We start from the raw sequence: 55,110 nt of genomic DNA, 5'->3' as shown, positions 1-55,110 counted from the left end.
GTGAAATTAGTGGGATACAACGAGTTGCAACCAAAACGAGATAATTTAGATGTCGCACTTATAGATACAAGTCATATGTGCTGAAATGCAACTTATACGATACAATTCAAGTGTTGCAATTATTGATAATCATTGTATCGTCTTCTGGGCGTAGGAATTGCAACCTGACGGTGATTCTGAAATCCCCGGGACAACGGAAAAGCTATGAACTCGAAACCTTCCAAGCCCGCGCTTCCGCCGCATACCGCAGAGGAGAACATCGCCTACACACGACAGATGTTGGGCGAGTTGCGCACGGTCGCGCACAACGAGGGCGCCGACATGCTGCGCTATTTCATCGAGATGGCCTATGTGGAGGCGGGGGATATCCTGGCCGGCCTGCGGCCGCTTTCAGTCCGGGCTCATCGAGACCCGGCCATCAGCATGCCGCTGAAGCCGGCCGGCAAGATCAAGTTCTAGGAGGACGAGGTAGACGCTCGCCGCCGCGATGCCGGTATGGCGGATGATCTCGTCGATCTCGGCCGGCACCTGGCTCAGCGCCTCGGCGATGCGCTCCCGTTCGCCGTCGCTCGGCGGCAGCCTGAGGGTAGGCGGCACGTCCTCCGCGGGTTCGCCGGCCCCCGGGCGCGGGGTGAAGAGGTCGGGTTCGCAGAGCGGCCGCAGCCCCTCCAGCACATCCTCCGGCGCCGTCACGATCGTCGCGCCGTCCTTGAGCAGGCCGTTCGTGCCCTCGCAGCGCGGATCGAGCGGCGAGCCGGGCACGGCGAAGACCAGCCGGCCGAAATCCGCGGCATTGCGCGCGGTGATCAGCGAGCCGGAGCGCACCGCCGCCTCCACCACCACCAGGCCCAGCGACATGCCGGCGATCAGCCGGTTGCGGCGGGGAAAGTCCCGGGCGCGGGGCTCCCAGCCGAACGGCATCTCGCTGACGGCAAGGCCCTGTCCCTCGGTGAGTTCCGCAAGCAGGCCGATATTTTCCGGCGGATAGGGCTTGTCGAGGCCGCCGGCCATGGCCGCGATCGTGCCGGTATCGAGGCTGGCGCGGTGGGCGGCCGTGTCGATGCCGCGGGCAAGGCCGGAAACGATGCAATAGCCCGAGCGGCCGATCTCGCGCGCCAGCAGGCCGGCGAATTTCACGCCGGAAATCGAGGCGTTGCGCGCGCCGACGATGCCGACGCCCGGTGCCGCGGCAGCGGTCCGGTTTCCCTTGACGGCGAGAAGCGGCGGCGCGCCGTCGATCTGGCGCAGCAGCGGCGGATAGTCCGGCTCGCCGATGCCGACGAAGGCCGCGCCGTGCCGTTCGGCGATTTCCAGCTCGCGTTCGGCCTCGGCCCGGCTGGCGACGCGGATGCTGCGCGACGCGCCGCCACGGCGGGAGAGTTCCGGCACCATGTCCAGCGCCGCTTCGGCGCTGCCGAAATGGTTGATGAGCTCGCGAAAGGTGACCGGCCCGACATTGTCGCTGCGGATGAGCCGCAGCCAGGCGATCCTCTGTCGGTCCGTCAGCGCAATTCCCCTCGTCCTTGCGCTGCGCTCGTCCATCTCTATCCCTTGCTGCCGATCTTGCTTTCCGTGCCGCCGAGCAGGCGGCTGATATTGGCGCTGTGCTTCCACCAGGTGATCACCGTGAGGAGGGCGAACAGCAGCGCCACCTTCTCGTGGCCGAGAAACCACAATACAACCGGAGATACGATGGTTGCAACCAGGGCGGAGAGGGACGAATAGCGCGTCAGATAGGCGACGCCGACCCACACGGCGGCGAAGACGGCGAGCATGACAGGCACGAGGCCGAGCAGCAGGCCGACATAGGTCGCGACCCCCTTGCCGCCCTTGAAGCCGAGCCAGACGGGAAAGAGATGGCCGAGGAAGGCGGCAAGGCCCGCCGCAAGGCCGGCATCGAGCCCCCAGCGCGAGGCGATGGCGGTGGCGGCCGTGCCCTTGAGGGCGTCGAGCAGCAGGGTCGCCGCGGCAAGCTTCCTGTTGCCGGTGCGCAGCACGTTCGTCGCGCCGATATTGCCGGAGCCGATCTGGCGCACGTCGCCGAGCCCGGCCATGCGGGTGAGGATCAGGCCGAAGGGGATGGAGCCGAGGAGATAGCCGAAGGCGAGGGCGGCGAGCGTCGGCAGGGCGCCGAGCTGCCAGGTGAAGATGTCGGACACGTCAGTTCCCCCGTTCCAATGTCTGCATGCGGGGCGTGGATCCTCGGGTCGAGCCCGAGGATGACGGAGAGGGGGAGGTGCTACCGACCCCATCAAACGGTCCAGCAGGGGCAACGTTTCTCAACGTCTTCCGATCTTCCTTCTTCCGTCATCCTCGGGCTCGACCCGAGGATCCACACTCTCCGCCGGACCGATGTCCCTTTCAGTCCAGCGAATACACCCGTTCGCCGGCAACATAGGTGCTAATCGCGCGTCCCGTAAAGCGGGCATCTTCGAAGGGCGTGTTCTTCGAGCGCGAGACGAAGCGGTCCTTGGTGGCGAGCCAGGGTTCGTCGGGATCGATCAGCACGATGTCAGCGCGCGCGCCGGGCGAAAGCGTGCCGGCGTCAAGGCCGAAGATCTGCGCCGGCCGTGTCGAGAGCGCATCGAGGAGCCGCATCAGCGGGACCTCGCCGCTGTGGTGCAGCCTGAGCGCCGCCGCCAGCATGGTCTCGAGGCCGATCGCGCCATCGGCCGCGTCCGCGAAGGGCAGGCGCTTGGTATCGACGTCCTGCGGGTCGTGCGAGGAGACGATGATGTCGATCTCGCCGCGGGCGAGCGCGTCGACCATGGCCTTGCGGTCGTCCTCGCCGCGCAGCGGCGGGGAGAGCTTGAAGAAGGTGCGGTATTCGCCGATGTCGTTCTCGTTCAGCGTCAGGTGGTTGATCGAGATGCCGCAGGTGACGTCCGCGCCGCGCTCCTTCGCGCGCTTCACCGCTTCGGCCGATTCCGGCACGGAGATCTGCGCCGCGTGGTATTTGCCGCGCGCCAGGCCGGCGATGCGCAGGTCCCGTTCGAGCGGGATCAGTTCGGCCTCGCGCGGGCTGCCGGAAAGGCCGAGCCAGCTTGCGAGCAGCCCCTCGTTCATCACGCCGCCGGCGCCGAGATACTTGTCGCGGGTTTCGAGCGCGATGACGCTGCCGAATTCGCGGGCATAGGTCATGGCCCGGCGCAGCACCTGCGCATTGTGCATCGGGTTGCGGCCATTGGTGAAGGCGACGGCGCCGGCATCCTTCAGCAGGCCGAATTCGGTCATCTCCTCGCCGGCAAGCCCCTTGGTGAGGGCCGCGGCGGGGTGGATGTTGACGATGGCCTTGTCGCGGGCGTTCTTCAGCACGAATTCGACGAGCGCGATGTCGTCGATGACGGGGTCGGTGTCCGGCATGGTGATGAAGGTTGTGACGCCGCCGGCCGCCGCGGCGCGGGAGGCCGATTCGATCGTCTCGCGGTGCTCGGCGCCGGGCTCGCCGACGAAGACGCGGGCATCGACGAGGCCGGGCGCGGCGATGAGGCCGCGTCCGTCGACGATCTCGGCGCCTTCCGGCGCGCCCTGGTTCTGCGCGCCGCTGCCGATGGCGGCGATCCTGCCGTTCTCGATGACGATGGAGCCCTTTTCGTCCAGGTTGCGCGAGGGGTCCAGGATGCGGAGGTTTTTCAGGACGGTGGTGCGGGTCATGCGCGGACACCCTGGTTCTGCGAAACGAGAAGCGTTTCCATCACGGCCATGCGGACGGCGACGCCCATCTCGACCTGCTGCTCGATGACGCTCTGCGGCCCGTCGGCGATCTCGGAGGCGATCTCCACGCCGCGGTTCATCGGCCCGGGATGCATGACGAGCGCATCCTCCTTCGCCGCCTTCAGCTTCTCCGCGTCGAGCCCGTAATAGTGGAAATATTCGCGCACCGAGGGCACAAAGGCGCCGGACATGCGCTCGCGCTGCAGGCGCAGCATCATCACGACGTCGGCATCCTTCAGGCCTTCCTCCATGGAGTGGTAGACCTCCGCGCCCATGTCGGCGATGCCGGAGGGAAGCAGCGTCGCAGGCGCGACGACGCGCACGCGCGCGCCCATGGCGTTGAGCAGCAGGATATTCGAGCGGGCGACGCGCGAATGCAGCACATCGCCGCAGATCGCGACGATGATGCGCGAGAGCTTGCCCTTGGCGCGGCGGATGGTCAGCGCGTCGAGCAAGGCCTGGGTCGGATGCTCGTGCTGGCCGTCGCCGGCGTTCACCACTGAGCAGGAGACCTTCTGCGCCAGCAGCGCGGCGGCACCGGCGGAGGAGTGGCGCACGACCAGCACGTCCGGGTGCATGGCGTTCAGCGTCATCGCCGTGTCGATCAGCGTCTCGCCCTTCTTTACCGAGGAATTGCCGACCGACATGTTCATCACGTCGGCGCCGAGGCGTTTTCCGGCAAGCTCGAAGGAGGATTGCGTGCGGGTGGAGGCTTCGAAGAACAGGTTGATCTGCGTCAGGCCCCGGAGGGTCGACGTTTTCTTCTCCCGCTGCCGGGAGATTTTCACCGCCTCGTCGGCGCGGTCGAGCAGGTGCGTGATCTCCTGCTCGGTCAGGCCCTTGATGCCGAGAAGGTGGCGATGCGGAAAGAAGTCCATGAAACTCCGCCTCAACTGTCGTGGATACGCGGGGTCTATAGAGGGTCGGTTCCCCCGCGGCAAGGCGAAGCGGCGGCAAGGCCGCGCATTCCCACGCTTTTGTGAAGCCCGGGGCGCCGGCAGCCGCAAGGCCCCGTTTCGCCCCGCCGCGACTTGGGCTAGAACCCGCTCATGACTCGCGACAAGACGACCGAACAGAAACTCGCCGATCTCAACCAGCCGCCGCTCTGGTCGGGCATCAACGCCTATCGCTCCGACCCGCTGCTGGTCGATGCCACCGACGCCATGCCCAAGGGCCTGCGCGACGAGTTCGACGCGATCGGCCGTTCCGTGACCTCGCCGGAAGCGCAGGAACTCGCCCGCATGGCGAACGAGGGCGTGCCGCAGCTGCGCACCCACGGCCCGCGCGGCGAGCGCCTCGACGTCGTCGACTACCACCCCGCCTGGCACGCGCTGATGCGCCGCTCCATGGCGAGCGGCCTGCATTCCTCGCTGTGGGAGAACGTGCCGGACGAGAAGGGCAGGGCGCACAAGGCGCGCGCGGTGCGCTTCTACCTGACCGCCCAGCTCGAATGCGGCCATCTCTGCCCGCTGACCATGACAAGCGCCTCGGTCGCGGCCCTCTCCGTCTCGCCGCAGGTGCAGCGCGAATGGGGGCGAAAAATCCTGTCGCGCAAGTATGACAGCACCAACAAGCCCGCCATGCAGAAGAGCGCCGTCACCATCGGCATGGGCATGACGGAAAAGCAGGGCGGCACGGATGTGCGCGCCAACACCTCCACCGCCGAGCGCGTCGGCGAGGGCATCTACCGGCTCTCCGGCCACAAATGGTTCATGTCGGCGCCGATGAGCGACGGTTTCGTGATGCTCGCCCAGACGCGCGAGGGCGTCGGCTGCTTCCTCGTGCCGCGCCTCCTGGAGGACGGCTCCAGCAACGGCCTTCGCTTCCAGCGCCTGAAGGACAAGGTCGGCAACCGCTCCAACGCCTCGTCCGAGGTCGAGTTCTCCGAAACCTTCGGCTTCCTGCTCGGCACGCCCGATGCCGGCATCCGCACCATCCTCGACATGGTGACGCTGACGCGGCTCGACTGCGCGCTGGCCTCCTCCGGCATCATGCGCGCCTCGCTCGCAGAAGCCGTGCACCATACGCGCGGCCGCACCGTCTTCGGCAAGCCGCTGGTCGCCCAGCCGATCATGACGCGCGTGCTTGCCGACATGGCGCTCGACGTCGCGGCCGCGACCGCGCTTTCCCTGCGCCTGGCGGAGGCTTTCGACAAGGCGCGCGACAGTGCCGAGGACGCCGCCTATGCCCGCATCATGACGCCGGTGACGAAATACTGGTGCTGCAAGATCGCGCCCGCTCTCATCTACGAGGCGATGGAGTGCATCGGCGGCAGCGGCTATGTCGAGGAGCGGCCGATCGCCCGGCATTACCGGGAGGCGCCGGTCAACGCGATCTGGGAAGGCTCGGGCAATGTCATGGCGCTCGACCTGATGCGCGTCATCGGCCGGGGCAGGGACCTGTTCGAGATGCTGTTCGCCGGGCTTGCCCGCGATCTCGGCCCGGCCGGCAAGAAGACGGCCGACGTGCTGCGCGCGGCGCTGTCGCTCTGCGAGCGCGACGAGGGGGCGGCCCGCATGCTGGTCGAGCAGCTGGCGCTTGCCGCCGCCGCGGCCGAGCTCTACCGCGCCGGTGCCGGCCGCATCGCCGATGCCTTCCTCGAGACGCGCCTCGCCTCGGGCTGGCGTTCGACCTACGGCATGCTCGATTCGCGCTTCGATTCGGCCTATATCGTCGACCTGCTCTATCCGCCGGCAAGGTAGGCGGTCGCGGCCAGCACGACCGGGATCGTGAGGAACGAGGCGATCGTCTGCAGCGTGGCGACGGCGGCATAGAGCGGCGCGTCGCCGCCCATCTGCTTGGCCAGCACATAGCCGTTCATCGCCGTCGGCACGCTCGCTCCCATGGCGATCGTCAGCAGCGGTTCGCCGCGCATGCCGAGGACATAGGCGGCCGCCGTCATGACCAGCGGCATGAACACGAGCTTCAAGGCGACCGGCAGCAGCGCCAGCGGCCGGGGTTTCAGCGCATCGGCAAGCTTCAGTCCGGCGCCGACCATGATCAGGCCGAGGCTGAGCGAGGTGCCGGCGACGAGTTCCGCCGCCTGCATCAGCGGCGCGTAGACCGGGATTTCCAGAAGGTTGATGGTGACGCCGAGCACCGAACCGATGATCATCGGATTGGTGACGATTTTCTGCGCGAATGTCCTGAGGCTGCGCGTGCCGCCGCCGAACCAGACGAGAATGCCGATATTGTAGAGGTTGATCGGGATGATGATCAGCGTGGCGACCAGCGCGACCAGCGCAAGGCTTTCCGGCCCGTAGAGCTTTTCGGCGATGGCAAGCGCGATGAAGGCGTTCCAGCGCGTCGAGGTCTGGTAGACCGAGGTATAGGCGGCACCCGAGACGCCGGCGGCGCGAAAGAGCGGCCAGGCGAGCGCCAGCAGCAGCGCGATGAAGCTCAGCGAGCCGATGGAGCCGAGCGCCACGCTGCCGGCGGCGATGCCGGAAAACTCGGCCTTGGCGAGCGTCGTGAAGAGCAGGCAGGGAAAGAGCACGAAGAAGCCGAGCTGCTCGAGCCCGTTCCACATGTCGCGATCGATCAGCCGCCAGCGCTTGAGAAGAACCCCCAGCACGACGAGCAGGAAGACGGGAAGGATGCTTTCGAAGATGGCGAGCATGGGAACCGGGGCGGGCGAGGAAATGGTCGCTGCTCATTCCACGCCTTGGGCGGGCTTGCAAGGCTTGCCCGCGGCGGGACCCGTGTGGAAATTAACCTTAATGAAGGGTTTGCGTTGCGCGAACAGGGTTAACGGGTGAAGGTGCCGTTTACCTGGTGTTAACCATGTGAGCGAGTGCAGCCTATGGCCAGAACGGCCCGGATTTCGGTCATGACGACCCTGTTTTGTTTTGCGGCGGTGGATATCGTCGTTCCGCTTCTCGTCATCGCCGCGGGCGTGGCGGCCAGCGAGATCGTCTTTGCGGCCGGCGACCTTCTCGCACCGAAGAGGAGGGCGGCATGAAGTGGTTCCTGATTCTCTGGGCCGGCCCCATCGCGCTGCTCGGCAGCTGGTACGGGCTTTCCTACTACGACATGAGCTTCGGCTTCTTCATGCTGACGCGCGATACGCATGACCTGGTGTTCCAGATCTACGGCCATATCCTCGGCATCCCGCCGGAGGACCTGCCGCCGCTGGTGCTGCGCGCCATCATCGTCGACAGCTTCCTCGTGCTCGGCATCATCGCGTTCCGGCGCCGCGGGAAGATTGCCGCCTGGTGGCAGGCCCGCCGTCAGTCGGCGCCGGCCGCCCTTGCCAGCGACGAGAGCCTGTCCAGTGCACCCTGAAGGATGAAGGAGGCGGCGGCCGAATCGATGCGTTCGGCCCGCTTCCTGCGCGACACGTCCATCTCGATCAGCGTGCGCTCCGCCGCCACCGTCGACAGCCGCTCGTCCCAGAAGACGAAGGGAATGTCGGTCTTTTCGGCCATGGAGCGTACGAAGGCGCGTGTCGCCTGGACGCGCGGCCCGGCGCTGCCGTCCATGTTCATCGGCAGGCCGATGACGAAGGCGGCGACCTTCTCCTTCGCCGCGAAGGCCAGCAGCACCTCGGCATCCTGGGTGAACTTCACGCGTTTCAGCACCGGACGCGGCGTCGCCAGCCGCCGGCCGAGATCGGAGACCGAAAGCCCGATGGTCTTCGTGCCGAGGTCGAGGCCGGCGATCGGCTGGCCGGGCGCGAGCGTTGCGGCCAGTTCTTCCAGTGTCAGCGTTGCCATGAAGGCCCCTCTCAGCGCTTGCGCACGAATTCCGTGCGCAGGACCAGGCCCTTGATCGTCTCATGCCGGCAGTCGATCTCCTCCGGATTGTCGGTGAGGCGGATCGACTTGATCACCGTGCCCTGCTTCAGCGTCTGGCCGGCGCCCTTCACCTTCAGGTCCTTGATGAGCACGACCGAATCGCCATCGGCAAGCACGGTGCCGCTGGCATCGCGCACCTGGTTCTGCGCCGCCTTCTCCGCGGCGATTTCGGAGGCCGGCCGCCATTCGCCGGTCGCTTCGTCATAGATATAGTCGTCGTCGCTCATGGCGGCTCCTTGCATGTTGCTCCATCTTCAAGGCCACGCTTATAACGATCCGGCGATGGATGGAAACGGCCTTCGCCGGTTCTATATTGCGCCAAGGACCCCAACGGGAGAACAAGCATGAAAATCACCTGGCTCGGCCACTCCGCCTTCCGGATCGAAACGGCGAAAGCCAGGATCCTGATAGACCCGTTCTTCACCAGCAATCCCGCCTTCGACGAGGCGACCCGCAAGGACGCGGTCGCGGGCCTTACCCATATCCTGCTGACCCACGGTCATGGCGACCATGTCGGCGATACGATCAAGATCGCGAAGGAGACCGGCGCGACCGTGCTCGCCAATGCGGACCTTGCCGCCTGGCTCGGCGCCAAGGGCGTGGAAAAGGTCGACATGGGCAATACCGGCGGCACCGTGCAGTTCGACGGTTTCTCGACCACCTTCGTCAATGCGCTGCATTCCTCCGCGCAGATCACCGAGGACGGCGTCTCCCATTCGCTCGGCAATGCCAACGGCCTCGTCCTGCATTTCGAGGACGAGCCGACGCTCTATCACATGGGCGACACCGACATCTTCTCCGACATGGCGCTGATCAACGAGCTGCACCAGCCGGAAATCGGCCTCGTGCCGATCGGCGACCGCTTCACCATGGGCGGTGCCGTCGCTGCGCTCGCCTGCCAGCGCTTCTTCACGTTCGACACGGTCATCCCCTGCCACTACGGTTCCTTCGGCCTGCTGGCGCCGACGGCCGATCTTTTCGTCAAGGCGATGGACGGTGCTTCGGCGAAGATCGAGGTGCCGGGCGTCGGCAGCGTGGTCTCGCGCTGAGGGGGCGAAAACGGGCGAGGGGGCGTGGAAGGGGCCATTCCCCCGTTGCGCCCCTTGGGCTTGGTCAGTATAGCGGGTAGAAATTTCTGAGCGGAGACCACCCATGTCCGTAGATCTAGCCACCGTGAAGCGCGTCGCGCGCCTTGCCCGCATCGCCGTCAGCGAGGAAGAGGCAAACCGCATGACCGGCGAGCTGAACGGCATCCTCGGCTTTGTCGAGCAGCTGTCCGAAGTCGATGTCGACGGCGTCGAGCCGATGACCTCCGTCACGCCGATGGAAATGAAGAAGCGCCAGGACGTCGTCAACGACGGCAACAAGGCGGATGCCATCGTCGCCAATGCGCCGGCCTCCGAGCGCAACTTCTTCCAGGTTCCGAAGGTGGTGGAGTAGTCCTTGGCCGTCACCCTCGCCATCGAGAGCCCGCTTGACGATGAGGTTCGCGCGCTGGTCGCGGAGCTGAACACCGTCCTGCTCGCGCTCTCGCCGCCGGAGGCCTGCTACCACCTGACCGTCGAGCAGATGGCCGAGCCGACCGTGACGGTCTGGATCGCCCGCGACGAGGGGACCGTCGTCGGCTGCGGCGCGCTGAAGCGCCATTCCGCGGCGGTGGGCGAGGTGAAGCGCATGTTCACCCGGCCGGACTGGCAGGGGCAGGGCATCGGCCGGCGCATCCTTGGTGAGATCCAGGCCGCCGCCGAACGGGAAGGGCTGGAAACGCTCGTGCTCGAAACCGGCGACCGTCATCCGGCCGCCTGGGCGATTTACGAGAAGGCGGGCTTTACCCGCTGCGGTCCCGTGCTCGACTACCCGGATTCACCCTATTCCATATTCTATCAAAAGCAGCTTCGCGCTGCCTGACCCGAAGTGACCGCACCCATGACCGATCTGACCCGCCTGACCATTGCCGAAGCCCGCGAAAAGCTCGGCGCCAAGGAGATCACCGCCGTCGAGCTGACGGATGCCTATCTCGGCGCGATCGAGGCGGCGAACCCGACGATCAACGCCTATGTCGCCGTGACGCCGGAAAAGGCGCGCGACATGGCGAAGGCCTCCGACACCCGCATCGCCGCCGGCAAGGCCGGCGCGTTGGAGGGCATCCCGCTCGGCATCAAGGACCTGTTCGCGACCGAGGGCGTGCACACCCAGGCCTGCAGCCACATCCTCGACGGCTTCAAGCCCAGATACGAATCGACCGTCACCCAGAACCTCTGGAACGACGGCGCCGTCATGCTCGGCAAATTGAACATGGACGAGTTCGCCATGGGCTCTTCCAACGAGAGCTCCTATTACGGCGCGGTCAAGAACCCGTGGCGCGCGAAGGGCTCCAATGCCGATCTGGTGCCGGGCGGCTCGTCCGGCGGCTCGGCGGCGGCCGTCGCCGCGTTCCTGTGCGCCGGCGCGACGGCGACGGATACCGGCGGCTCCATCCGCCAGCCCGCCGCCTTCACCGGCACCGTCGGCATCAAGCCGACCTATGGCCGCTGCTCGCGCTGGGGCATCGTCGCCTTCGCCTCCTCGCTCGACCAGGCCGGCCCCATCGCCCGCGACGTGCGCGATGCGGCGATCCTGCTGAAGTCCATGGCGAGCGTCGATGCCAAGGACACCACCTCCGTCGACCTGCCGGTGCCGGATTACGAAGCCGCGCTCGGCCAGTCGCTGAAGGGCATGCGCATCGGCATTCCGCGCGAGTACCGCGTCGAAGGCATGCCGGAGGAGATCGAGGCGCTCTGGCAGCAGGGCATCGCCTGGCTGAAGGAGGCCGGCGCCGAGGTCGTCGACATTTCCCTGCCGCACACGAAATACGCGCTGCCGGCCTACTACATCGTGGCGCCCGCCGAGGCCTCGTCGAACCTTGCCCGCTATGACGGCGTGCGCTACGGCCTGCGCGTCGACGGCAAGGACATCGTCGACATGTACGAGAAGACCCGCGCGGCCGGCTTCGGCCAGGAGGTCAAGCGCCGTATCATGATCGGCACCTACGTGCTGTCGGCCGGCTACTACGACGCCTACTACCTCCAGGCGCAGAAGGTCCGCACGCTGATCAAGCGCGACTTCGAGCTCGCCTTCAATGCCGGCGTCGACGCGATCCTGACCCCCGCGACGCCGTCCTCCGCCTTCGGCATCGCCGACGAGGAGCTCGCATCCGATCCCGTCAAGATGTACCTGCAGGACATCTTCACCGTCACGGTGAACATGGCGGGCCTGCCGGGCCTATCCGTGCCCGCCGGTCTCGACCACAAGGGCCTGCCCCTCAGCCTCCAGCTCATCGGCAAGCCCTTCGAGGAGGACGTCCTCTTCAAGACCGCGCATGTCATCGAAAAGGCAGCCGGCCGCTTCACGCCGGCCAAGTGGTGGTAAGGGGGCTTTCAGCTCCCCCATCCGCAGCCGCGGGCCCACGGTTTCGATCGCCCGATCGTGTCGTAACGGCAACACCTGCCGTTACGACAGGCGCGCCTGCGCCTTTTTCGCTTGATCCTTCCCGAAGTCGAGAATAAACGCGCCCTCCCGGTCGTTCAGCCGGTGCGGATGTCAACGGATGGAGTTTTTCCGCTCCTCCCGCGCGCGGCGGCCCTGCCGTCGTCGTGTACGGATGCCGCACCGAGAAGACTGGTATTGCGGACCTAGCTCAGTGGCAGAGCGCCGGACATTCCTCCGGAGGTCGCGGGTTCGATTCCCGTTGTCTGCTCCATTGGATAGCTCAGTGGTAGAGCATCAGACTGTTACTCTGACTGTGGAAGGTTCGAATCCTTCTCCAAACAGCCTTCCAAGCTGTCTTACATCCGGTCCGGGGACCGGACTGCGGACGGCGGACCGCAAGCGGGCCGAAAGGCGCACGTGCGGAAAGCCCGACGCCGGACGTCTGCGGTCCGGTTCGCGGTGATGGTCAAGCCGCCTTCCGGCCGGCAAGGGCGCTGTGGCGCCCGCGCCCGCCGAAGGGCCGCGCGATCCTCTCCCGAAAACCCGCCGCCGGTGGCCGTCAGCCGGTTCCCGGATCATGCCTGTTGAAAGATACCCCGCCCGCAGGTTCCCCGGGCGATCCGGGTTTCCTCGGGAACTGGCAAGGGAAGCGAAGCCTGCTTTGGTTCGCGGCATCCCGCCGCCGATGCCAATCGAAACCAACGACGAAAGGACGATCGGTTCATGACGTAGCGTATGACCGAAGGAGCAGAATGATGACGATATTTCTCGATGGGATCCTGGGGCGCAAGCGCGTCCTCGTGAAGGCAAACGAACGGGTGCTCGCCCTCTACAGGGGAGAGATCCTCGGCATTTTCGGCGCGGGCGAACACACCCTGCCGAACCGCCGCGGCATGCTGGAGCTGGAGCGTCACGACGTGAACCGGCCGGCCTTCGTCTCGGCCTACGAGAAGCCGTTGTTCGACAGGCTCCCGGAGCTCGCGCAGCGCGAGCTGACGGTCTTTCGCACGAACGCCCGCGAGGTGGCCGTCGTCGAGCGCGACGGCGAGCTCCACGCGGTTCTTGCGCCGAACCAGAAGCTTACGGCCTGGAACGCGGCAGGCCCGTGGACCGAAACGCGCGTCGATCTTGCCGGCGGGCTCGATGTCGATCCGGAGCTGATGCGCCGGCTGACGCGGGCGCGCCGCCTGGAACTCGTCACGGCCTTCATGGTCAATGACGGGCAGGTCGGCCTGCTGACCGTCGACGGGACGCACCAGCGCATGCTGGAGCCGGGCCTCCACGCCTTCTGGAACGTCGGCCGGACGATCCAGGTGCGCGTGGTCGACCTCAAGCGCCAGTCGCTCGACGTCACCGGTCAGGAGCTGCTCACCCGCGACAAGGTCACGATCCGGGTGAACATCGCTGCCGAATATCGCGTCGTCGAGCCGCTGAAGGCGGTGTCGGAGGTCAAGGACTTCGCGGATGCCCTCTACCGGGCGCTGCAGTTCGCCTTCCGCCAGACGCTCGGCACGCTGACGCTCGACCAGATCCTCGAACGCAAGGTGACGGTCCATGCGGAGGCGGCCGAGAAGGTCCGCGCCGACATGGCGGCGATCGGGGTCGAGGTCTCGGCCATCGAGCTCAAGGACGTGATCCTGCCGGGCGAGATGCGCGACATCCTCAATCAGGTCGTCGCCGCGGAGAAGCAGGCCGAGGCCAACGTCATCCGCCGCCGCGAGGAAACGAACGCCACCCGTTCGCTCCTCAACACGGCGAAGGTGATGGCGGAGAACCCGGTCATGCTGCGGTTGAAGGAGCTGGAGGCGCTGGAGGCCATCGCCGGCAAGGTCGAGCGCCTGACCATCCACAACGGGACGGCGGGCCTGATGAACGACCTCGTGCAGCTCCGCGACAAGTAGGGGATCGCCCGGCCGGAAGGCCGGGCGGTTCCGTTTGTGCCGGCATTCGCCCCTTTCTCCCCATCATCTCCGTGGATAGCCGTGCGCCTCCCTCGCCAAGCCTTTCCGGCAGTGCTTTCATGGCAGCGGAAAGGACTGTCCGCATGATCGCCGTTCGCAATGCCCGTGAGGACGATGTTCCGGCTCTCGTCGAAATCGGCGTCCGGGCCTGGGAACAGGCCGTCGTCGGGGTCGCCGACCTCCAGGTGCGGCGCGACTATGCCCGCAATGCCTTCCAGCAGTTCCTCGCCCGCCACTGGCTGCGGGTGAGCGTTGCCGAAGTCGAGGGCTGGCCGGCGGGATGGGCGTCGCGCGAGGCGCTGGACGACGAGATCAGCGACCTCTGGATCGATCCGCCGCAGCAGAAGAAGGGGCTCGGCGCCGCCTTGCTCGCCGCCATGGAGGCGGAGATCGTCGCGGCGGGCTTCGAAGCGGCGCGCCTGCAGACCCATGCCCGCAACACGGTGGCCGTCGGCTTCTTCCAGAAGCACGGCTATAGCGTGAACTGGCTGTCCATCGACTATTCGGAACGCCTCGACCGCGACGTCGAATCGGTCGGCCTGCGCCGGCAGCTCGTCGCGGATGCGCCAGCCGGCTACGGGCCGGGCGGGTTCTGAGGGGAGGCGGGCTTTCGCCGCGCCTCCAGCCGGTTCACTGGTTGTCCTGCTGCGAACGCACCAGCTCCAGGCCGCGCTGCGTGATGCGGTAGGGCCTGCCGCCGGAGGAGGCGATGCATCGCCGGCGTTTCAGCTTGCGGAAGAGGTCGATGTCGAGGCCGCTTGCCCGCCAGCCGTCCCGCGTGATGCAGGCGACCGTCATGATCTTCCGGTTTTCGTCTTTTACGATGTCGATCCTGCCGCCCTGGGCGAGCAGGTGGAGAATGCGCTGTTCGGCGCGCGAAATGTCCATTGTCTTGAGAATCCGTCCGGCGTTCGAATGAACGCGAAAAAACGTTCCGCCACCCGGAAGTGGCAGGGCTCATCGTTTTTCCAGACCCTGCGCGCAAGCTTAGCGGGCAGGGTCCTCAGCAGGTCTCAGACGAGTTGGACATCAAAACTCCATTTGCGGATGCCCCGGAATAGCCGGGGCATCCGCAAAGGTCAATGCGCCGGCCAGATCAGGGAGTGATGCAGGAAGACGGCGGTCTTCACCCCGTTGGCCGCGGCGAGCGAGATGTTCGCCGGCCCGAGCGCGATGTCGCCGGCCGCATAGAGGCCGGGCAGGGAGGTCTGGCCGGTGTCGTCGGTGTGGAGGATGTTGCCGATCGGCGTCTCCTTCAGCGTCAGGCCGCGCTCGGCCGGAATGGCGCTCCGCACCCGTGCCTCCGGCATCACGAAGAGCGCCTTGATGAGGGTCGGGATGCCCGGCCCCGTCTCGACGGACAGCATGCCGTCCGGCCCGTCGGCAATGGCGGTGACGCGGCCCGGCCGGAGCTTCACATTGCGTTCGGCAAGCACGGCAAGGGCCGCATCGTCCGGCTCCGGCGCCATGTTGGTGAAGAGCGTGACATTGCCCCAGTCGGCGACCACCGCCGCAAAGCGCGCCGCCTCGGCGGTGCGCGCCAGGACGCCGACCGGGCCGCCGCCGACCTCGTAGCCATGGCAATAGGGGCAATGCAGCACCGTCTTGCCCCACCGTTCGGCAAGGCCGGGGATCGCCGGCAACTGGTCCTCGAAGCCGGTGGCAAGCAGCACGCGGCGCGCCTCGATCCGCCTGCCGTCACCGGCGACGACGGAGAAGGCGTCCTTCTCGCCCTCCAGCCGCTCGGCCGGCACGTCGCGGAAGGTGACGGTCCCGTAGGCGGCAAGCTGCCGGCGGGCGTCGGCGAGGATGTCGCGGCCCGGCCGGCCGTCCTGGGCGAGGAAGCCGTGCGAATGGGCGGCGAAGCGGTTGCGCGGCTCGCCGGTGTCGAGAATGGTGATGCGGCGGCGGGCGCGGGCGAGCTGCAGGGCGGCGGAAAGGCCGGCAAAGCCCCCGCCGATGATGATGGCATCTTCGGTCATGGTTCATCCTTTCTTTGGAACGTGCGGCATCGCGCGCCCGAGGGGTCTCGGTCGTTCGATGCAGGGTATCGGAGGGCGTTCCCGCTTAGCCGGTATCGGCCCGGCAGTGTTTCGCCGCCACCCGGAAATCGGCGGCGAGGTCTGCCAGCGTCGTGCCGGCGAAGCGCGCCATCAGGATCGCCTCGGCATCCTTCAGCGCCTCGCCGATCACCCGGTTGACGGATTGCTCGACAACGCAGCCCGGCATTTCCGTCGCCGGGCCGATCTGGAAGACGATCGGCTCGCCGAGCGCGTTGTAGATGTCGAGCAGCGAGATGTCGGCGAGCGGCCGGGCAAAATGCCAGCCGCCGCCATGGCCGCGGCCGGACTGCACGATGCCGGCCTCGCGAAGGCCTGCCATGGTGCGCCGGACGACGACGGCGTTGGTGTCGAGGCAGAGCGCAAGGTCGTCCGAGGTCATCGGCGCCTCGCGCTCGGCCATGTGCATGAGGGCGTGAAGCACGGCGGAAAGGCGGCTGTTTCTTTTCATGTAACAATAATAGTTACGAATCGCCCTGCCTGTCAACCGGCGGCCGGGGGAAGAGGGGCCGGATATGCGGCAAAGCCTTGCACCGGCCGGCCATATGTTCTACCGAGGCAGGCAAATCCGAGGCTTTCGCAAAGAGCATCCCATGACCATCGTCGACGTCCGTACCCCCGATCCGAAACGCTTGATCCCCGGCGCCACCGGCGACTGGGAAGTCATCATCGGCATGGAGGTGCACGCCCAGGTCCTCTCCAATTCCAAGCTGTTCTCCGGCGCCTCCACCGAATTCGGCAAGGCGCCGAACGCCAATGTCTCGCTCGTCGATGCCGCTATGCCGGGCATGCTGCCGGTCATCAACGAGGAATGCGTCAAGCAGGCCGTGCGCACCGGCCTCGGCCTGAAGGCTGAGGTCAACCACCGCTCGATCTTCGACCGCAAGAACTACTTCTATCCGGACCTGCCGCAGGGCTACCAGATCTCCCAGTTCAAGGACCCGATCGTCGGCGAGGGCAAGATCACGATCTCGCTCGGGCCCGACCGCCAGGGCAATTTCGAGGATATCGAGATCGGCATCGAGCGCCTGCACCTGGAGCAGGATGCCGGCAAATCGATGCACGACCAGCATCCGACCATGTCCTATGTCGACCTCAATCGTTCGGGCGTCGCGCTGATGGAGATCGTCTCCAAGCCGGACATGCGCTCGTCGGACGAGGCGAAGGCCTATATGACGAAGCTGCGCTCCATCGTGCGCTATCTCGGCACCTGCGACGGCAACATGGACGAAGGCTCCATGCGCGCCGACGTCAACGTCTCCGTGCGCCGTCCGGGCGAGCCTTTCGGCACGCGCTGCGAGATCAAGAACGTCAACTCCATCCGCTTCATCGGCCAGGCGATCGAATATGAAGCCCGCCGCCAGATCGGCATCCTGGAGGACGGCGGCACCATCGACCAGGAAACCCGTCTCTTCGACCCGGGCAAGGGCGAGACGCGCTCCATGCGCTCGAAGGAAGACGCGCACGACTACCGCTATTTCCCCGATCCGGACCTCCTGCCGCTGGAATTCGACAACGAGTTCGTCGGCAAGCTGCTCGCCGGCCTGCCGGAACTGCCCGACGACAAGAAGATCCGCTTCGTCAAGGATCTCGGCCTGTCCGTCTACGACGCCTCGGTGCTCGTCTCGGAAAAGGCGATCGCCGATTATTACGAGGCCGTGGCCGCCGGCCGCGACGGCAAGATCGCCGCCAACTGGGTCATCAACGACCTGCTGGGCGCCTTGAACAAAGCCGGCAAAGCCATTGAAGAGACTCCGGTTTCACCCGCCCAGCTTGGGCAGATCATCGATCTCATCAAGGACGGCACGATTTCCGGCAAGATCGCCAAGGACCTCTTCGAGATCGTCTGGAACGAGGGCGGCAACCCGGCCGAGATCGTCGAGGCGCGCGGCCTGAAGCAGGTGACGGATACCGGCGCCATCGAGAAGGCCGTCGACGAGATCATCGCCGCCAACCCGGACCAGGTCGAGAAGGTGAAGGCCAAGCCCACGCTTGCCGGCTGGTTCGTCGGCCAGGTGATGAAGGCGACGGGCGGCAAGGCCAACCCGCAGGCGGTGCAGGCCCTCGTCAAGGCCAAGCTCGGCATCGAGGACTGAAGCGATTCCAGGAAAAGTGTGAAGCGGTTTCCGTCCGGAATCGCTTCAAAACAAAGGAACTTTCCATGTTCTTCGTCCGCACGGCCTCCGAGCGCGATCTGGCGAAGGTCAGCGCGCTCCTGGCCGAGACGTGGCATGCCACCTATGACGTGCTCTACGGCGCCGACAAGGTGAACGAGATCACCGCGCGCTGGCATTCCGTGCCGGCGCTGAAAGCCCGGCTGGAGCGCAAGGACAGCGAGTTCGTCGTCGCCGACAACGGCAAGGAGCTTGCCGGCATGGGGTATGCGGCCATGGCGAAGGATCGGCCGAAGGCGGCGTTCCTGCACCAGCTCTACGTGCTGCCGCGCTACCAGCGCCAGGGCATCGGCCGCGACATGTTCGCCGAGCTCGAGACCTGCTTCCCGGATGCCAGCACCATGCTCCTGGAGGTCGATCCGCGCAACGAGGCGGCGGTCGCCTTCTACCAGGCGCACGGCTTTGCCAAGGTGGGCGAGGCGCGGCATACGGCGGACGCGATCTCCGGCGTGCCATTGGATGTCTACGAGAAGCCGCTCGGCGGCTGACCCGCGGCGAAAAGCCGTGGGCGAAGGGGCGGGAATCGCTGGACATTCCGGTGCTCTCGCGCCATAAGCGGAGGAAAGATCGCCCGCTTTCCGCGGGCGGCCCAACAGTCTCGGGCCGCGCTTCCGGCACGGCCCTGCCAAGGACGCCAGCCCATGAACCTTCTCAAGCAGATCTTCACCTGGTGGAACGGTCAGACGATCGGCACCCGCTTCCACACCTGGCGCTTCGGCACCCGGGTCGGCCAGGACGAATTCGGCAATGTCTATTACCAGGGCGGCAAGGATTCCGAAGGCCGCACGCGCCGCTGGGTGATCTACAACGGTTATGCGGAAGCCTCGGCCATTCCCGCGGGCTGGCATGGCTGGATGCACCACCGCACCGACGTTTCCCCGGCCGACGAGACGTACCAGGCCCGCGAGTGGGAAAAGCCGCACCGCCAGAACCCGACCGGCACTGCCCAGGCCTACCGTCCGCCGGGCTCGCTTGCCGCCGCCGGCGAACGTCCGCGCGTGACGGGCGATTACGATGCCTGGACGCCGGGCAACTGATACCGATTTGGCCACATTTCGCCGCTAGAGCAATTCCAGCAGAAGTCGCGAAGCGGTTTTGCGCCCGGAATTGCGTTAAAACAAAGAGTTAGAGTGCTTTGGTTTTTCGAGGAGAAGCCAAGGCACTCTAACTCCAAGCGACCGGCGCGGGCCGGAGCGGTTCGCAGGAGACGGCATTCATGACATCAGGGTTTTTCTCGGCAAACGCCGGACGGCGGTTCCTTGTCGCCGCGCTTGCCGTGGCCGCCGCGGGCGCCGGGCTGATGCCGGTGGTCGCCGATGCCGCCCGCATCGAGAACCCGGTCGCCGTCTTCTCCGGTATCGACAAGATCACCGGCCGCATCACCAATTTCGACGTCTATCTCGGCGAGACCGTGCAGTTCGGCGCGCTCCAGGTGACCCCGAAGGTCTGCTACAGCCGCGACGACACCGAGGCGCAGAAGGTGACCTCCTTCGTCGAGGTCGACGAGATCACGCTCGACCGCAAGATCCGCCGCATCTTCACCGGCTGGATGTTCGCCGACAGCCCCGGCCTCAACGCCGTCGAGCACCCCGTCTATGACGTGTGGCTGACCGAGTGCAAGGCAAAGTCCGACGTGCCGCCGCCGGAAGACTCCGAAGCGAAGGCGCAGTAAGGCGCTTTCCACGAACGTTGCGTCTGCGGCTGTGGATCCTCGGGTCAAGCCCGAGGATGACGGAGGGGAGGAGACGGCTTCCTCCCATCGAACGGTTCGGCATGCAGTACCGGAACGATGCGGCATCGAGCGGTGCGGCATACGGGGGACTGCTTTGTCGCTGACTTCCCTTCTTCCGTCATCCTCGGGCTTGACCCGAGGATCCACGACCCGCAGCGCCACCTCTCCGTTCAAAACGGCAGGTGCGGCGAGGCCAAGGCGTTCGCCAGCATGTCCTCGTACTCGATCTTCGGCACGTCGATCGCGCCGAACGTCTTCAGGTGCTCCGTGGTGAACTGTGTGTCGAGCAGCCGGAAGCCGCGCGCCTTCAGCCGTTCGACGAGGTACACGAGACAGATCTTCGATGCATCCGTGCGCCGCGAGAACATGCTCTCGCCGAAGAAGGCCGCACCGAGCGAGACGCCGTAGAGGCCGCCGACGAGGTTTTCCCCCTCCCATGCTTCGACCGAATGGGCGTGGCCCATGCGGTGCAGGGTGCCGTAGAGCGACTTGATCTTGGCGTTGATCCAGGTGGAAGGCCGATCGGGCGCGGCCGCCGCGCATGACGCGAGCACGGCGTCGAAGGCGGTGTCGAAGCGGATGTCGAAGGGCTTCTTGCGGATCGTCTTGGCAAGGCTGCGCGAGACGTGGAACTCATCGAGCGGGATGACCCCCCGCATGTCCGGCTCGACCCAGAACAGTTCCGGGTCGTCGGCCGAATCGGCCATCGGGAAGAGCCCGATGGAATAGGCGCGCAGAAGCAGGTCCGGGGTGATTTCCGGGTGCCGGCTGCGTCGCCCTGCCATGACCGACGCCCCTCAGGCGTCGGTTTTGCTGGCCAGATAATTTTCCAGCCAGTGGATGTCGTAGTCGCCGTTGGCGATGTCCTGGTTACCGATCAGGTCCTGGAAGAGCGGCAGCGTCGTCTTGATGCCGTCGATGACGAACTCGTCCAGCACGCGGCGCAGGCGCATCATGCATTCGACGCGGGTGCGGCCGTGCACGATGAGCTTGCCGATCAGGCTGTCGTAGTAGGGTGGGATTTTATAGCCCTGATAGGCGCCCGAATCGACGCGCACGCCAAGGCCGCCCGGCGCGTGGAAATGCGTGATCGTGCCCGGCGAGGGAACGAAGGTGCGCGGGTCCTCCGCATTGATGCGGCACTCGATGGCATGACCGGAAAAGACGATGTCCTCTTGGGTCACCGACAGGCCGGCGCCGGAGGCGACGCGGATCTGCTCGTGCACGAGGTCGATGCCGGTGATGGCCTCGGTGATCGGATGCTCCACCTGCAGGCGAGTGTTCATCTCGATGAAATAGAACTCGCCGTTCTCGTAGAGGAACTCGATCGTGCCGGCGCCGCGGTATTTCAGCTTCTTCATGGCGTCGGCGCAGACCTGGCCGATCTTCATGCGCTGCTCGACATTGAGGGCGGGGGAGTTGGCCTCTTCCCAGACCTTCTGGTGGCGGCGCTGCAGCGAGCAGTCGCGCTCGCCGAGATGCACGGCATTGCCCATGCCGTCGCCGACGACCTGGATTTCGATATGGCGCGGCTTGCCGAGATACTTTTCCATGTAGACGGCGTCGTTGCCGAAGGCGGCGAGCGCCTCGGAGCGGGCCGTGGAGACGGCTTCGTCAAGATCCGCCTCGGATCTGGCGACCTTCATGCCGCGGCCGCCGCCGCCGGCGGTGGCCTTGATGAGCACGGGAAAGCCGATCTTGCGGGCGACTTCCAGCGCGTTCTCCGGCCTGACCTCGCCGTCGGAGCCGGGAACGACCGGGATGCCGAGTTCCTGCGCCGTCTGCTTGGCGGTGATCTTGTCGCCCATGATGCGGATGTGCTCCGCCGTCGGGCCGATGAAGGTGATGCCGTGCGCGTCGAGGATTTCCGCGAACTTGGCGTTTTCGGACAGGAAGCCGTAGCCCGGATGCACGGCGTCGGCGCCGGTGATCTCGCAGGCCGCGACGATCTGGTGGATGTTCAGGTAGCTCTCGCGCGACGGGGGCGGGCCGATGCACACGCTCTCGTCGGCGAGGCGCACATGCATGGCGTCGGCATCCGCCGTCGAATGCACGGCGACCGTGGCGATGCCGAGCTCCTTGCAGGCCCGAAGGACCCGAAGGGCGATTTCGCCGCGGTTGGCAATGAGGACTTTGGAGATCATGGGGGCCGCCTTATTCGATGACGATCAGCGGTTCGCCGTATTCGACCGGGCTTGCATCCGAGACGAGGATTTCGGTGACCTTGCCGGAGCGCGGCGCCGGGATCTGGTTCATCGTCTTCATGGCTTCGATGATGAGGATGGTCTGGCCTTCCTTGACGCTCGCGCCGACCTCGATGAAGGGACGGGCGCCCGGGGCGGGCGAGAGATAGGCCGTGCCGACCATCGGGGCGGTGACGGCGTTCTTGTTGCTGCGCGCATCGGCGATCGGAGCGGCGGCGACCGCGGCCACGGCAGGCGCGGCGAAGGCAGGGGCCGGGGCGGCGATGGGCGCCTGGACGAATTGCGGCGTGCCGGCGCGCGAGACGCGGATGCGCAGATCGTCCTGCTCCACTTCGATTTCGGTGAGATCCGTCTCGTTGAGGATGTTGGCGAGATCGCGGATCAGCGCCTGATCAATGCCGTTTTTCTTGTCAGACATGGAAGAGCCTCTTGTTTTTCTTATTTCGTGATGGACGAAAGCGCGTGAAGCGCGAGGATGTAGCTGTGCGCGCCGAAACCGCAGATGACGCCCTTGACGGCGGGCGCGATCATCGACGTGTGGCGGAATTCTTCGCGGGCATGCACATTGGAAAGGTGCAGTTCGACCACCGGGATGCTGACGGCGCGGATGGCGTCGTGCAGGGCGATCGAGGTGTGGGTGTAGGCACCGGCATTGATGGCGACGCCGGCGGCGGTATCGCCGGCCTCGTGGATCCAGTCGACCAGGTCGCCTTCATGGTTGGACTGGCGGAAGTCGACGGCAAAGCCCAGCTTCTCGCCCTCGGCCTGGCAGAGCGCCGCGATATCCGCAAGCGTGTGCCCGCCATAGATGCCGGGTTCACGTTTGCCGAGGGCGTTCAGGTTGGGGCCGTTGAGCACGAAAAGAGTGGATGCCATTCGCAATTCCGCATGCTGGATAGACAATTACCTATAGACCGGCGGTTTCCACAGGGAAAGCCCCAAGGGCAGGGGCTTTGCCGGTCGAACGGGGCGATGTCCACAAGCAGCGCCGGCTGAACACGACCGGCATGGCAGGAAGATGGCGGTCAGCAGGTCGCCTTGCCGCAGGCCCGGACATTGGCGATCTTTTCACGCAGGTCGCCCGCACCGACCGCACCGAACACCATCTCCTGCCCGAGCACGTAGGAGGGCGTGCCGGTGATGCCGAGCTCGTTGGCCAGCGAATAGGCTTCGCGCACGGCGTCGTCATGCGGCTTGTCGGCCATGGTCTTGCGGACATCAGCCTCGGCAAGCCCCATCGTCGCGGCAAGAGCGATCGCGCTTTCTTCCGTTGCACGGCCCTCGTTGCCCAGCAGCGCGCGGTGGAATTCGCCGTATTTTTCCGGCGCGAGGTCGCGCACGGCGGCACTGACCTTATGGGCGGCAAGCGAATCGGGGCCGAGGATCGGCAGCTCCTTCAGCACGAAGCGGACGTTCTTGTCCTCCTCCAGGATCTCGTCCATGTCGGAGAGCGCGCGCTTGCAGTAGCCGCAATTGTAGTCGAAGAACTCGACGATGGTGACGTCGCCCTTCGGGTTGCCGAGCGCGATGTCGTAGGGCGAGGAGAAGATCGCCTTTTCATTGTCGGTGATGGCGCCCTGGGCCTTCGCCTGCTGCTGCGCCTCCTGCTTCTTCTGCAGGGCTTCCTGCACGTCGAGCAGGATCTCCGGGTTCTCGACGAGGTATTCCTTGATGAAGTCGCCGATTTCCTTCTTCTGTGCATCGTCGAGGGCAAGGGCGGGCAGGGGGGCTGCGACCGAAAGGGCAAGGGCTACGGTGGCCGCGAGCTTCGTCTTGAATGTCATGTCTTTCCTGTCCTCGTCGTGATGCGCCGGAGAAGTGCCATTGGCGGCCCTGCACGTCAATGCGGGCCGCGGCGCTTTCAACGACCTTATGGTCGGGCAGGGGCAAACGATAGGGTAAAAGCGGCGGATTTTCGGCCCTCGCGGGATTGTGAAGACGGGCATCTTGCGGCAGGAAGACGCGACCCGAAGAACCGGAAGGCAGTCCCATGAAACTCTCCCGCCGCGGCGCCGTCGAACCCTTTTATGCCATGGATGTGCTGGCCGAGGCGACGAAGCGCCGTGCCGCCGGCCGGCCGGTGATTTCCATGGCCGTCGGCCAGCCCGTGCATCCCGCCCCGGAGGCGGCGCGCGACGCGGCCCGCCGCGCGCTCGATGTCGGCCGCATCGGCTATACGGATGCGCTCGGCCTGCTTTCGCTGCGCTGCGCCATCTCCGGTTTTTACCGGCGCCATCACGGCGTTTCCGTCGATCCGGGCCGAATCGCCGTCACGACGGGCTCGTCGGCCGGCTTCAACCTCGCCTTCCTGGCGCTGTTCGATGCCGGCGACCGCGTCGCCATCGCGCGGCCCGGCTACCCAGCCTATCGCAACATCCTCGCCGCGCTCGGCATCGAGACGGTGGAGATCGAGGTGAACGCGGAGAACGGCTTCACGCTGACGCCGGCAGCGCTGGAAGCGGCCGCCGCCGCCCATGGCCGCATCGACGGCGTGCTGCTTGCCAGCCCCGCCAATCCGACCGGCACGGTGACCGGCCGCGCCAACCTTGCCGCGCTTTCCGCCTATTGCCGGGACAACGGCATCGCCTTCATCTCGGACGAGATCTATCACGGCCTCACCTTCGTCGGCGAGGAGGCGACGGCGCTGGAATTCGGCGAGGAGGCGGTCATCATCAACTCCTTCTCGAAATACTATTGCATGACCGGCTGGCGCATCGGCTGGATGGTGCTGCCGGAGGCGCTGGTGCGCCCGGTCGAGCGCATCGCGCAGAGCCTCTACATCTCCGCGCCGGAGCTTTCGCAGATCGCGGCGGAGGCCGCGCTCGGGGCGGAGGCGGAGCTCAATGTCTATCGCGACGCCTACAGGGCGAACCGCGATTTCCTGGTGAAACGCCTGCCGGAGATCGGCTTTGCCGTCGCCTCGCCGATGGACGGCGCCTTCTACGCCTATGTGGATGTCAGCCGCTTCACCAATGACAGCATGGCCTTCGCCCGGCGCATGCTCGCCGAAACCGACGTCGCGGCGACGCCCGGCGCCGATTTCGACCCGCGGGACGGGCACCACACGATGCGCTTCTCCTATGCCGGCTCCTTCGAAGAGATGCGCGAGGCGGTCGACCGCCTCGCGCGCTGGCTCGCCTGAAACGGGGAAAATGATACCGTTTCAGGCGCTTGTGGCGGGAAGCGGATTCAATCCCGCAAGGCCCTGATTCTCCTTGTGAGCCTCAGACCCGGTTGATCGACACGCCGCCGTCGACGAGCATCGCCGTGCCGGTCGTGAAGCTGGAGGCATCCGAGCATAGGAAGAGCGCGGCCGCGGCGATCTCCTCCGGCGCGGCGATGCGCTTGAAGGCATTGAGGCCGGCGATGAAGTCGCGGGCTTCCGGCGTGTTCGCCACCGTCCGCCCCATCGGCGTGTCCGTCGCGCCCGGCAGCAGCGCATTCACGCGAATGCCCTTCGGCCCGTATTCCGAGGCGAGCACCTGCACGAGGCCGACAAGGCCGGATTTCGAGGCGGCATAGGCGGCAAGCCCCGGAAAACCGGCCGTGTAGCCGACGAAGGTCGAGGTGAAGACGAGGCTGCCGCCGCCCCGCGCCTCCAGCGCCAGCAGCTGGTACCTGGCGGCAAGGAAGCCGCTGGTCAGGTTGACGGCGACGACATCCTGCCATTCGGCAAGCGAAAGGGCGGTGAGGGGACCGACCGGGCCTGTCGTGCCGGCATTGTTGAAGGCGATGTCGAGGCCGCCGAATTCGGCCTGCGCCGCTTCGACCAGCGCCTGGTGATGGGCCTCCTCGCTCACATCGCCCGGCACCGCGATGGCGGCGCCACCCGCGGCACGGATCTCGCCGGCGATTTCATCAAGCTGTTCGCGTCTGCGGGCGGAGAGCACGAGCCTGGCGCCCTGCCGGGCAAAGAGAAGCGCGGCGGCGCGGCCGATGCCGGAGCTGGCGCCGGTGACGATGGCGGTCTTGTTGTCGAGACGGGGCATGGATTTCTCCCTTGCTGGTTTCATGCGGAGCTGCATGTCGCAGAAGGCAGTGGCGGGAACCACCCGATTCCCGCGCGCAAGAATAAGGCCCGGACGATGCCGGGCCTTTCCAGTCTTGAAAGAGGGTGGTTTCCCAAGCAATTCCGGCAAAGCGGGAAGCCGCCTTGCGTCGGGAATTGCAGTGAAGCGACTAGAAGAAGCCGCGGCGCTGCCACCAGCCGCCCTTCTTGGGCTTTTCCGGCTCTTCTTCCGGTGTCGCTTCCTTCTTCGCCGAAGATTTCACCACCGGCTCGGAGGCGATCTTGGAAAGGTCGCGATTGGCGCGGGCGGGTTTCGCCGGCTCTTCGAGGTCGGCAGAGGCGGTCTCGACCTCCGGTTCCACCGGTGCGGCGTCCTCGGCAACCGTCGTGGCGACCGGCTGGGCCTCCACCTCGCTGCGGGCGGCCTCGTCGGTGGCCGCCTCTTCCACGGCCTTGGCGCGGCTGCGGCGGGCGCGCTTCGGCTTGGCCGGCGCCTCTTCGGCAACGGCTTCGACCGGCGCTTCCTCGGCGGGGGCAGCCGTCTCGGCGACCTCCACCTCAGCGACCTCGACCTCGGCGGTCGTCACCTCTTCGGCGTCGTCCGCATCGCCATCGGCCTCTTCCGCGTCTTCGGCGCCGGCTTCGAGCGAGCCGTCCTCGGGACGGTTGCGGCGGCCACCGCGCTTGCCGCGGCGGCGGCGCTTGCGGCGCTGGTCGGAGGCATCGTCGGCCTGCGCCTGGGGCGCGTCCGCAGCCTCTTCGCCCTCGGCATCGTCGTCGTCGAGCACATCTTCATCGCCGGCCTGCTCGCCGCCGAAGGAGGCGGTGTCCGTGCCGTCGCCATTCTCGCGGCCCCGGCCCCGCCGGCGGCGGCGGCGCTTGCGCTTGTTGCGGCCGTTCTCGTCGGAGGCGGACGAAGCCTGCGCGGCCCCGGCGGGACGCGCTTCTTCCTCTTCCTCGTCGATCTCCTCCTCGATCAAGACGTCGTCGTCGTCTTCCGGCTCGGGTTCGAAATGCAGGATCTGGTCGATCTTGACCGGGTTCTCGACCGGCTCGCCACGATCGATCGCAAAGTGCTGCGCGCCGACATGGGCATCGGCCTCGATGATGATGACGACGCCGAAGCGGCCTTCATAGTCGATGATCGTGCCGCGCTTGTGGTTGAGCAGGTAGAGCGCGATGTCGGGCGTGGTGCGCACGGTGATGTTGTGCGTCGTGTTCTTGAGCAGATATTCCTCGATGCCGCGCAGGACGTGCAGCGCGACCGACGACTGCGAGCGCACATGACCCGTGCCGTTGCAGTGCGGGCAGGTCTGCATGGTGGATTCGAGAACCGAGGCGCGGATGCGCTGGCGCGACATTTCCAGAAGGCCGAAATGCGAGATGCGGCCGACCTGGATGCGCGCGCGGTCGTTCTTGAGATGGTCCTTCAGGCGCTTCTCGACGGCGCGGTTGTTGCGCTTCTCCTCCATGTCGATGAAGTCGATGACGACGAGGCCGGCAAGGTCGCGCAGGCGCAGCTGGCGTGCCACTTCCTCGGCAGCTTCCAGGTTCGTCTGGAGCGCGGTCTCCTCGATGGAATGCTCGCGCGTCGAACGGCCGGAGTTGACGTCGATCGAGACGAGCGCCTCGGTCTGGTTGATGATGATGTAGCCACCGGACTTCAGCGTCACCTGCGGCTGCAGCATGCGGTCGAGCTGGGCCTCGATGCCCGAACGCGAGAAGATCGGATGCACGTCGCGATAGGGCTGCACGACCTTCGCATGGCTCGGCATCAGCATCTTCATGAAGGCCTTCGCCTCGCGATAGCCTTCCTCGCCGGCGACGATGATCTCGCTGATGTCCTTGTTGTAGAGGTCGCGGATCGAGCGCTTGATGAGCGAGCCTTCCTCGTAGACGAGGCAGGGCGCCGTCGAGGCGAGCGTCAGCGTGCGCACGTTCTCCCACAGGCGCATCAGGTATTCGAAGTCGCGCTTGACCTCGACACGGGTGCGGTTCGCGCCGGCGGTGCGCAGGATGACGCCCATGCCCTGCGGAACCTCGAGGTCGCGAGCGATCTCCTTCAGGCGCTTGCGGTCCTGCAGGTTGGTGATCTTGCGGGAAATGCCGCCGCCGCGCGCCGTGTTCGGCATCAGGACGGAGTAGCGGCCAGCGAGCGAGAGATAGGTGGTCAGCGCCGCGCCCTTGTTGCCGCGCTCTTCCTTGGCGACCTGCACGAGCAGGATCTGGCGGCGCTTGATGACTTCCTGGATGCGGTACTGCTTGCGCGGCTTGCGCACGACGCGGTCCGGAACCTCTTCCATCGCGTCTTCCGCGCCGACGGATTCGATGACTTCCTTCTCCTCGCCGTGATGATCGTCGTCATCGTCGTCGTCATCGCGGCGACGGCGGCCGCGCGAACGCTCGGCGGGCTCGGAAATCTCGTCGGTATCGACGGCCATGGCCATCGCGCCGCCGGGCGTCTCGTCGTCGCTGCTTTCGGCCGGGGCGGCGACCTCTTCGGCAGCCGGCGCGTCCTCGGCCTTCGCCTTGGCCTTGCGCGGGCGGCGCGGCTTCTTCGGCTTTTCGGCCGGCGCCTCTTCCGCAAGGGCGGCAGCGGCTTCGGCAACTTCCGGTTCGGCCTCCGTGGCGGCGGCGACGGGCACCTCTTCGTCGGCAGCCGGGGTTTCGACGGGCTCGATTTCGGTAGCTTCCGTGTTGTCGGAAAGGTCGGATGCGGTCTCGACCGGCTCGATATCGTCGTCGCGGCGGTGCTCTTCGGCCTCGGCCCTCAGCAGCGCCTGGCGGTCGGCCAGCGGGATCTGGTAATAATCCGGGTGGATTTCGGCGAAGGCCAGGAAGCCGTGGCGGTTGCCGCCATAATCGACGAAGGCCGCCTGGAGCGACGGTTCGACGCGTGTGACCTTGGCGAGGTAGATATTGCCGCGGATCTGTTTCTTGTATTGGGACTCGAAGTCGAATTCTTCTATGCGGTTTCCGCGGACGACAACGACGCGCGTCTCTTCAGCGTGAGACGCATCGATAAGCATTTTCTCTGCCATGTAGATTGAGCTCCTCGGCGCAGCCGCAATCCTGACGGCAACCTGATCCCTTCAGGGGAAGTGCCGTAGGAGGAGAGGGATGCGCCGGATATGTAAGTTCTCGTCGGGCCCCGGTGCGGGGTTGGCGGACGGAGGGCGGTCGGTACGCGAGCGTCCCGGTGCCAGTTACCCTCTGATAAAATCCGCTGTGACAACATCAACGTCCAACGAGAATGCCTGTGCCATAGACCTGATCGGTCCGATGAAATTGCCCTTGGGTAAGGGCGGTTGGTGGAAAATCCACCTTGACTGTTCCGGCCACCGCCGGTTTACGCGATCTTATCGGCCGGGAAAAAGCGGTGCGACGGCGGATGAAGGCCCGGTTCGGCGCCAAGCCCCGAAGGAGTGGCTGCCTGCTCTAAGCGATTCTATCCCGTCTATTCTTTTTCCCTGATTTTGCTTTTATGGCGGATATGTCACAATGGCAAGGGAAAAGCCAAAAGCGTCATAATCTTGATGGATTTGCCCCTATGGCTGGCCGAGTGCTGCGACATCGCCTCCCGGCAAGCTTTGGTTAACCATATGGGGGCATCTATGGGCCTTGTCCCGTGCCGCATCGCGCGGTTTCCACGCGTTTGAACGGACTGCCAGTGGTGATGCTACGCCTTCTGACCGAAACCCTTTTCCGCGTCGCGGCCGGTGCGATCGTCGTGATGCTCAGCCTGTCGCCCGTCACGCCGGCCCTTGCCGTTTCCGCCTCGGCCGCCCCGCTGCTCGCCTTTTCCGCGCGCATTGCCGGCGACGATGCCCGTACCCGCCTGATCATCGATTTCGACCGCAAGCCGGATTTCGAGGTCCATTACGTCGCCAATCCCTACCGCGTGCTGATCGATCTGCCGGAGACCGACTTCGGCGTGAAGGCGGAGGAGCTGGAGGCGCGCGGCATCTTCTCCGACATCCGCTACGGCACCATGGCGGCCGGCCGCTCGCGCATCGTCCTGACAGCCTCGCGCCCCGTCGGCGTCGTGCTGGCCGAGGTGCAGGAAGAAGAGGGGGCGGCGAGCTACCGGCTGGTCGTCGATACGGCGATCGTCACCGACCAGGCCTTCCAGGCCCTCATGGAAAAGCAGAGCTGGCAGGAGGCCGCCGTCCCGGCAAGCGCCGAGCAGGCGCCGGTCATGCTGCCCGGCAGCCGGGCGGGCGGCCCCTTCGTCATCGCGGTCGATGCCGGCCACGGCGGCATCGACAACGGCGCGCGCGGCGGTGTCACCAAGACGGAGGAAAAGCATGTCACGCTCGCCTTCGCCCGCCAGCTGACCGAGGCGCTGAACGCGCTGCCCGGCACGCGCGCCATCCTCACCCGCGACAAGGACGAGTTCCTCTCCCTGTCGCAGCGCGTGCAGCTTGCCCGCAACGAGGGGGCGAACCTCCTCATCTCGATCCATGCCGACACGCTGAAGCAGAAGGACATCCGCGGCGCGACCGTCTACACGATCTCCGACAAGGCCTCCGACAGCCTCGCGGCAAGCCTTGCCGAGCGCGAGAACCTGTCCGACCAGATCGCCGGCATCTCCTTCGTCGACGAGCCGGCCGAGGTTGCCGACATCCTGCTCGACCTGACGCGCCGCGAGACCCAGGCCTTCTCGATCAATCTCGCCCAGAGCGTCGTCAGCAATTTCAAGGACCAGGTGCTGCTGATCAACAACCCGCATCGTCATGCCGGCTTCCGCGTGCTGACCGCGCCGGACGTACCCTCGATCCTGCTCGAACTCGGCTTCATGTCGAACAAGGACGACGAGCAGCTGCTGATCGATCCCGCCTGGCAGAAGAAGGTGGCGGGCCTTGTCGCCAAGGCGGTGGAACAGTACCGCGCGACGGTCGTCGCCAACGGCGGCTGAGCTTTTTCGGCGCGCGGGCGCGGAACATGCTAGGCTCGCCTGTGCCGGAAAAGTGACAGCGGCCGCCATTGTGCGGTGGCGAAGCCGGGATGCATGCTGTAAGCCCTATTTTCCTCACATTCCGATCGCTAGACGGGAGCGAGAAAATGGGACGACTCGTCCTCGCCGGAAGAGGCGCAACGGCCGGACGTGCCGGGGCGGCGCAAGGCCGGGCGGCAGGTCCGCCCGATGATATTATAAGCATAAGGCATCGGTAACTGGCTCATGATCAGACTGATTGGATATTTCTTCGGGATTGGCGCCGTCTTCTTCCTTGCCGTGGCAGGGGCGGTCGCGCTCTATCTCGGAAGTGTCACCAAGGATCTTCCCGATTATGAGGTCTTGAACAGCTATGCGCCGCCGGTGACGACGCGCGTGCACGCCGGCAACGGCGCGCTGATGGCCGAATATGCCCGCGAACGCCGCCTCTACCTGCCGATCCAGGCGATCCCGGACCGCGTGAAGGCCGCCTTCCTCTCCGCAGAGGACAAGAACTTCTACCAGCATCCTGGCGTCGACGTGACCGGCCTCTTCCGCGCCATCGTCGTCAACATCCAGAACATGGGCTCCGGCCGCCGTCCGGTGGGCGCCTCGACGATCACCCAGCAGGTTGCCAAGAACTTCCTGCTCTCCTCCGACCAGACGATCGACCGCAAGGTCAAGGAAGCGATCCTCTCCTTCCGCATCGAGCAGGCCTATTCCAAGGACCGCATCCTCGAGCTCTATCTCAACGAGATCTTCTTCGGCCTGAATTCCTATGGCATCGCCGGCGCGGCGCTGACCTATTTCGACAAGTCCGTCACCGAGCTGACGATCGCCGAGACCGCCTATCTCGCCGCCCTGCCGAAGGGGCCGTCGAACTACCATCCCTTCCGCCGCACCGAGGCCGCCATCGAGCGCCGCAACTGGGTCATCGACCGCATGGTCGAGAACGGCTACGTCACCCAGAGCGACGGCGCGGAAGCCAAGGCCCAGCCGCTCGGCGTGACGCCGCGCCATCGCGGCTCCTACCTCTTCGCCTCGGAGTTCTTCTCCGAGGAGGTCCGCCGCCAGATCATCGAGCGCTATGGCGACAACGCGCTCTACGAGGGCGGCCTTTCGGTGCGCACCTCGCTCGACCCGCGCATCCAGGTCGCCGCCCGCAGGGCCCTGCAGAAGGGCCTGCTCAATTATGACGAGCGCCGCGGCTTCCATGGCCCGATCAAGACCATCGAGATCGGCGGCGACTGGGGCGTGGAGCTCGCCAAGGTCGACTCGCTCTCCGACGTGCCGGAATGGAAGCTCGCCGTCGTGCTGGCCGTCGACGACGGCGGCGCCGATATCGGCCTTCAGCCGAGCAAGGAAGCCTCCGGCAAGGTGGTCGAGGAGCGCGTGACCGGCCGTATCGAGGCCAAGGCGATGACCTGGGCCTATCGCTCGGCCAAGGGCGACCGCAAGACGGCGAAATCGCCGGCCGGTGTCTTCACCGTGGGCGACGTCGTCTATGTCGAACCGCTGGAGGACGGCACCTATCGCCTGCGCCAGCCGCCGAAGGTGCAGGGTGGCCTGGTCGCCATGGACCCGCATACCGGCCGCGTGCTCGCGATGGTCGGCGGCTTCTCCTATGCCCAATCGGAATTCAACCGCGCCTCGCAGGCGATGCGCCAGCCGGGCTCCTCCTTCAAGCCCTTCGTTTACGCCGCCGCGCTCGACAACGGCTATACGCCGGCCTCCGTGATCATGGACGCGCCGATCGAGATCGTCGCCGGCGGCCAGGTCTGGCGCCCGCAGAACTACGGCGGGGGCGCGGCCGGCCCCTCGACGCTGCGCCTCGGCATCGAGCGCTCGCGCAACCTGATGACCGTGCGCCTTGCCAACGACATGGGCATGAACCTCGTTGCCGAATATGCCGAGCGCTTCGGCATCTACGACAAGATGTATCCGGTGCTCGCCATGTCGCTCGGCTCGGGCGAGACGACCGTTCTGCGCATGGTCTCGGCCTATTCGGTGCTCGCCAACGGCGGCAAGCAGATCAAGCCGTCGCTGATCGACCGCATCCAGGACCGCTACGGCAAGACGATCTTCCGCCATGAGGAGCGCACCTGCGAGAACTGCAACGCCAACGACTGGGAAAACCAGGAAGAGCCTGTCCTGACCGACAACCGCGAGCAGGTGCTCGACCCGATGACCGCCTACCAGATCACCTCGATGATGGAAGGCGTCGTCACGCGCGGCACGGCCGCCGGCAAGATCAAGCTCGACCGCCCGACGGCCGGCAAGACCGGCACGACGAACGACGAGAAGGACGCCTGGTTCGTCGGCTACACGCCGGACCTCGTCGCCGGCCTCTATATCGGCTTCGACAACCCGGCCCCGCTCGGCCGCGGCGCGACCGGCGGCTCGCTCTCCGCGCCGATCTTCAACGAGTTCATGCAGGCCGCGCTCGAAGGCACGCGCCCGACGAAATTCATCGTGCCGGAGGGCATGCAGTTCATCGCCGTCAACCGCAAGACCGGCATGCAGGCCTCCGAAGGCCAGCCCGACACGATCATGGAAGCCTTCAAGCCCGGCACCGGCCCGGCTTCCGTCTTCTCGGTCATCGGCGGCGAGGACTATGCCAGCCCGGAGGAGATCCTGAGGAGCTCGCCGCAGGCCAACCAGGCGGTGACGGGCGGCAGCGGCGGCCTGTTCTGATCTAGGGATGATCGGGTTCTAGGGCGGGCGCGGGGCTTTACATCCGCGCCCGCCCTCTCTATTTCACGGCCACCGGAATAGCATCGAAGAAGAAGGCGGACATGCGCGCGGAAATCGAGAACGTCGTCGACGAAATCAAGCAGGCCATAAGCCTGCTGAGGAGGCATCTTTGACTGGGATCAGGCGCTGAGACGACTGGACTGGTTGAACAACAAGGCAGAGGATCCGACCCTCTGGAACGATGCCCAGGAAGCCCAGAAGCTGATGCGCGAGCGCCAGCAGCTGGACGAGGGCATCCATGGCGTCAAGGCCATCGAGCAGCAGCTCAAGGACAATGTCGAACTCATCGAGCTCGGTGAGGAAGAGGGCGACGCGGCGATCGTCAAGGAGGCCGAGGACGCCCTGAAGGCCGTCAAGGTCGAGGCCGCGCGCAAGCAGGTCGAGGCCATGCTGTCCGGCGAGGCGGACGCCAACGACACCTATCTCGAAGTGCATTCCGGCGCCGGCGGCACGGAAAGCCAGGACTGGGCGAACATGCTACTGCGCATGTACACCCGCTGGGCGGAGCGCTCGGGCTACAAGGTGGAGCTTCTGGAAGTCCATGACGGCGAGGAGGCCGGCATCAAGTCCGCGACGATGCTCGTCAAGGGCCACAACGCCTATGGCTGGCTGAAGACCGAATCGGGCGTGCACCGCTTGGTGCGCATCTCGCCCTATGACAGCAATGCGCGCCGCCACACCTCGTTCTCGTCGATCTGGGTCTATCCGGTCGTCGACGAATCGATCAACATCGAGGTCAACGAAAGCGACTGCCGAATCGACACCTACCGCTCGTCGGGCGCTGGCGGCCAGCACGTCAACACGACCGACTCGGCCGTGCGCATCACGCACATCCCGACCGGCATCGTGGTCGCCTGCCAGCAGGAGCGCTCGCAGCACAAGAACCGCGCCAAGGCCTGGGACATGCTGCGCGCGCGCCTTTACGAGGCCGAGCTGAAGAAGCGCGAGGAAGCCGCCAACGCCGAAGCCGCCTCCAAGACGGATATCGGCTGGGGCCACCAGATCCGCTCCTACGTCCTCCAGCCCTACCAACTGGTCAAGGACCTGCGGACCGGCGTCGAAAGCACGGCCCCCTCGGACGTGCTCGACGGCGAGCTCGACGAATTCATGGAAGCCGCACTCGCCCACCGCGTCAACGGCGGTGCCGATGCGGTCGTGGACGACCTGAACTGACGTCGGACGGCATTGAAACGGGAAACGGGCGCTTCGGCGCCCGTTGTCGTTCGATAGCCTCACAACCTCTCCTCGGGTCAAGCCCGAGGATGACGGAGGAGAGTGTGACGGGCGCCCGTTCTCAGTTCGTCGCCCGCTCGATCTTGATCTCGCCGAGATCGTCGATCAGCACCGTCCAGCCCTCCGGCTCGGCGGCGTTGGGATCGGTCTTCAGGTAGACCGTCGCGAACAGTCCCGGCTGCGTGGTGATGCCGGAGGAGTTTTCCGGCCTTATGTCCGTGACATAGGGCTTCATCGCCGAGAATTCGTCCAGCACCGTCGAGGAGGCGATCTTCGGGCCGTCGGCGGTCGCCTCGATCTGCTGGAGATGGACCTGTGCCGTGCCATCCGCCTGGCGCACGGCGATCAGCTTGTAGTAGCCGCGGCGCAGGGCGGCGGCCTCCTTCGTCTCGGCCGTATCCGGCTTGGCGGCGGCTGCGCCTTCCTCCTCCGCCTCGACCGGTTCTTCCCAGAAGCCGGTGCTGACGACGAAGGTAATGGTTTCCGCAACCGGCGATTCGTCCGCGAGGGCGGGCTGCCCGGCGAGGAAAAGCAGGGTGAGGGCGGTGCCAAGGGCTGCATACCGCGTCATGGCGAAACTCCTGTCCCGAAGCCTGGGTAACAGTGTCAGTAATCGAATTGTTCGGCAAGAATCCGGTCGGACCAGGAATGGTCGGGATCGGAGAGGATGCGCGCCGAAAGCCCGGCCGATTCGGCTATGCGCACGGATGTCACCGATTTGACCTCGGTGTTGTCGGCCACCGCGTTGACCGGCCGCTTTTCCGCCTCCAGCACCTCGATCTCCACCGTCACCTTGTTCGGCAGCAGCGCGCCGCGCCAGCGCCGCGGCCGGAAGGCGCTGACGGGGGTGAGGGCGAGCAGCGGCGCCTCGAGCGGCAGGATCGGCCCGTGGGCGGAAAGATTGTAGGCCGTCGAGCCCGCCGGCGTCGCCAGCAGCAGGCCGTCGCAGATCAGCTCTTCCAGCCGAACCCGCCCGTCGACGCTGACGCGCAGCTTGGCCGCCTGGTAGGACTGGCGGAAGAGATAGACCTCGTTGATGGCGAGCGCCCGGCGCTCCTGGCCGCTGGCGTCGCCGGTGATCATCTCCAGCGGGCGGAAGGCGTTCTCCACCGCGCCTTCGATGCGGCCCGCGAGGTCCTTCGTGTCGTAGCGGTTCATCAGGAAGCCGATGGAGCCGCGGTTCATGCCATAGACGCGCTTGCCGGTGTTCATCGTCGTGTGCAGCGTCTGCAGCATGAAGCCGTCGCCGCCGAGCGCGACGATGACGTCGGCCTCTTCCGGATCGGCATTGCCATAGATCGAAACCAGCTCGTTGCGCGCTTCCTGCGCTTCGGGCGCCTGCGAGGCGACGAAGGAAAGGGAATTGAAGGTACGCGCCATGCCGTCGATCCGCATCCTCTAAGCAAGCCCCGGACATCCTGCACCCAGGGCCGGTCTTTGTCGCACGCCTTTACGGCATGCGCATCTGAAAAATATGACAAGGACGGTGTGAGGGCATACGCCGTTCAGGCTTTCGCCGGCCCGGCGCGTTCCTCCAGTATCTTCAGCACGGCCTGTCCGCTGGCGGCCGCCTCCATCGGATTGGCGAACGGACCCTTCACCGGATAGGTGACGCCGCGGAAGGTGAGTGCGTAGAAGTATTTTCCGTCGATCCGCTTTTCGACCGTCACCTTCGAAACCGGTCCCTTGTCTTCCGCCACGTTCGTTCCTCCGCAATGGTTTTCGCATGATGGCCGGTCTTGCCCGGCGCCGCGAAACGGGAATGGGGGTGCCGGAGGCACCCCGTCGATCAACGCCTATAGGCCAGTCGGCCGGGAACGGCAATGTACCTCGCCGGCCGGCACGCTTCGACGGTGGGAAGGAGACGGTGCGTCGGCGATCCGGGCCGTGCCACAGCCGCCACGATGCCATCGGGCTGTGAGGCCGCGGGGTGAAGACTCGATCAATGCGTTTGAAAGGAGATGGTGCCCCCACCAGGACTCGAACCCGGGACCCCCTGATTACAAATCAGGTGCTCTACCAACTGAGCTATAAGGGCACTCAGCGAGGGAGTTAGCACATTCTCCGCCGCTGTAAAGCGAAAAGGGCCTGTTCAGATCGACCAGTTGCTGTCGAGCGCGGTCCTGGGGACGATTTCCTGGCAGCGCAGCATGGAGCGGGGGAGGTTTTCGGCGAGGTGGTCAATGAGGGCGCGGACGGCGGGCAGCATGCCGTGGCGCGAGGTGAAGACCGCATGCACGGTCGATTCCGCGCTGGACCACTCCGGCAGGACCGGCGTCAGGTAGCCGCTGCGAAAGCCGCGCTCCACGATCATGTCCGGCAGCAGGGCGAGCCCGATGCCCTCGATCGTTGCGCGCTCCAGGACGCTGAAATCCGAGCAAAGCAGCACCGGGGAGTGGGAGACGTCGTGCACGGCGCCGTTCTGGTGGAAGAGCGTCCAGATCACGCGCGGATTGTTCTCCTGCATGGAGAGCGTGGGCAGGCGGCCGATCGTCTCGAGATCGACCGGGCCGTACCGTTCGAGAAAACGCGGGCTTGCCGCGAGATAGCGCCGCGTGCCGGCGAAGCGGCGCACGACCAGCGACTGGTCCGTGTCGTAGCCGTCTCGCACGCGCAGCGCGATGTCGATGCGCTCCTCGATGAGGTCGACCGGGCGGCCGGTGGTGAGGATGGAGAGGCGGACGTCGGGATAACGTTTCATGAAGCCCGGCAGCACGTCTGCGATCATCGGCGCAAAGCCCGGCGGCATCGACAGGCGCACGGTGCCTGCCGGCTCCGCCTTGGCGACCGCCACGACAGCCTCGGCCGCCTCGACGCCGGAGAGCACCGCCTCGCAGCGCTCGTAGAAGGACTGGCCGATGTCGGTGACGGCGAGCTTGCGGGTGGAGCGCTCGATGAGGCGCACGCCGAGCTGCTCCTCCAGCGCGGCGACGCGCTTGCTAATCTTCGATTTCGGCACGGACAGCGCATTCGCCGCCGCGGTAAAACCCTTGTGCCGCACCACGGCGGCGTAGAGCGCGAGATCGTTCAGGTCCTGCATGGGATGTCTCCGGGTATTTTTGCGAATTATTGTTTCTCTCCGGAAACAGTCAATTGGATTTTTGCCGTCTAATCGCGTGATTGTTTTCGCAGCATATGTGTTGCACCCAATCGAAACAAAGGTGCAGCCCCATGAACATCCTCCATGTCGATTCCGGCATTCTCGGCGACCACTCCGTCTCCCGTCGCCTGACGGCCGCCGTCGCCGCCCAGATCAAGGCCGAGCAGCCGGCCGCCACCATCACCTATCGCGACCTCGTCGCCAACCCGCTGCCGCATCTGTCCGGCGCCCATCTGATGGCGGCCAATGCGAAGCCGGAAGAGGTGCATGCCCAGATCGCCGCGGAGGTCGCCGAAAGCAAGGTCGTGCTCGACGAGTTCCTGGCCGCCGATACGATCATTCTCGGCGTGCCGATGTACAATTTCTCCCTGCCGAGCCAGCTCAAGGCCTGGATCGACCGCGTCGCCGTCGCCGGCAAGACCTTCCGCTACACCGCCGAAGGCCCCGAGGGCCTCGCCAAGGGCAAGAAGGTCATCATCGTCTCCACCCGCGGCGGCCATTATTCCGCCGGTCCGGCGTCCGCCATGGACCATCAGGAAAGCTACCTGAAGGTCGTGCTCGGTTTCTTCGGCATCACGGATGTCGAGCTGGTGCGCGCCGAGGGCCTGAACCTCAGCCCCGATTCGAAGATCGAGGCGATTTCCGAGGCCGAGCGCACCATTTCCGATCGCGGTGCGCTGAAGCGCGCCAGCTGAGGCCATCCGCCGACATGCAAAGGCCCGCCGGTTCCGCATCGGCGGGCCTTTCGTTTGCGAGGTATAATTTCAGCGCGCGAGATGCCGCTGCGTGGCGTAGAGCGCGATCGCGGCGGCGTTCGAGACGTTGAGCGACTTGATCGCGCCGGGCATGTCGAGCCGGGCGAGCGCCTTGCAGGTGGCGCGTGTCTTCTGCCGAAGGCCCTTGCCCTCCGCCCCCATGACGAGCGCGATGCGTTCGCCGGACAGGGTGCCCTCCAGCGGCTCCGGGCCTTCCGAATCAAGGCCGATCGTCAGGAAGCCAAGCTTGTGCAGCTCGTCCAGCGCATCGGCGAGGTTGGTGACCTGGATATAGGGAATGAGCTCCAGCGCCCCGGAGGCGGTTTTGGCGAGCACGCCCGATTCGGTCGGCGAATGGCGCTGCGTGGTGATGACGGCGCCGGCATTGAAGGCGACGGCCGAGCGCATGATGGCGCCGACATTGTGCGGGTCCGTCACCTGGTCGAGCACGAGCAGCAGCAGGCTGTCCTTCAGCGCCTCCAGGCGGCGCATCGGCAGGGGGCGCGTTTCCAGCATCACGCCCTGGTGGATCGCCTCGGGGCCGAGCACCTTGTCGAGGTCGGAGGGCAGCACGGTCTCGACCGGATAGGGCAGGGTCGAAAGCTCGGGCAGCTGCAGCCGCTGTGCGGCGTTCTGGCTCACCGAAAGCTTGATGATCTGCCGCTCCGGATTGTCGAGGGCCGCGCGCACCGTGTGCAGGCCATAGAGATGGACCTGGTCGGGAGCGAGAGCCGGCGCCTTCCAGCCTTCTGCCTGCCTGCGGCGGCGGTCGTCCCTGGGTGTCGGAATCTCGCCGCGTTCGCGCCGCTGGTCGCGGTGTGCCCGGCGCAGCTTGGCGTAATGGGTGTCTTTTGCGGACTTGCCGCCGGTATCGTCTTTGCTCATGCCGGCCTTATAGACCATCTGGCGCCCCAGTGTGCAGCGGTTTATGCGCGCGGCGTGCGAAAAATAGCGAACAAGGGCAGGGGGATTCCGAACGCGCGGACGGCCTCTTCCGGATGCCGGATGGGGACGATGACGTTTTTCGCAATTTTTTCCATGGCCTTGTGTTGACAGGACGATTTGTGCCCGTCATATACGCCGCCAGATCGAAGGCGCCGCCGAAAAGGCACTGCCCGCCGGTCGACACTGGTCGCTTGATCCCGACGGAATATGGAGGGATGCCCGAGTGGTTAAAGGGGACGGACTGTAAATCCGTTGGCTCAGCCTACGTTGGTTCAAATCCAACTCCCTCCACCATTCCGTTGCACGGATCATGACCCCGCGGGTATAGCTCAATGGTAGAGCAGCAGCCTTCCAAGCTGAATACGCGGGTTCGATTCCCGCTACCCGCTCCAACATTTTTGCCCTGCTTTCGTATCCGGCGCCTGCTTGTCGAAGCACGTGTGCTGTTTCGACAAATTTGAGCGGGCCACGACACTCTCGAAGCAATGGCGGTGGCGACAATGAGCGCGGTGGCCCGAACGGCCCTGCGACCGTTCGGACGGTTTGTTGGATGCTTGCGCGGCTTGCAAGCACCAGCAGCTCAACCCGGTTATTTCGGCGGACTGGCAGGCTATTGTGCGGCGGCGAGCGAGCCAAAAGAGACATCGGTCGTGTAGTTCTCGCGCAGGAACGCGATGAAATTGTCCTGGAATTGTCGCGTATGGGCATGGGCCAGCTCGTCGGCGAGATCGACGTTCTTGGCGCGGATCGCCTCCAGCATCAGGTCGTGTTCGTCGGTGAGGAGATAACCGTCGTTCGTACGCTCCAGATACTCGAAATGCAGGTGCAGCATGCGCTGGCCCTGGTTTAGCAGGCGCTCGTAGAAGGAGGCGAGGTAGGCGTTCTTGCCGGCATTGGCAATCGCCATGTGGAACTGCTTGTTGGCCTCCGACATCCTCAAATGCTGGCCGGTCTTCACCGCCGCCTCGAATTCCTTCTGGCGCCTGGCGATGATCTTCAGGTCCGCCTCGGTGCGCAGGGCCGCCGCAAGGCGCGTGTTCATGCGCTGGGCGACGTCGAGCGCCTCGACATATTTCGGAAAGCTCGCCACCTCGATCGGCGCGACGATGGTGCTGCGATTGGAGAGCGTCACCACCAGCTCCTCGCCCGCCAGGCGGATCAATGCCTCACGCACCGGGGAACGCGACATGTCGAAGCGTTCGGCCAGCGTCATCTCGTCGAGCAGCTGGCCGGGCTGCAGGGTCAGAGCCAGGATCTCGTTGCGCAACGTATCGTAGACGTGCTTCCAGCCGGTGCCGCGCACGCGTTTTGATTCAGTTTCTTCAGACACTTAGGCACCTTCCTTCCGCTTCCGGCATTGGGCCAGAAAAACAGCGTGACGGCAACGTAAACTTTTCGCTTGACTTTGTCGACACGAAGCCGACTAATTCTTCTAGTCGACACGGAGCCGGCACAAGACCGGACGATGGCGACAGGGAACGGCGCGAGGGCGCAGGCAAACTCGGGAGATTTCAATGAACGTCAAGGCTCTTACCACCGCGGCGCTGCTGGCCGGAACGGCGGCGATTGTTCCGATGGCCGCATATGCGGCCGCCGGCGATACCCTGAAGACCGTGCAGGCGCGCGGTGAGCTCAACTGCACGTCGGGCGACGGCAACTTCCAGGGCTTCTTCGAGATCGACGACAAGGGAAAATGGCACGGCATCGACATCGACTATTGCCGCGCCGTCGGCATCGCCATTTTCGGCAGCGACGAGAAGGTGAAGCTTATCCCGATCAGCTGGGCGCAGCGCTTCCCCTCGCTTCAGTCCGGCGATCTCGACCTCGTCATCAAGGCGACCGGCTGGACGATGAGCCGGGACACCGAACTCGGCGTGCAGTTCAGCACCCCTTACTTCCTCGGGGCCACCCAGTTCATGGTCCACAAGGAGCTCAATGCCGGTTCCGTGAAGGACCTCGACGGCGGGACGATCTGCACGGCCGGGGGCACCAGCACGGAACGGCTGATCGCCGACTACATCAAGGCGAACGACTACGACATCAAGCTCGTCTCCTTCGAGAAGAACACCGAGGCTTCGGCCGCCTATTTCGCCAACCGTTGCGATTCCTTCGCCGAATGGGGTCCGGTGCTCGCGGCGCGGCGCGCCTCCGCTCCCAACCCCGACGAACATGCCATTCTGCCGGATGTCCTTGCGATGGAGCCCGAGGCGGCCGCGATGCGGCAAGGGGACGATGCCTGGGTCGATCTTGTCAACTGGGTGATCGCCGTCGGCCGGATCGCCGAGGAGAACGGCATCACAAGCAAGAACATCGACGAGCAGAAGGCAAATCCCAAGAGCGCCACCGTGGCGAAGCTGCTGGGTGTCACGCCCGGAATCGGCAATCGCCTCGGCCTTTCCGACGACTGGGCCTACAATGTCATCAAGGTCATCGGCAACGCCGAGGAGATCTACGATCGCAATGTCGGCAAGGACTCGCCCTACAAGCTGGAGCGCGGCATGAACGCACCCTGGCAAAAGGGCGGCGTGTTCGTCCCGCCGATCCTCGATTGAGCATCGAGTGGCGCCGGCGCGCGTCGCGCGCGGGCGCTCCTCGCTTTAGCAACAAGAGTTGGGGAGGCGCCGGATGTTCGCCGTGCTGAGGAATCGCAAGCACCGGGACATAGGTCTTCAGGTGCTGTTCATCGGGGTGATCGTCGCAATTCTCGCGTCCGCGGTGATCATCACCCGCCGTAACCTCGATGCGCAGGGCATCGCCGTCGGATGGGATTTCCTGAACTACGCCACCGGCTGGACCATATCCTTCAGCCTGATACCGTACGATATCAATTCGAGCTATGCGCGTGCCCTTGCGGTGGGCTTTCTGAACACGCTCCTGCTCGCGGCGCTGACGCTTTTCCTGGCGACGATCCTGGGGGGCGCCATCGGAACCGCCCGGCTTTCCGCGCACAGGCTGCTGAGCAAGATCGCGCTCGTCTATGTCCAGTTCTTCCGGAACATCCCGCTCATCTTGCAGGCCTTCTTCTGGTATTCGGTCTTCACGCATCTGCCGAATGCGCGCAATGCCTACAACCTCGGTGAATTGGCCTATTTTTCGAACCGCGGCTTCTACCTGCCCGGCCTCAATATCGAACGTGGAGCGATCGGCCTTGCCGTCCTGACGGCAGTGGCGCTCTTGATCGTCGGATATGGCGTACGGCGATTTGCCGTCCTCCGGCGCAACGACGGCCTTGTGAAACTGGCCGGGTTCGTCATTCTCGTCGTGGCCGTCGCCGGCGTCCTGTCGTCGGGCCGGATCGCTGAGACGCCGCTGTTCGACCTGCCGGTCCAGCGTGGCCTGAGGATCGCCGGCGGACTTGAGCTTGCGCCGGAATTCTGCGCCGCCGTCATCGCGATATCCCTGTTCGGCGCGTCCTACATTGCGGAGATCGTCCGCGCCGGCCTGCTTGCGGTGTCCCGCGGCAAGGTCGAAGCGGGCCTCGCGCTCGGCCTTACCGGCTCGCAGATCTTCTGGAAGATCAGGCTGCCGCTCGCCATCCGCATCATGCTTCCGACCCTGACCAACCAGTATGTCTGGCTGGTCAAGGCGACCTCGATCGGCATTGCGATCGGATTCAGCGACTTCTTCATGGTCGTCGCCAATTCGATCAACCATTCCGGCCAGACGCTCTCGCTGATTTTCATCCTCATCGCCGGTTTCTGGGCGATCAATTTCTCCCTCGCCGCGGTCTTAAACGCCGTCAATCGTGCAATCGCCCTGCGGGGCCAGAATGTCCGCTAGGAGGGAAGGCGCCGACATGTCGAACGTTGCGATCGTTTCCGGCGAAATCCCGCCACCGCGCCATGACACGTTTCTCGCCGCCGTGAGGAAGGGATATTTTGCGACGCCCGGCGCGGCCGCCGTGACGAGCGTCTGCCTCGCGCTGATCGCGCTGGCCGTCTGGACCGTGTTCCGATGGGCCGTCCTCGATGCCGTCTGGTCCTCCGGCGGGCCGGACATGTGCCAGCAAGCGACAGGCGCCTGCTGGGCGGTCATCGCCGCGCGCTGGCGGCTGATCTTCTTCGGGCTTTATCCCTATGACGAGCAATGGCGCTCCGCGCTCGCCTGTGCAGCCATCCTGGCGACCGTGGTGGTGTCCTGCTTTCCCTTCTCCTGGTCCGCGAAGCGGTTGCCGCTCGTCTGGATCGCCGGTTACGGGGTGTTTTACGGATTGATGCGCGGCGGCTTCCTCGGCCTTCCCACCGTGCTCGAGACCCAGTGGGGCGGCTTGTCCCTGACGCTCTTCGTGTTCTCCACGGTGGTTGTCACGGGAATGCCGATCGCGGTCTGCCTTGCGCTGCTGAGGCGTTCGCGCCTGCCCGTCATCGCCCGGACGGTCGCGGTCCTGATCGACGGCATCCGCTCTCTTCCCCTCGTTGCGATCCTGTTCACGGCGGCGATCATCATTCCCTACGCGCTGCCGCACTTCCTGGTCGGCGACAAGCTTTACCGCGTCATCGCCGGTTTCTCGCTGTTCTTCGCGGTCTACCAGGCGGAGATCATCCGTGGCGGGATGCAGGCGCTTCCCGCGGGGCAGGAAGAGGCCGCCCATGCGCTCGGCCTCAACTACTGGCAGACCATGTCCCGCATCGTCCTGCCGCAAGCCTTCCGCCATGCGCTGCCGCCGACCATCAACCAGGTCGTCATAACGTTCATGGAGACCTCGCTGATCGTCATCATCGGCTTCTTCGAGGTCATGGCCTCCGGCAATGCCGCGTTTTCGACGGCCGAGTGGTCCGCCACCTATGTCGAGGTCTACGTCTTCGTGGCCGCAATCTACTTCGCGTTCACCTTCACGCTTTCCCGATACGGCGCCTATCTGGAGCGACGGTTGAACGTGGCGCGTCATTGATCCGATGAAAGGCACGGAGATGAGCACACAAAGCGGCGAGATTGCCGTCGACGTCAAAAGCCTCGCGAAGTTCTATGGAGCCCATCAGGTTCTGTTCGACGTCAGCCTGAGCGTGGCGGCGGGCGAGAAGATCGTGATCTGCGGTCCTTCCGGTTCCGGAAAGTCGACCTTCATCCGCTGCCTCAACAAGCTTGAGGATCATCAGGCCGGCACCATCAGGATGCTCGGCACGGAGCTCAACGAGGACCTCGCCAACATCAACGAGATCCGCCGGGACGTCGGCATGGTGTTTCAGCACTTCAACCTTTTCCCGCACCTGACGGTGCTGGAGAATTGCGTCCTCGCCCCGATGCTGGTGCGCAGGCAGGACCGGAAAGCGGCCGAGGAGCAGGCGATGCTTTATCTTGAGCGCGTGAAGATTCCACAGAAGGCCGGAAGCTATCCGGGCGAACTCTCGGGCGGCCAGCAGCAGCGCGTTGCCATTGCGCGGGCCTTGTGCATGCGGCCGGAGATCATGCTTTTCGATGAGCCGACCTCGGCGCTCGACCCGGAAATGATTTCGGAGGTGCTCGACGTCATGATCGAACTGGCGCAGGACGGCATGACGATGCTCTGCGTGACCCACGAAATGGGCTTTGCCCGCAAGGTCGCCGATCGGGTCGTGTTCATGGACAAGGGGCGGATCGTCGAGGAGGCGGCTCCGTCCGATTTCTTCGACAATCCACGGCACGAACGGTCCAAACTGTTCCTGAGCCAGATTCTCGGTCATTGAGGGGAAAAAGCATGCGTCGGAAACAACCGAACATCCTGCTTGTCATGTGCGATCAGCTGACGGCCATCGCGCTTTCCGTCTACGGCAACAGGGTCTGCAGGACACCGAACATCGACCGTCTGGCGGAGCAGGGCTCGGTCTTTGAAAATGCCTATTGCAACTACCCGCTTTGCGCGCCGTCGCGCTTCGCTCTGATGAGCGGGCGCCTGCCGTCGCGGATCGGCGCCTTCGACAACGCCGCGGAGTTTCCGGCCGCGGTTCCGACCATCGCGCACTATCTGCGCGATGCCGGCTACTACACCTGCATCTCCGGCAAGATGCATTTTGTCGGCCCCGATCAGCATCATGGCTATGAGGACAGGTTGACGACCGAGATCTACCCGGCCGACTTCAGCTGGGTGCCGCCGAAAACCTATGACGAGCTGGAGGACGAGGAGATCGTCGCCAAGGGCAAGGTGCCGTTCGGGGTCTCCAGCGTCGAGACGATCGCCGACGCAGGCCCGCTCGCCCGTTCCCAGCAGATCGACTATGACGACGAAGTCGCGCGGCGGGCGGCGCAGCACATTTTCGACTGGCGGCGCTACGGCGATGGTCGGCCGATGTTCATGACGGTCTCCTTCACGCAGCCGCATGATCCATACGTCATCACGCGGGAATACTGGGACCTCTATACGGACGAGTGCATCGACCCGCCGCGCACCGCGACGATTCCGCTCGACGCGTTGGACCCGCATAGCCGGTCCCTCTATTTCCACTACAGCCTCGACAAGTTCGAGGTGACGGATGAGATCTACCGGCGCGCGCGCCGCGGATATTACGGCATGATCAGCTATGTCGACCGCAAGCTCGGCGAGTTGCGCAAGACGCTGGAGGACGCGGGCATCGCCGATGAGACGGTGATAATCTTCACATCCGACCATGGCGACATGATCGGGGAACGGGGTCTGTGGTTCAAGAAGAACCTCTTTGACCCCGCCATCCGCGTCCCGCTGGTCGTCTATCGTCCGGATGGGAAGGGGCTCTCGAGGATCGTCGCGCCCGTCTCGCTTCTCGACCTGCTGCCGACCCTCGTCGATCTCGGGGGTGGTGACGCGGGGGCTTTCGTCACGCCGCACGAGGGCAGGAGCCTTCTTCCCCTGCTCGCCAAGGACGATCCGCAGCGCGTGACCATGGCCGAACACATCGACGGAGGAACGAAGGCTCCCCGCGTCATGCTGCGCCGCGGCGCCAGAAAGATCGTGGTGTCGAAGGCCTATCCCACGCAATTGTACGATCTTGCCGCCGATCCCGGCGAAACGCGCAACCTGGCGGACGATCCTGCCTTCCAGCCGGAACTCGAACGGCTGCTGGAAGCGGTCGAGGCGATCTGGGATCTGCCGAAGCTCCGTGCGGAGGTCATGCAGAGTCAGCGCGTGCGCCAGTTCGTCAACAGGGCGATGCAAAAAGGCAAGCAGCGCAGCTGGGAACATTATCCCAACCCGATCGAGGAGCACACGCGCTTCGTGCGCACCGGCGAGCGTTTCCCCGATGTGGAGCGGCGTTCCTATCTTCCATACGCCGACTATTGATCCCGCCGTCCGATATCCCGGGCTGCCGCATCCGCCTGTGCGGCAGCCTTCGCCGCGAACACCTCAGTCAGCCGACATGAGAACGGCCGCGCCGGCGTCCGTCTGGCCTGTCAGTTCAAGTAAATGATTCCATTGAAGATTTTCTGATCTTGAATTGCAGGCGGGTCGAACCGTCCAACGAACCGTTCGTGTGGTCATCCGAATTTCAGTCATCTGTTTTTGAGATGACTTCAAACAATCTATCTATTTGTCAATTGGCAAGAATGGCTCTACCCCTTTCATCAACATCGCAGATCGGGCGGCTCGGGTCGCGGCAGTCGCGATGAGCGGGAGGATCGGAAAAGTTTGAGATTGGCGACGGTTTCGGGTGTCCGGGCCGCCGGCGGAGCTTTGCCCAGAGTCCCGACTGACCACACGTATCCCGCAACTTTGCGGGGAACGGGCTATTCTCAGATGGGAGCAGACGAATGGAAGTGACGATCGTTGGAGGAGGCATCGGCGGCTTGACGCTCGCGCTGATGCTCAAGGAGCAGGGGATTGCCTCGCGGGTTTACGAAGCCGCCCCGGAACTCAAGGCGCTTGGGGTCGGGATCAATCTTCTTCCGCATGCCGCGCGTGAAATGTGCAAGCTCGGCCTCGAAGAAGCTTTGGCCAAGGTGGCGATCACCACCAGGGAATCCGGTTTCTACAATCGTTACGGCCAGCACATCTTCAGCGAGCCGACCGGTCGTTATGCCGGCTATGACTGGCCACAGTTCTCGATCCACCGCGGCGACCTGCACATGGTTCTGGTGGAGACCTTCAAGGCGCGCTGCGGCGCCGACCGCCTGATGACCGGCTGGCAGTGCACCGGTTTCGAACAGGACGACGACCTCGTCACCTTACATTTCGTCGATCCGCGCGATGGCTCGGCGCGTCCTTCGGTGAAGGCCGAAATGGTTGTCAGCGCGGAGGGCATCCATTCGAAGATCCGCAAGCAGCTTTATCCGAACGAGGGTCCGCCGCGTTACTCGGGCATCAACATGTGGCGCGGCGTCACCAAGTGGAAACCGTTCCTTACCGGTGCGAGCATGGTGCGCATCGGTTGGCTGAATACCGCCAAGGTGCTGATCTACCCGATCCGCGACAATATCGACGGCGAGGGCACGCAGCTCATCAACTGGGTCGTGGACATCGCGACGGAGAGCTACAAGTCGCAGCGCGACTGGAACAAGCCGGGCCGCCTCGAGGACTTCTTCGATGTCGTCAAGGACTGGAAGTTCGATTGGCTGGATTGCCCGGCGCTGTTCAAGGCGGCCGACGCCATCCTCGAATATCCGATGGTGGACCAGGATCCGCTCAACCAGTGGACCTTCGGCCGCGTGACGTTGCTCGGCGACGCTGCCCATCCCATGTATCCGCGTGGCGCCAACGGTTCGGCTCAGGCGATCCTCGATTGCCGGGCGCTGACTGATGCGATCGTCAAGGAAGGCGATCCCGTCAAGGCGATGCATGCCTATGAGGCGATCCGCCGCCCGGCCACCGCGCAGGTCGTGCTCACCAATCGCAAGAACCCGCCGGATGCAATCCTGCGCGAAGTCTACGAGCGGACGGGCGACAAGCCGTTCGACGACATCAACAAGGTGATTAGCCACGAGGATCTCGAGAAGCTATCCACCAGCTACCAGAAGATCGCGGGCTACCATAAGGAAAACCTCGCGATGTCGCCGGCCGGGGTTTGATCCCCGGCTTGCCGGCAGCATTTCGTTCGGGAGGTCGGGATGTCGTTACACGAAAGCAGCTTCGCAAAATCGGTCGAAAAGCCGAGCTTCTTCGGCCGCATCAGGCCGGAATGGTTGATCATCGGCGCCGCGGTGCTGATCGTCGGCTGGCTGGCGCTGGTGCCGCTGGTCTTCCTTCTGTGGCAGAGTTTCATGACGCCTGCCGCAGGCGACATTCCGGCCATCTTCACGCTGGGTAACTATGTGCGTGCGCTCACCGACAGCAGCATTCTGCCGCTGTTTCGCAATTCGGTGGTCTTCGCAACGGGCACGTCCTGTCTGGCGCTGTTCATCGGCACCCTTTTCGCCTGGCTCAACGAGCGGACGAACACGCCCTTCAAGATGATGTTCTATGCGGCCTCCATCGTGCCTCTGGTCATCCCGTCGATCCTTTTCACCGTATCCTGGATCATGGTTGCGAGCCCGCAGATCGGGCTTTTCAACCTGATGCTCAAAAACATGTTCGGTCTCTCCGGTCCGGTCTTCGACATCTATTCGATGGGCGGCATGATCTGGGTCGAAGGGCTGCACTATTCGCCGATCGCCTTCCTGCTGATGTCGGCGGCATTCCGCTCCATGGACCCGTCGCTGGAAGAGTCCGCCCTGATGTCCGGCGCGTCCATCGGCCAGATCATGTTCCGCATCACGCTGAAACTCGTCTGGCCGGCGTTGATCGCCTCGTTCTTCATCCTGTTCATCCGCTCGATCGAATCCTTCGAGGTTCCGGCGCTGCTCGGCATGCCGGTCGGCATCGAGGTCTTCACCTCGTCGATCTACGAGGCGATCCGGGAATATCCGAGCAATGTCGGGCTGGCTTCCGCCTATGCCGTCGTGCTGCTGCTGATCGCTTCCTTCGGCATCTATTTCCAGTCGAAGCTGTCGAGCCAGGGGAGCAAATACTCGACCGTCACCGGCAAGGGATTTCGCCCGCGGCCGTTCGACCTCGGCGTCTGGCGCATTCCCGCCGCGATCCTGATCGTCCTCTACATGATCCTGGTCATCGTATTGCCGTTCCTCGTGCTCTTCTGGTCGTCGCTGAACAAGTATTACAGCGTGCCCTCCTGGTCCGCTCTGAGCCGCCTTTCCTTCGATGCCTATGTCAAGGTCATCAACTACCCGATGGTCGGCCAGGCGGTATGGAACAGCGCGATGCTGTCGCTTGGCGCCGCGACGACGATCATGCTGTTGACCGCGGTCATCTGCTGGATCGTCATCCGCACCAAGCTGCCCGCGCGGTGGCTGCTCGACAATGTCGCCTCGTTGCCGATGGTCTTTCCGGGGCTCGTGCTCGGCCTGTCGGTGATGATCTGCTACCTCTATCTCGACATCGGCATCTACGGCACGACCTGGATCATCTTCATCGCCTATGTGACGCGCTTCATGCCCTACGGCATCCGCTACAACACCACGTCGATGCTGCAGATCCACAAGGATCTCGAAGAGTCGGCCGCGATGAGCGGCGCCTCCTGGAGCCAGAGCTTCGTGCGCATCGTGCTGCCGCTGTTGAAGCCCGGCCTGCTCGCCGGCTGGATCTACATCGTCGTCGTCTCGATCCGTGAACTGTCCAGTTCCGTGCTGCTTTACAGCCCCGGTTCGGAAGTGGTGTCGATTGTCATCTGGGAGCTCTGGCAGAACGGCCAGTATGTCGAACTCTCCGCCTTCGGGGTGATGATGATCATTGCGCTCTTCATCGTCGTCATGCTCGCCCAGCTCGTGGGCAAGAGGTTCGGAGTCAAGGAAGCGTAAGCCGGATTGGGAGGTCCGGCTTTGAGATAAGGGAGGAAGAGATGATCAATCCGAAGTTCCATGAAGGCATTACTCGCAGGGTGCTTGCGCTCGGTCTCGTCGTTGTCCTTGCCGCAGGTCCCGCGTTGGCGCAGTCGGTCGCCGAAGTTGCCGCCTATGACGGACCGGACCGGATGGAAAGACTGGTCGCCGGCGCGAAGAAGGAGGGAACGCTGACACTCTACACGGCAACGCCGGTAGACGACGTCAATCAGGTGATCGCCGCCTTCACCGCGAAGTATGGTATTCCGGTAACCTTGTGGCGCGGCAGTTCGGAGGACGTGCTGCGGCGCGCCGTTACCGAGATCAAGGGCGGCCGCCACGACGTCGACGTGATCGAAACGAACGGTCCGGAACTCGAAGCCCTCCACCGCGAAAACATCCTGCAGGCCGTCGATTCACCTGTTTTCTCCGAGATTTTTCCGGATGCGGTGCCGGATCACCGGGAATGGGTCGGCAGCCGTCTCAATGTCATCACGGCCTCCTACAACACCGAGCTCGTTTCGGAGGCGGATGTACCGAAGCGCTGGGACGATCTCCTTGATCCGAGGTGGGGCGGGAAGATCGGCATCGAATCGGAGGCATACGACTGGTTGGCCACGGTGATCCAGAGTTTTCCCTCGCGGGAGGAGGGGCTTGCCTTCTTCAGGAAGCTTGCCGAGACCAATCGCCCGCCCTTGCACAAGGGCCACCCGCAGCTTGCCAACATGACCGCCTCGGGCGAACTGCCGATCATGCTTCAGGTCTATCTCTATCGCGTTCACCAGATGGAACAGGACGGCGCGCCGATCAAGGCCTTGTCGTTGGGGCCAGCCATCGCCCGCATCAACGGGCTCGGCGTCGCACGGACCACCGCGCACCCGAATGCCGCGATCCTCTATCAGCAGTTCACGTTGACGGAGGGGCAGAAGATCCTGGCGTCGCGCCATTTTACGCCGACCAACACGAAGGAAGTGCCATTCCCGGCGGGCATGGAGGTCAAGGTCATCGAGCCGACCGGGATGCTCGACGCGCTTACGGAATGGCGCGAGACGTTCGAGACCACCTTTCAGTGACAAGGCCCAGAAATTCTTTGGAGGAGGAACCACATGCCAGACACCCTGAATTTGCTGAAACATTTGACGCGCACGGCGGCTCTCTTCGGAGCCTTCCTGGCGACATCGGCGATGGCGCAGACGATCGACGAGGCCTCCAGCTACAACGGTCCGGACCGCTTGGAAAAGTTGGTGGCTGCGGCGAAGGCGGAAGGGGCGTTGACGTTGTACACGGCTACGCCCGTCGAGGACGTTACCGCGATGACCGAGGCGTTCACTGCAAAATACGATATCCCGGTCACCATCTGGCGCGGCAGTTCTGAAGATGTGCTCCGCCGTGCGGTTACCGAGATCAAGGCAGGCCGCCATGATGCCGACCTGATCGAGACGAACGGGCCGGAACTCGAAGCGCTGCACCGGGAAAACATTCTGCAGCCCGTCTCGTCGCCCATTATTCCGGATATTTTCGAAGGCGCGGTTCCCGCACATAAGGAATGGGTCGGTAGCCGCTTGAATATCATCACGGCGGCCTACAACACCGACCTCGTCTCCGAGGCGGACGTACCGAACGCCTGGAGTGACCTGCTCGATCCGAAGTGGAAGGGCAAGGTCGGCCTGGAAGCGGAGGCCTACGACTGGCTTGCTACCGTCAATGCCAGCTTCCCGAGCGAGAAGGAAGGCATCGACTTCTTCACCAGGCTCGCGGATACCAACGGCATCTCGCTGCGCAAGGGGCACACACTCCTGACCAACCTGGCGGCCTCCGGCGAAGTGCCTCTGGCGTTGACGACCTATTTCTACAAGGTCGATCAGATGAACAAGGACGGTGCACCGATCAAGTCCCTGCAACTCGGTCCATCGGTTGCGCGCGTCAACGGCCTTGGCATCGCCAAGACCGCCAAGCATCCGAATGCGGCGATCCTGTTCCAGGACTTCACGCTGACGGACGGCCAGAAGATCCTTGCCGAACGCGGCTTCACGCCGACCAACATCAAGATTGTCCCGTTGCCGACGAGCCTCGACGTCAAGGTCGTCGACGGCGCGGCCATGCTCGACAAGCTTGCCGAGTGGCGCGACACCTTCGAGAAGGCCGTCAAGTAGGTGACCGATCGAACGGGGACATCGCGAACGTCCGCGATGTCCCGCTGATGAAGACCGGCCGTGCGGGGAGCGCGGCGGACTTGAGGAGATGTTGAATGCTCAATGTTCAGGGACTAACGACCGAATATGCCGACGGCAAGGGCAAGGCCGTCCGCGCCGCCAAGGATATCTCCTTCGATGTGCCGCAAGGCAAGCTCTTCACCTTGCTTGGCCCGAGCGGCTGCGGGAAGACGACGATGCTTCGCTCGATCGCCGGCCTCGAGCGGCCGGTCAAGGGCAATATCTCCGTCGAGGACGTCACCGTCTATTCCGCCGGCAAGGGCGTCTTCGTGGCGCCGAACCGCCGCAATTTCGGCATGGTCTTCCAGAGCTACGCCATCTGGCCGCATATGAGCGTTTTCGAGAATGCCGCGTTTCCGCTGCGGGTCAGCAAAGCCGGCTTCTCCAAGAAGCAGATCGAGGAGAAGGTCGAGCGGGTGCTGAAGGCGGTGGCGCTGGAGAGTTACGCGGGCCGCGAGGCGACGCGTCTTTCCGGCGGTCAGCAGCAACGACTTGCGCTTGCCCGGGCGCTTGTCATGGAGCCACGGCTTCTGCTTCTCGACGAGCCGCTCTCCAACCTCGACGCCAAGCTGCGCGAGCAGATGCGCTTCGAACTGAAGCGCCTTCAGCGCGAGCTGAACCTCACGACGCTTTACGTGACGCATGACCAGCAGGAGGCGCTGGCGCTCTCCCATCAGATCGCCGTCATGAATGACGGCCAGATTGTCCAGCTCGGCTCGCCACGCGACATCTACGAGGCGCCGCAGACCCGTTTTGTCGCGGATTTCATCGGTTCCTCGAATTTCATGGAATGCAAGGTTGCCGCGCGTGGCAGCGAGGCCGGTCGCTGGGCGGTCGAAAGCCCGGCCGGCACCATCGAAGTCGTATCGGAAGAGGCGCTCGACGTGCGTGACAAGCTCACTGTAGCGATCCGTCCGGAGAACGTCCATCTGATCGAGCCCGGCAAGGAGAACGGCGCGTCCGGCAATCTTCTCGAAGGTCGCGTCGATACCAAGGTCTTCCTCGGCGAATGTGTCGACTACATGGTTTCGGTCGGCGAAACGCGGCTTCTGGCGCGCGTTCATCCGAGCCTTCGCACGCCGATCGGCAATCCCATCCTCGTCAATATCGACCCTGCCAAGGTCAACATCATCACCCGCTGAGTTCCGGATACTGTCATGAACCGTTTGAAGCTTTCGATTGCTACCACCGATTATGATCACTTTCGCGATTTCCGCCTGGGCACCGTCAACGCCGAAGGCATCGAGCACACCTGGTCGATGCTGAGCCATCACGAGATTTTCGCCCGTTTCACCTTCAACCGCGAATGGGACGTGGCGGAGCTGTCCTTCGCCAAGTTCATGGCGCAGGTCAGCCGGCCGGACAGCGACATCGTTGGCCTGCCGGTCGTCTGCTCGCGGCTTTTCCGGTTCTCCTCCTTCTACGTCAACAAGGCGGCCGGCATCAAAACCGTCGCGGACCTGAAAGGCAAGCGGATCGGTGTGCCGGAATGGGCGCATTCCGCAGCCGTCTACATGCGCGGCTGGATGCACAACGAGGTCGGCGTCAAGCTGCAGGACGTGCATTGGGTGCAGGCCGGCGCGAACGCGCCGGGCCGTATCGAAAAGGTGGACCTGAAACTGCCGGAAGGTGTCGCGATCGAGCGCATCGCCGACAAGTCGCTGTCTGAAATGCTCGCGTGCGGCGAGATCGACTGCGCGATTATCGCCCGCCCGCCGACCTGCTTCCTCGAAGAGGATCCGCGTGTCGAGCGGCTGATCCCGGACTTCCTGGAGCGCGAGGAGGAATACTACAGGACGACCGGCGTCTGGCCGATCATGCATATCGTCGCGATGCGGAAACATGTCGTGGAGGAAAACCCCTGGGTGGCGCGCAATCTCTACAATGCATTCGAGGAATCGAAGCGGCGCAGCCTGGAGCGCCTGTTCGATCCGGCGGTTTCGCGCTATCCGCTCGCCTGGATGCCGATCTATGCCCGCAGGATGCGCGATCTTTTCGGCGCCGATCCGTTCCCCTTCGGCATCGACAAGAATCGCAAGACCTTCGAGCAGATGCTGCTCTACACCCACCAGCAGGGCATTGCCGAACGGCATATGACACCGGAAGAAATTTTCACGCCCGGTATCATGACCAAGGTCGTGGTGTGAGCATGGGCGATCAGGCGGCACTGGTGGAACTGGTTCATGCGAACCGCATCCTGGCGCATGAGGCGGTGCTGGATGCCTTCGGCCATGTCAGCATTCGCGGCGCAAAGACCGGCTATCACATCTCCCGCTCCCGCAGCCCGGAACTCGTGGC

General features: G+C 64.8%; 54 protein-coding genes and 4 tRNA genes (1 of these 58 running past the window's edge). 34 read left to right on the top strand and 24 right to left on the bottom strand.

Annotation, left to right across the window (positions count from 1 at the left end; genetic code table 11):
- The first annotated feature begins 204 nt into the window (after window positions 1–204).
- The gene (locus tag MUU56_RS02860; RefSeq protein ID WP_244765802.1) at window positions 205–459 is read left to right on the top strand and encodes a hypothetical protein; all 255 of its coding nucleotides are present in this window, start codon (window positions 205–207) and stop codon (window positions 457–459) included.
- Here MUU56_RS02860 and dprA read toward each other — a convergent pair.
- From dprA to MUU56_RS02840, 4 genes are all read right to left on the bottom strand, one after another.
- Window positions 391–1,542, bottom strand: coding sequence for a DNA-processing protein DprA (dprA, locus tag MUU56_RS02855; RefSeq protein ID WP_244765801.1), 1,152 nt, complete (start codon window positions 1,540–1,542; stop codon window positions 391–393). The two genes, MUU56_RS02860 and dprA, sit on opposite strands and share 69 nt — an antisense overlap.
- A gap of 2 nt (window positions 1,543–1,544) precedes the next feature.
- Window positions 1,545–2,150, bottom strand: coding sequence for a glycerol-3-phosphate 1-O-acyltransferase PlsY (gene plsY, locus MUU56_RS02850; RefSeq protein WP_244766001.1), 606 nt, complete (start codon window positions 2,148–2,150; stop codon window positions 1,545–1,547).
- Between the two features lie 211 nt (window positions 2,151–2,361).
- On the bottom strand, window positions 2,362–3,654 hold the full coding sequence (locus MUU56_RS02845) for a dihydroorotase (RefSeq protein WP_244765800.1): 1,293 nt from the start codon (window positions 3,652–3,654) through the stop codon (window positions 2,362–2,364).
- Entirely contained in the window at window positions 3,651–4,592 is a 942-nt protein-coding gene (locus MUU56_RS02840) for an aspartate carbamoyltransferase catalytic subunit (protein ID WP_244765799.1), read from the bottom strand. The genes MUU56_RS02845 and MUU56_RS02840 overlap by 4 nt, the downstream gene beginning before the upstream one ends.
- 171 nt (window positions 4,593–4,763) lie before the next feature.
- On the opposite strand from MUU56_RS02840, the gene MUU56_RS02835 reads away from it, so the two are divergent.
- Window positions 4,764–6,416, top strand: a complete 1,653-nt coding sequence (locus MUU56_RS02835; protein ID WP_244765798.1) for an acyl-CoA dehydrogenase family protein — start codon at window positions 4,764–4,766, stop codon at window positions 6,414–6,416.
- Here the strand turns inward: MUU56_RS02835 and MUU56_RS02830 are convergent.
- Window positions 6,398–7,333: an AEC family transporter gene (locus MUU56_RS02830; RefSeq protein WP_244765797.1), complete on the bottom strand. Its 936-nt coding sequence runs from the start codon at window positions 7,331–7,333 to the stop codon at window positions 6,398–6,400. The two genes, MUU56_RS02835 and MUU56_RS02830, sit on opposite strands and share 19 nt — an antisense overlap.
- Before the next feature lie 210 nt (window positions 7,334–7,543).
- On the opposite strand from MUU56_RS02830, the gene MUU56_RS32635 reads away from it, so the two are divergent.
- Together MUU56_RS32635 and MUU56_RS02825 are read left to right on the top strand one after the other, a co-directional pair.
- Window positions 7,544–7,675, top strand: a complete 132-nt coding sequence (locus MUU56_RS32635; protein WP_263193826.1) for a hypothetical protein — start codon at window positions 7,544–7,546, stop codon at window positions 7,673–7,675.
- A complete protein-coding gene (locus tag MUU56_RS02825) occupies window positions 7,672–7,998 on the top strand; it encodes a DUF6105 family protein (RefSeq protein WP_244765796.1) in 327 nt (108 codons plus the stop codon). Before MUU56_RS32635 ends, MUU56_RS02825 begins: the two co-directional genes overlap by 4 nt.
- Here MUU56_RS02825 and ruvX read toward each other — a convergent pair.
- Both ruvX and MUU56_RS02815 read right to left on the bottom strand, forming a co-directional pair.
- Window positions 7,944–8,429, bottom strand: coding sequence for a Holliday junction resolvase RuvX (gene ruvX, locus MUU56_RS02820; protein WP_244765795.1), 486 nt, complete (start codon window positions 8,427–8,429; stop codon window positions 7,944–7,946). The genes MUU56_RS02825 and ruvX overlap by 55 nt on opposite strands.
- 11 nt (window positions 8,430–8,440) lie before the next feature.
- Entirely contained in the window at window positions 8,441–8,737 is a 297-nt protein-coding gene (locus tag MUU56_RS02815; protein ID WP_244765794.1) for an alkylphosphonate utilization protein, read from the bottom strand.
- Between the two features lie 117 nt (window positions 8,738–8,854).
- Between MUU56_RS02815 and MUU56_RS02810 the strand changes: the two genes are divergently transcribed.
- The 7 genes from MUU56_RS02810 to MUU56_RS02780 all read left to right on the top strand — a co-directional run bounded on the left by MUU56_RS02810 (window position 8,855) and on the right by MUU56_RS02780 (window position 14,535).
- Entirely contained in the window at window positions 8,855–9,559 is a 705-nt protein-coding gene (locus tag MUU56_RS02810) for a metal-dependent hydrolase (RefSeq protein ID WP_244765793.1), read from the top strand.
- Between the two features lie 103 nt (window positions 9,560–9,662).
- Complete coding sequence (gene gatC / locus MUU56_RS02805; RefSeq protein ID WP_244765792.1) at window positions 9,663–9,950, top strand: Asp-tRNA(Asn)/Glu-tRNA(Gln) amidotransferase subunit GatC; 288 nt, start codon at window positions 9,663–9,665, stop codon at window positions 9,948–9,950.
- 3 nt (window positions 9,951–9,953) lie between these two features.
- Window positions 9,954–10,418: a GNAT family N-acetyltransferase gene (locus MUU56_RS02800; protein WP_244765791.1), complete on the top strand. Its 465-nt coding sequence runs from the start codon at window positions 9,954–9,956 to the stop codon at window positions 10,416–10,418.
- An 18-nt stretch (window positions 10,419–10,436) separates the two neighbouring features.
- Window positions 10,437–11,918, top strand: a complete 1,482-nt coding sequence (gatA, locus tag MUU56_RS02795) for an Asp-tRNA(Asn)/Glu-tRNA(Gln) amidotransferase subunit GatA (protein WP_244765790.1) — start codon at window positions 10,437–10,439, stop codon at window positions 11,916–11,918.
- A gap of 257 nt (window positions 11,919–12,175) precedes the next feature.
- Window positions 12,176–12,249 (top strand) — tRNA-OTHER (locus MUU56_RS02790).
- A gap of 484 nt (window positions 12,250–12,733) precedes the next feature.
- Complete coding sequence (locus tag MUU56_RS02785; protein ID WP_244765789.1) at window positions 12,734–13,879, top strand: slipin family protein; 1,146 nt, start codon at window positions 12,734–12,736, stop codon at window positions 13,877–13,879.
- Between the two features lie 143 nt (window positions 13,880–14,022).
- Window positions 14,023–14,535, top strand: coding sequence for a GNAT family N-acetyltransferase (locus MUU56_RS02780; protein ID WP_244765788.1), 513 nt, complete (start codon window positions 14,023–14,025; stop codon window positions 14,533–14,535).
- Between the two features lie 34 nt (window positions 14,536–14,569).
- Here MUU56_RS02780 and MUU56_RS02775 read toward each other — a convergent pair whose 3' ends face one another.
- From MUU56_RS02775 to MUU56_RS02765, 3 genes are all read right to left on the bottom strand, one after another.
- Window positions 14,570–14,827: a YjhX family toxin gene (locus tag MUU56_RS02775; RefSeq protein ID WP_244765787.1), complete on the bottom strand. Its 258-nt coding sequence runs from the start codon at window positions 14,825–14,827 to the stop codon at window positions 14,570–14,572.
- 191 nt (window positions 14,828–15,018) lie between these two features.
- Window positions 15,019–15,921 (bottom strand): NAD(P)/FAD-dependent oxidoreductase, encoded by a 903-nt coding sequence (locus MUU56_RS02770; protein ID WP_244765786.1) that lies wholly within the window; start codon window positions 15,919–15,921, stop codon window positions 15,019–15,021.
- 85 nt (window positions 15,922–16,006) lie between these two features.
- Window positions 16,007–16,450 carry an Rrf2 family transcriptional regulator gene (locus tag MUU56_RS02765; RefSeq protein ID WP_244765785.1) on the bottom strand — a complete coding sequence of 148 codons (444 nt, stop codon included), beginning with the start codon at window positions 16,448–16,450 and terminating at the stop codon, window positions 16,007–16,009.
- Window positions 16,451–16,592: 142 nt separating this feature from the next.
- On the opposite strand from MUU56_RS02765, the gene gatB reads away from it, so the two are divergent.
- The 4 genes from gatB (at window position 16,593) to MUU56_RS02745 (ending at window position 19,845) form a co-directional block, all read left to right on the top strand.
- A complete protein-coding gene (gatB, locus tag MUU56_RS02760; RefSeq protein WP_244765784.1) occupies window positions 16,593–18,095 on the top strand; it encodes an Asp-tRNA(Asn)/Glu-tRNA(Gln) amidotransferase subunit GatB in 1,503 nt (500 codons plus the stop codon).
- 65 nt (window positions 18,096–18,160) lie between these two features.
- Window positions 18,161–18,661 (top strand): GNAT family N-acetyltransferase, encoded by a 501-nt coding sequence (locus MUU56_RS02755; RefSeq protein WP_244765783.1) that lies wholly within the window; start codon window positions 18,161–18,163, stop codon window positions 18,659–18,661.
- A gap of 153 nt (window positions 18,662–18,814) precedes the next feature.
- Window positions 18,815–19,210 (top strand): NADH:ubiquinone oxidoreductase subunit NDUFA12, encoded by a 396-nt coding sequence (locus tag MUU56_RS02750; protein WP_064329820.1) that lies wholly within the window; start codon window positions 18,815–18,817, stop codon window positions 19,208–19,210.
- Window positions 19,211–19,389: 179 nt separating this feature from the next.
- Window positions 19,390–19,845, top strand: coding sequence for a DUF2155 domain-containing protein (locus tag MUU56_RS02745; RefSeq protein ID WP_244765782.1), 456 nt, complete (start codon window positions 19,390–19,392; stop codon window positions 19,843–19,845).
- 230 nt (window positions 19,846–20,075) lie between these two features.
- On the opposite strand, the gene aat is transcribed toward MUU56_RS02745, so the two are convergent.
- The 5 genes from aat to MUU56_RS02720 form a co-directional block, all read right to left on the bottom strand.
- Window positions 20,076–20,690 carry a leucyl/phenylalanyl-tRNA--protein transferase gene (gene aat, locus MUU56_RS02740; protein WP_244765781.1) on the bottom strand — a complete coding sequence of 205 codons (615 nt, stop codon included), beginning with the start codon at window positions 20,688–20,690 and terminating at the stop codon, window positions 20,076–20,078.
- 12 nt (window positions 20,691–20,702) lie between these two features.
- On the bottom strand, window positions 20,703–22,049 hold the full coding sequence (accC, locus tag MUU56_RS02735) for an acetyl-CoA carboxylase biotin carboxylase subunit (protein ID WP_244765780.1): 1,347 nt from the start codon (window positions 22,047–22,049) through the stop codon (window positions 20,703–20,705).
- A 10-nt stretch (window positions 22,050–22,059) separates the two neighbouring features.
- Window positions 22,060–22,527, bottom strand: a complete 468-nt coding sequence (accB, locus tag MUU56_RS02730) for an acetyl-CoA carboxylase biotin carboxyl carrier protein (protein WP_244765779.1) — start codon at window positions 22,525–22,527, stop codon at window positions 22,060–22,062.
- A 20-nt stretch (window positions 22,528–22,547) separates the two neighbouring features.
- Window positions 22,548–22,985, bottom strand: coding sequence for a type II 3-dehydroquinate dehydratase (gene aroQ, locus MUU56_RS02725; protein ID WP_244765778.1), 438 nt, complete (start codon window positions 22,983–22,985; stop codon window positions 22,548–22,550).
- 149 nt (window positions 22,986–23,134) lie between these two features.
- Window positions 23,135–23,893 carry a DsbA family protein gene (locus MUU56_RS02720; protein ID WP_244765777.1) on the bottom strand — a complete coding sequence of 253 codons (759 nt, stop codon included), beginning with the start codon at window positions 23,891–23,893 and terminating at the stop codon, window positions 23,135–23,137.
- Window positions 23,894–24,099: 206 nt separating this feature from the next.
- Between MUU56_RS02720 and MUU56_RS02715 the strand changes: the two genes are divergently transcribed.
- Window positions 24,100–25,251: a pyridoxal phosphate-dependent aminotransferase gene (locus MUU56_RS02715; RefSeq protein ID WP_244765776.1), complete on the top strand. Its 1,152-nt coding sequence runs from the start codon at window positions 24,100–24,102 to the stop codon at window positions 25,249–25,251.
- Between the two features lie 82 nt (window positions 25,252–25,333).
- Here MUU56_RS02715 and MUU56_RS02710 read toward each other — a convergent pair whose 3' ends face one another.
- The gene (locus tag MUU56_RS02710; protein WP_244765775.1) at window positions 25,334–26,098 is read right to left on the bottom strand and encodes an SDR family oxidoreductase; all 765 of its coding nucleotides are present in this window, start codon (window positions 26,096–26,098) and stop codon (window positions 25,334–25,336) included.
- A gap of 190 nt (window positions 26,099–26,288) precedes the next feature.
- Window positions 26,289–29,159 carry an Rne/Rng family ribonuclease gene (locus tag MUU56_RS02705; RefSeq protein ID WP_244765774.1) on the bottom strand — a complete coding sequence of 957 codons (2,871 nt, stop codon included), beginning with the start codon at window positions 29,157–29,159 and terminating at the stop codon, window positions 26,289–26,291.
- 635 nt (window positions 29,160–29,794) lie between these two features.
- Between MUU56_RS02705 and MUU56_RS02700 the strand changes: the two genes are divergently transcribed.
- From MUU56_RS02700 to prfB, 3 genes are all read left to right on the top strand, one after another.
- Entirely contained in the window at window positions 29,795–31,036 is a 1,242-nt protein-coding gene (locus MUU56_RS02700; RefSeq protein ID WP_398431770.1) for an N-acetylmuramoyl-L-alanine amidase, read from the top strand.
- A gap of 264 nt (window positions 31,037–31,300) precedes the next feature.
- On the top strand, window positions 31,301–33,748 hold the full coding sequence (locus MUU56_RS02695; protein ID WP_244765773.1) for a penicillin-binding protein 1A: 2,448 nt from the start codon (window positions 31,301–31,303) through the stop codon (window positions 33,746–33,748).
- Window positions 33,749–33,849: 101 nt separating this feature from the next.
- Window positions 33,850–34,981, top strand: a protein-coding gene (gene prfB, locus MUU56_RS02690; RefSeq protein WP_244765772.1) for a peptide chain release factor 2 whose coding sequence is annotated in 2 segments (ribosomal slippage) — window positions 33,850–33,918 and window positions 33,920–34,981 — 1,131 coding nt in all. Because the reading frame shifts where the segments join, the coding sequence is not laid out codon by codon here.
- A gap of 121 nt (window positions 34,982–35,102) precedes the next feature.
- On the opposite strand, the gene MUU56_RS02685 is transcribed toward prfB, so the two are convergent.
- From MUU56_RS02685 to MUU56_RS02665, 5 genes are all read right to left on the bottom strand, one after another.
- Window positions 35,103–35,612 (bottom strand): hypothetical protein, encoded by a 510-nt coding sequence (locus MUU56_RS02685; protein ID WP_244765771.1) that lies wholly within the window; start codon window positions 35,610–35,612, stop codon window positions 35,103–35,105.
- Window positions 35,613–35,647: 35 nt separating this feature from the next.
- On the bottom strand, window positions 35,648–36,421 hold the full coding sequence (locus tag MUU56_RS02680; RefSeq protein ID WP_244765770.1) for an NAD kinase: 774 nt from the start codon (window positions 36,419–36,421) through the stop codon (window positions 35,648–35,650).
- Window positions 36,422–36,546: 125 nt separating this feature from the next.
- Window positions 36,547–36,741 (bottom strand): hypothetical protein, encoded by a 195-nt coding sequence (locus MUU56_RS02675; RefSeq protein ID WP_244765769.1) that lies wholly within the window; start codon window positions 36,739–36,741, stop codon window positions 36,547–36,549.
- Window positions 36,742–37,003: 262 nt separating this feature from the next.
- A tRNA-Thr gene (locus MUU56_RS02670) sits at window positions 37,004–37,079 on the bottom strand.
- Window positions 37,080–37,133: 54 nt separating this feature from the next.
- Window positions 37,134–38,081, bottom strand: coding sequence for a LysR family transcriptional regulator (locus MUU56_RS02665; protein ID WP_244765768.1), 948 nt, complete (start codon window positions 38,079–38,081; stop codon window positions 37,134–37,136).
- 131 nt (window positions 38,082–38,212) lie between these two features.
- On the opposite strand from MUU56_RS02665, the gene MUU56_RS02660 reads away from it, so the two are divergent.
- Window positions 38,213–38,836 carry an FMN-dependent NADH-azoreductase gene (locus MUU56_RS02660; protein ID WP_244765767.1) on the top strand — a complete coding sequence of 208 codons (624 nt, stop codon included), beginning with the start codon at window positions 38,213–38,215 and terminating at the stop codon, window positions 38,834–38,836.
- Between the two features lie 69 nt (window positions 38,837–38,905).
- On the opposite strand, the gene rlmB is transcribed toward MUU56_RS02660, so the two are convergent.
- A complete protein-coding gene (gene rlmB, locus MUU56_RS02655; RefSeq protein WP_244765766.1) occupies window positions 38,906–39,781 on the bottom strand; it encodes a 23S rRNA (guanosine(2251)-2'-O)-methyltransferase RlmB in 876 nt (291 codons plus the stop codon).
- Between the two features lie 269 nt (window positions 39,782–40,050).
- Between rlmB and MUU56_RS02650 the strand changes: the two genes are divergently transcribed.
- Both MUU56_RS02650 and MUU56_RS02645 read left to right on the top strand, forming a co-directional pair.
- Window positions 40,051–40,135 (top strand) — tRNA-Tyr (locus MUU56_RS02650).
- Window positions 40,136–40,159: 24 nt separating this feature from the next.
- Window positions 40,160–40,233, top strand: a tRNA-Gly gene (locus MUU56_RS02645).
- 218 nt (window positions 40,234–40,451) lie between these two features.
- Here the strand turns inward: MUU56_RS02645 and MUU56_RS02640 are convergent.
- Window positions 40,452–41,171 carry a GntR family transcriptional regulator gene (locus MUU56_RS02640; protein ID WP_244765765.1) on the bottom strand — a complete coding sequence of 240 codons (720 nt, stop codon included), beginning with the start codon at window positions 41,169–41,171 and terminating at the stop codon, window positions 40,452–40,454.
- Window positions 41,172–41,355: 184 nt separating this feature from the next.
- Between MUU56_RS02640 and MUU56_RS02635 the strand changes: the two genes are divergently transcribed.
- The 12 genes from MUU56_RS02635 to MUU56_RS02580 form a co-directional block, all read left to right on the top strand.
- Window positions 41,356–42,393, top strand: a complete 1,038-nt coding sequence (locus tag MUU56_RS02635) for an amino acid ABC transporter substrate-binding protein (protein ID WP_244765764.1) — start codon at window positions 41,356–41,358, stop codon at window positions 42,391–42,393.
- A 73-nt stretch (window positions 42,394–42,466) separates the two neighbouring features.
- Window positions 42,467–43,621, top strand: a complete 1,155-nt coding sequence (locus tag MUU56_RS02630) for an ABC transporter permease subunit (protein ID WP_244765763.1) — start codon at window positions 42,467–42,469, stop codon at window positions 43,619–43,621.
- 16 nt (window positions 43,622–43,637) lie between these two features.
- Window positions 43,638–44,732, top strand: coding sequence for an amino acid ABC transporter permease (locus MUU56_RS02625; RefSeq protein WP_244765762.1), 1,095 nt, complete (start codon window positions 43,638–43,640; stop codon window positions 44,730–44,732).
- 19 nt (window positions 44,733–44,751) lie between these two features.
- Window positions 44,752–45,504, top strand: coding sequence for an amino acid ABC transporter ATP-binding protein (locus tag MUU56_RS02620; protein WP_244765761.1), 753 nt, complete (start codon window positions 44,752–44,754; stop codon window positions 45,502–45,504).
- Between the two features lie 11 nt (window positions 45,505–45,515).
- On the top strand, window positions 45,516–47,072 hold the full coding sequence (betC, locus tag MUU56_RS02615; RefSeq protein ID WP_244765760.1) for a choline-sulfatase: 1,557 nt from the start codon (window positions 45,516–45,518) through the stop codon (window positions 47,070–47,072).
- A 467-nt stretch (window positions 47,073–47,539) separates the two neighbouring features.
- The gene (locus MUU56_RS02610) at window positions 47,540–48,793 is read left to right on the top strand and encodes a flavin-dependent oxidoreductase (RefSeq protein WP_244765759.1); all 1,254 of its coding nucleotides are present in this window, start codon (window positions 47,540–47,542) and stop codon (window positions 48,791–48,793) included.
- 39 nt (window positions 48,794–48,832) lie between these two features.
- A complete protein-coding gene (locus MUU56_RS02605; protein WP_244765758.1) occupies window positions 48,833–50,578 on the top strand; it encodes an ABC transporter permease in 1,746 nt (581 codons plus the stop codon).
- A gap of 41 nt (window positions 50,579–50,619) precedes the next feature.
- On the top strand, window positions 50,620–51,672 hold the full coding sequence (locus MUU56_RS02600; protein WP_244765757.1) for an ABC transporter substrate-binding protein: 1,053 nt from the start codon (window positions 50,620–50,622) through the stop codon (window positions 51,670–51,672).
- Window positions 51,673–51,705: 33 nt separating this feature from the next.
- Window positions 51,706–52,752, top strand: a complete 1,047-nt coding sequence (locus MUU56_RS02595; protein WP_244765756.1) for an ABC transporter substrate-binding protein — start codon at window positions 51,706–51,708, stop codon at window positions 52,750–52,752.
- Window positions 52,753–52,847: 95 nt separating this feature from the next.
- Window positions 52,848–53,954 carry an ABC transporter ATP-binding protein gene (locus MUU56_RS02590; protein ID WP_244765755.1) on the top strand — a complete coding sequence of 369 codons (1,107 nt, stop codon included), beginning with the start codon at window positions 52,848–52,850 and terminating at the stop codon, window positions 53,952–53,954.
- 15 nt (window positions 53,955–53,969) lie between these two features.
- Window positions 53,970–54,959 (top strand): ABC transporter substrate-binding protein, encoded by a 990-nt coding sequence (locus tag MUU56_RS02585; protein WP_244765754.1) that lies wholly within the window; start codon window positions 53,970–53,972, stop codon window positions 54,957–54,959.
- Window positions 54,960–54,961: 2 nt separating this feature from the next.
- A protein-coding gene (locus MUU56_RS02580; protein ID WP_244765753.1) for a class II aldolase/adducin family protein crosses the window boundary here: on the top strand, window positions 54,962–55,110 show its beginning. Its footprint extends 556 nt past the window's final position; only the first 149 of its 705 coding nucleotides appear in the window; the start codon lies at window positions 54,962–54,964; the stop codon falls past the right edge of the window.

The sequence above is a fragment of the Shinella yambaruensis genome (assembly GCF_022899355.1).
Classification (GTDB): Bacteria; Pseudomonadota; Alphaproteobacteria; order Rhizobiales; family Rhizobiaceae; genus Shinella; species Shinella yambaruensis.
This window is presented reverse-complemented; position numbering and strand designations above follow the sequence as displayed.

What these genes read in the sequence shown, in the direction of transcription:
- MUU56_RS02860 (WP_244765802.1), top strand. Translation starts at nt 205, where the DNA reads ATGAACTCGAAACCTTCCAAGCCCGCGCTTCCGCCGCATACCGCAGAG.
- dprA (WP_244765801.1), bottom strand. Translation starts at nt 1,542, where the DNA reads ATGGACGAGCGCAGCGCAAGGACGAGGGGAATTGCGCTGACGGACCGA.
- MUU56_RS02845 (WP_244765800.1), bottom strand. Translation starts at nt 3,654, where the DNA reads ATGACCCGCACCACCGTCCTGAAAAACCTCCGCATCCTGGACCCCTCG.
- MUU56_RS02840 (WP_244765799.1), bottom strand. Translation starts at nt 4,592, where the DNA reads ATGGACTTCTTTCCGCATCGCCACCTTCTCGGCATCAAGGGCCTGACC.
- MUU56_RS02835 (WP_244765798.1), top strand. Translation starts at nt 4,764, where the DNA reads ATGACTCGCGACAAGACGACCGAACAGAAACTCGCCGATCTCAACCAG.
- MUU56_RS02830 (WP_244765797.1), bottom strand. Translation starts at nt 7,333, where the DNA reads ATGCTCGCCATCTTCGAAAGCATCCTTCCCGTCTTCCTGCTCGTCGTG.
- MUU56_RS32635 (WP_263193826.1), top strand. Translation starts at nt 7,544, where the DNA reads ATGACGACCCTGTTTTGTTTTGCGGCGGTGGATATCGTCGTTCCGCTT.
- MUU56_RS02825 (WP_244765796.1), top strand. Translation starts at nt 7,672, where the DNA reads ATGAAGTGGTTCCTGATTCTCTGGGCCGGCCCCATCGCGCTGCTCGGC.
- ruvX (WP_244765795.1), bottom strand. Translation starts at nt 8,429, where the DNA reads ATGGCAACGCTGACACTGGAAGAACTGGCCGCAACGCTCGCGCCCGGC.
- MUU56_RS02815 (WP_244765794.1), bottom strand. Translation starts at nt 8,737, where the DNA reads ATGAGCGACGACGACTATATCTATGACGAAGCGACCGGCGAATGGCGG.
- MUU56_RS02810 (WP_244765793.1), top strand. Translation starts at nt 8,855, where the DNA reads ATGAAAATCACCTGGCTCGGCCACTCCGCCTTCCGGATCGAAACGGCG.
- gatC (WP_244765792.1), top strand. Translation starts at nt 9,663, where the DNA reads ATGTCCGTAGATCTAGCCACCGTGAAGCGCGTCGCGCGCCTTGCCCGC.
- gatA (WP_244765790.1), top strand. Translation starts at nt 10,437, where the DNA reads ATGACCGATCTGACCCGCCTGACCATTGCCGAAGCCCGCGAAAAGCTC.
- MUU56_RS02785 (WP_244765789.1), top strand. Translation starts at nt 12,734, where the DNA reads ATGACGATATTTCTCGATGGGATCCTGGGGCGCAAGCGCGTCCTCGTG.
- MUU56_RS02780 (WP_244765788.1), top strand. Translation starts at nt 14,023, where the DNA reads ATGATCGCCGTTCGCAATGCCCGTGAGGACGATGTTCCGGCTCTCGTC.
- MUU56_RS02775 (WP_244765787.1), bottom strand. Translation starts at nt 14,827, where the DNA reads ATGGACATTTCGCGCGCCGAACAGCGCATTCTCCACCTGCTCGCCCAG.
- MUU56_RS02770 (WP_244765786.1), bottom strand. Translation starts at nt 15,921, where the DNA reads ATGACCGAAGATGCCATCATCATCGGCGGGGGCTTTGCCGGCCTTTCC.
- MUU56_RS02765 (WP_244765785.1), bottom strand. Translation starts at nt 16,450, where the DNA reads ATGAAAAGAAACAGCCGCCTTTCCGCCGTGCTTCACGCCCTCATGCAC.
- gatB (WP_244765784.1), top strand. Translation starts at nt 16,593, where the DNA reads ATGACCATCGTCGACGTCCGTACCCCCGATCCGAAACGCTTGATCCCC.
- MUU56_RS02755 (WP_244765783.1), top strand. Translation starts at nt 18,161, where the DNA reads ATGTTCTTCGTCCGCACGGCCTCCGAGCGCGATCTGGCGAAGGTCAGC.
- MUU56_RS02750 (WP_064329820.1), top strand. Translation starts at nt 18,815, where the DNA reads ATGAACCTTCTCAAGCAGATCTTCACCTGGTGGAACGGTCAGACGATC.
- MUU56_RS02745 (WP_244765782.1), top strand. Translation starts at nt 19,390, where the DNA reads ATGACATCAGGGTTTTTCTCGGCAAACGCCGGACGGCGGTTCCTTGTC.
- aat (WP_244765781.1), bottom strand. Translation starts at nt 20,690, where the DNA reads ATGGCAGGGCGACGCAGCCGGCACCCGGAAATCACCCCGGACCTGCTT.
- accC (WP_244765780.1), bottom strand. Translation starts at nt 22,049, where the DNA reads ATGATCTCCAAAGTCCTCATTGCCAACCGCGGCGAAATCGCCCTTCGG.
- accB (WP_244765779.1), bottom strand. Translation starts at nt 22,527, where the DNA reads ATGTCTGACAAGAAAAACGGCATTGATCAGGCGCTGATCCGCGATCTC.
- aroQ (WP_244765778.1), bottom strand. Translation starts at nt 22,985, where the DNA reads ATGGCATCCACTCTTTTCGTGCTCAACGGCCCCAACCTGAACGCCCTC.
- MUU56_RS02720 (WP_244765777.1), bottom strand. Translation starts at nt 23,893, where the DNA reads ATGACATTCAAGACGAAGCTCGCGGCCACCGTAGCCCTTGCCCTTTCG.
- MUU56_RS02715 (WP_244765776.1), top strand. Translation starts at nt 24,100, where the DNA reads ATGAAACTCTCCCGCCGCGGCGCCGTCGAACCCTTTTATGCCATGGAT.
- MUU56_RS02710 (WP_244765775.1), bottom strand. Translation starts at nt 26,098, where the DNA reads ATGCCCCGTCTCGACAACAAGACCGCCATCGTCACCGGCGCCAGCTCC.
- MUU56_RS02705 (WP_244765774.1), bottom strand. Translation starts at nt 29,159, where the DNA reads ATGGCAGAGAAAATGCTTATCGATGCGTCTCACGCTGAAGAGACGCGC.
- MUU56_RS02700 (WP_398431770.1), top strand. Translation starts at nt 29,795, where the DNA reads ATGCTACGCCTTCTGACCGAAACCCTTTTCCGCGTCGCGGCCGGTGCG.
- MUU56_RS02695 (WP_244765773.1), top strand. Translation starts at nt 31,301, where the DNA reads ATGATCAGACTGATTGGATATTTCTTCGGGATTGGCGCCGTCTTCTTC.
- MUU56_RS02685 (WP_244765771.1), bottom strand. Translation starts at nt 35,612, where the DNA reads ATGACGCGGTATGCAGCCCTTGGCACCGCCCTCACCCTGCTTTTCCTC.
- MUU56_RS02680 (WP_244765770.1), bottom strand. Translation starts at nt 36,421, where the DNA reads ATGGCGCGTACCTTCAATTCCCTTTCCTTCGTCGCCTCGCAGGCGCCC.
- MUU56_RS02665 (WP_244765768.1), bottom strand. Translation starts at nt 38,081, where the DNA reads ATGCAGGACCTGAACGATCTCGCGCTCTACGCCGCCGTGGTGCGGCAC.
- MUU56_RS02660 (WP_244765767.1), top strand. Translation starts at nt 38,213, where the DNA reads ATGAACATCCTCCATGTCGATTCCGGCATTCTCGGCGACCACTCCGTC.
- rlmB (WP_244765766.1), bottom strand. Translation starts at nt 39,781, where the DNA reads ATGAGCAAAGACGATACCGGCGGCAAGTCCGCAAAAGACACCCATTAC.
- MUU56_RS02635 (WP_244765764.1), top strand. Translation starts at nt 41,356, where the DNA reads ATGAACGTCAAGGCTCTTACCACCGCGGCGCTGCTGGCCGGAACGGCG.
- MUU56_RS02630 (WP_244765763.1), top strand. Translation starts at nt 42,467, where the DNA reads ATGTTCGCCGTGCTGAGGAATCGCAAGCACCGGGACATAGGTCTTCAG.
- MUU56_RS02625 (WP_244765762.1), top strand. Translation starts at nt 43,638, where the DNA reads ATGTCGAACGTTGCGATCGTTTCCGGCGAAATCCCGCCACCGCGCCAT.
- MUU56_RS02620 (WP_244765761.1), top strand. Translation starts at nt 44,752, where the DNA reads ATGAGCACACAAAGCGGCGAGATTGCCGTCGACGTCAAAAGCCTCGCG.
- betC (WP_244765760.1), top strand. Translation starts at nt 45,516, where the DNA reads ATGCGTCGGAAACAACCGAACATCCTGCTTGTCATGTGCGATCAGCTG.
- MUU56_RS02610 (WP_244765759.1), top strand. Translation starts at nt 47,540, where the DNA reads ATGGAAGTGACGATCGTTGGAGGAGGCATCGGCGGCTTGACGCTCGCG.
- MUU56_RS02605 (WP_244765758.1), top strand. Translation starts at nt 48,833, where the DNA reads ATGTCGTTACACGAAAGCAGCTTCGCAAAATCGGTCGAAAAGCCGAGC.
- MUU56_RS02600 (WP_244765757.1), top strand. Translation starts at nt 50,620, where the DNA reads ATGATCAATCCGAAGTTCCATGAAGGCATTACTCGCAGGGTGCTTGCG.
- MUU56_RS02595 (WP_244765756.1), top strand. Translation starts at nt 51,706, where the DNA reads ATGCCAGACACCCTGAATTTGCTGAAACATTTGACGCGCACGGCGGCT.
- MUU56_RS02590 (WP_244765755.1), top strand. Translation starts at nt 52,848, where the DNA reads ATGCTCAATGTTCAGGGACTAACGACCGAATATGCCGACGGCAAGGGC.
- MUU56_RS02585 (WP_244765754.1), top strand. Translation starts at nt 53,970, where the DNA reads ATGAACCGTTTGAAGCTTTCGATTGCTACCACCGATTATGATCACTTT.